We start from the raw sequence: 55,984 nt of genomic DNA on the forward strand, positions 1-55,984 counted from the left end.
GCTTCCTTGAATTTTTTATACTGGAGGAGTTGGTGGACGAGTTCCCAGCGGGGGTCGAGGGCGTCGTCTTCGTCCTCGGGGCCGGCGGCGGCCTGGCCGCGGGGGAGGAGCATGCGGCTCTTGATCTCCATAAGGGAGGCGGCCATGACGAAAAATTCGCCGGCAATGTCGAGGTCGAGTTCCTTCATGGAGTGGAGGACGTCGATGTACTGGCGGGTGACCGACTCGATGGGGATGTCGTAGATGTCGATCTCGTTTTTCCGGATGAGGAAGAGGAGGAGATCGAGCGGGCCCTCGAAGACGGGGAGTTTTATGCGGTAGTCTGTTGAGTCGGGAGCCACGGTCGGGTTGTCGTCGGGGGGGGGGGGGAGATGTCTGGGTGATGACGGAGAACGTTTAACACTTAACGTTTAACATTTAACATTTAATTTCGGGCGGGGTGTTCTCATTGAGTGTTAAATGTTAAGCGTTAAATGTTTGTGCGGTGTTTCTGATGTCTGGAATCGTGTGGATTAACCTCGGAGGCACGGGGGGGGGGGGCGTGCGCCGTGCCTCCGGGGTTGTTTTGTTGTTATGTGTTAGACGATGCCTTGGGCGATCATGGCGTCGGCGACTTTGACGAAGCCGCCGATGTTGGAGCCGTTGATGTAGTTGACGAAGCCGTCCTTCTCGCTGCCGTGCTCAACGCAGACGTGGTGGATGTTCTGCATGATGGCGTGGAGGCGGTCATCGACTTCGCCGCGGTTCCATGAGAGGCGCATGGCGTTCTGGCTCATTTCGAGTCCGCTGGTGGCGACACCGCCGGCGTTGGCGGCCTTGCCGGGTCCGTAGAGGACTTTGTTGGCGATGAACACGTCCGCGGCTTCCAGCGTGGAGGGCATGTTGGCGCCTTCGGCGACGCAGCGGCAGCCGTTTTGGACAAGGGACTTGGCGTCTTCGACATCGACTTCGTTCTGCGTGGCGCAGGGGAGGGCGATGTCGCACTTGATGGCCCAGGGGCGCTTGTCGGCGTGGTAGGGGAGCTTGTAGTGCTCGGCGAAGGATTGGATGCGGCCGCGGCGGTTGTTCTTGAGGTCCATGACTTCCTTGAGCTGCTCGTCGGTCATGCCGTCGGGGATCTCAACAGTGCCGTTGGAGTCGGAGAACGAGACGACGCGTCCGCCGAATTCGATGACTTTCTCGGCGGCGTACTGGGCAACGTTGCCGGAGCCGGAGATGGTGACGCGTTTGCCTTCGAAGCCGCCGATCTTGGCGAGCTGCATCATCTCCTGCGCGAAGTAAACGCAGCCGTAGCCGGTGGCTTCGGGGCGGATGAGGCTGCCGCCAAAGGCGAGGCCCTTGCCCGTGAGCACGGAGGTGAACTGGTTGGTGATGCGCTTGTACTGGCCAAACATGTAGCCGACTTCGCGTCCGCCCACGCCGATGTCGCCGGCGGGCACGTCGCAATCTGCGCCGATGTGGCGGTAGAGTTCGGTCATGAACGACTGGCAGAAGCGCATGACTTCTTGTTCGGTCTTGCCCTTGGGGTCGAAGTCCGAGCCGCCCTTGCCGCCGCCCATGGGCAGCGTGGTGAGCGAGTTTTTGAAAACCTGCTCGAAGGCGAGGAATTTGAGGATGCCGAGGTTGACCGAGGGATGGAAGCGGATGCCGCCTTTGTAGGGGCCGATGGCGCTGCTCATCTGGATGCGGTAGCCGCGGTTGACGCGGACGTTGCCGGCGTCGTCCACCCAGGGCACGCGGAACATGATGACGCGCTCGGGTTCCACGATGCGGTCTAGGATGCCGGCTTTGGCATATTTGGGGTTTTTGGCCAGGAAGGGCCAGAGGCTGCGGAAGAACTCTTCCACGGCCTGATGAAATTCAGGCTGGATAGGGTCGCGCTGGCGGATGCGAGCGAGAAAGGAATCAAGGGATTGGTCTGACATGGAAAAAACGATTTTGAACGAGTTGAAGGTGTGTTGACGAGAGACGATTTGTTGCCGGCCCGGGCCGGGCTCAATTTGCCGGGAAGGGTTTTGCGCGATCCCGCGATTTTAAGTCGCGTGGGAGGAGCGCGGGCATGAGCCTGCGGGCAGCCGTTGCGGCGGGCAGCGGCGGTGGTTTGGCTTTGGTCAACGGATTGGGTTGTTCGTGTGGTTTCACTTTGGTTTCGCAGGGCTTGCGCACGGTGCAGACCATCGGATGCGGGCCCAAGGAATCGGCACGATAACAAATTTCCCGCCCCTAGGATAGTAAGGAAAAACCTTAAATGTAACTGGCTGTTTGGAACGTGCTGGTTTTCTTTGACATGCAATGACCGAAAAGACAAAAAAGTTGCAGTTGCGATCCACTGGATTCGCGTTTTGATTAGCCCGTTTCACTTGATCACGCCACTTGACCATCTGCGTTTTTTTTGGTCGTCACGTAGCCCAACGCACAACTCACGGAAAATCATCACCACTCTATGCAACCCATCTCAGTCATCATCGTTGATGATCATCAATTGATGCTTGAAGGTATCGCCTCGTTGCTTCGTGCCACGCCGGACATCACCCTGGTTGCCAAGGCCCAGAGCGCCAAGGAGGCGTTCGAATTGGTTAAGCAGCACAACCCCGACATCGTCGTCGCTGATCTCAGTATGCCGGGCGTCACCGGGCTCGATCTGATCCAGCAGATCAAGGACGCGGGGCTTCTCACCCGGATCATCATGCTCACCATGCACCGTACGCGCCTCACGGTGCACGAGGCGTTTTCCGTCGGTGCCAATGCCTTCGTTCTGAAGAGCGACGCGTTCGAGGATCTCGTGGATATCATCCACCGCGTACACGAGGGCGAGAACACCTTGACGAGCAAGGGGCTGCCCCCATACGAGCCGGCGTGCGCGGCCACCTTGTCCCCGCGCGAGAAGGATGTGCTCGAAGGCATCTCGGCGGGCCTGAGTAACAAGGAGATCAGCCGCCGTCTGGCCATCAGCTCCAAAACCGTGGAGACGCACCGCAGCCGGATCATGCAAAAACTCAACGTCACCAAGGCGACGGAATTGGTGCGCGAGGCGATGCGCTCCGGCTTGGGCAACTTCGATACAACCCCGCCTTTCACCATCGATCCACCACCTGAACGGGGATCGGCGGGAAAAATTAAGAATTAATAATTAAAAATTAAGAATTTCAAACCAACCGATCCCCTGCCCACTGAAATGACGGCGAAGCCGCCCATTCTTAATTCTTAAGGGAGGTTCTAAAAATCAGAACTTACACAGAGATCACAGAGAAGGCACAGAGTTTAGGGAGGACAAAACGACTTTGCTCCTTTTTCCGTAAAAAAATGTTATTTTATTTATAATAAATGAATTACAGAGACATTCATTCGCGAGGAAAATGTCCTTCCACCGGACAGGCCTCCCCAAACTCTGTGTGTCCTCTGTGTAATTTTTAGAAGTTCCCTTAATTTTTAATTCTCCCTCTTCTCCCTCCCCCATGCCCACCCGCGGACTCCGCCCCTCGTTATTGCCCACGACGCGTTCCGGCAACTGGCTCGCCAATCTGACGGCAACGGCGGCCACGTTCGTCAGCACCTTTGCCGGGCTCTGGCTGGGGCGCATTCTTTACACGAGCAATCATGGGGCGGGTTGGGAGGATGTATTCTGGCCGGAAACAGGATGCTCGCTCGCGCTGGTGGCACTGCTCGGATACCGTCGTCTGCCTTGGATGGGACTGGGCAGCTTGCTGGCTCTCGCGTGCTTTCATCCGCCATCGTTAGCCTGGTTGCTGGCTCCGCTTTTCATGTGTCAGGCGGGGGTCGGATTGTGGGCCATCCGGCGCATCCATCCCAACCCTCAATTGCGGCCCAATGTCCGCTCTTACATTGTGGTGGGCGGGGTGGGGGGGATTTTGGTGGCATTGCCGTCTTCGTTGCTGGGAGTGATGATCCTGCACGGCTCGCCGTTCGTGCATCCTGAATTGTGGCAAAAAACGTTGATCTGGTGGCTGGGCGAGATGAGCAGCGTGATCGTGTTTGTGATGCTGGTGCTGATGCCGTTCTCGGTGGAGGCGCGCGCGGACCGGCGCAGGTTGCCGGAGTTTGTGGTTTATGCGGTGGGGCATCTGGTGGGCGCGTGGTTTGTCTTCACCGGGGATTTGCACGGCAGTCCGAGCGTGCCGGCGTTGTTCCTGATGTTTTCCGCCAGCATCATGATCGCGCTGCGCAATGGTGTGGCGTTGAGCATCGTGGCCAATGGGTTGTTTTACCTGGTGTCGATCACGGCGCAAATCACGTGGGCGCTCGGTTCGCCGGCGGATTCGACCAACGGGCCGATCATCTTTGCCCACTGCCTGATGATCGACGTGATCGTCACCAGCCTGATAACGGCGGCGGGCCTCTTCGACCACCGGCGCGCCGAGAATGAACTGCGCGGCGTCTCCACGCGTGTGCTCGATGCGCAGGAAGCGGAACGGCGCAGGCTCGCCCGTGACTTGCACGACAGCGTGTGCCAGACGGTGCAGGCGGTCATCATTCGCATTAAACTGCTCGCCTTTGAAGCGCAGGCGTCCGGAGCGCTCCGAGGGGGGGGGGGGGGGGGGGACGGCTCGGTGTCGGCGAAGGCGTTGCTGCCGTTAACGAAGGAACTGGACGAGGCGCTCGACGAGTTGCGGCAGAATATCACGGGGCTGCGCCCGGAGACGATTGATCGCAGCGATTTTGCCGGCATCGTGCGCGACCATTGCGAGGAGTTTGCCGGGCGGCATCATGTGAATGTCGAGTTGCTCGATGGCGACAGGCTGCCGGTGCTGCCGATCCGGGTGCGCGAACATTTGTTTCGCGTGTTGCAGGAGTCGCTCGCCAACGCGGTGACGCACGGCGGGGCGAAATCCATCGAGGTCGAGATGCACTGCGAGCGCGGCAAGTTTGTTTTCACGGTGCGGGACGATGGTCGTGGTTTCGACCCGGCGATCCAGCGTACAGGCCGTCCGCGTTACGGGTTGCGCACGATGCAGGAGCGGGCGTTTTTGATGGGCGGCGTGTTTTCCATCGAGTCGCGACCGGACCGGGGCGCACTGGTCACGGTGGAGATTCCGCTCGATCAGATGGCGGCGGTGGGCGGCGGTTGAGGTTTACGCCGCGACGAGAGCGCCGGCGGGGGCGAGGACCACGCGGTTGCGCCCGGCGTGCTTGGCGGCATAGAGTGCCTGGTCGGCGGCGGCAAAAAGCGCGGCCACCGTGTTTTCGGGTTGCGGGCGGCGCAGCCCGGCGACGCCCGCGCTGATGGTGACGGAAAGTCCTGGAAAGGGGGCGGGCGTGATGGGCGACGCGGCCACGGCGGCCACCATGCGGACGGCGATGTGCCGGGCGGCTTCCTGGTCGGCCCCGGCGAGTAACACGGCAAATTCCTCGCCCCCGAAGCGTCCGATGCGGTCGGAGGCGCGCAGGGCGGAGCGCAGGCGGGAGGCGACTTCCCGGAGCACGGCGTCGCCCGCGGCGTGACCGCGGGTGTCGTTGATCGTCTTGAAGTGGTCAATGTCGCACATGACGAGCGAGAGCGGGTGTCCGAGGAGGCGGGCGCGTTCGAGTTCGTCGGCGAGGAGTCGTTCAAATTCGTGCCGGTTGTTGAGCCCGGTGAGTGTGTCGTGCGTGGCACGGAGGCGCAGTTGCGCGAGCGTGTCGCCCAGACGCAGCGCGTAGCGGAGGGAGCGTTCGAGGGCGGCGGGGTTGATTTCGCCTTTCACGAGGTAGTCGAGTGCGCCGGAGTCGAGCGCCTCGGCATCGACGCGGGCGGAGGTTTCGGCGGTGAGAAACACGATGGGCGTGGGGCAGCCGCGCGCCATGGCTTCGCGCAGCAGGGCGAGGCCGTCGCGGGGGCCGAGTTGGTAGTCGAGGAGGCAGGCGGCAAATTCGCCGCTGAGCAGGCGGGTCAGGCCGCTTTCGTAGTCGGGTGCCCATTCGACGACAAATCGTTCGCGGCGGAAGGCGGTGAACATTTGCGCAATCACGCGTGATTGCAGGCGGTCATCGTCGATGAGGAGAACTTTTCGCATGGGCGGCGGCTTGGGCGCTGATCCCGGAGGGAAGTTCCCGCGCGGCGCGGTTTGCGCGGACGCGCGGGCGGGGCCGGGCGGGAGGCGTGTGTCGGCGGGTGTGGTAGGTGCTGGTTCGTGTGGTAGTGGAGCGGACTATGCGTAGTTGCGCCGGAAGGGCAAGTTCTCGCCTTTTCGGGGAGAGTGGTTTGCGTGTCGGGCATGAGATTTTCCTTAGCCGTCCTGTTGATGTTGAGTGCGCTGGTTGCCCGGCCTGTTGTGTCCGCTCAGGCGGGGGGGGAGGGGGGGGCTTTGCCGACGTTGCCGGCGTTGTTGCAGGAGCGCACGCGGGCGCTCGTGGCGGTGGAGTTTTTTACCGAGACGGAACTGGACCGGCGCCCCACGATCGCCAATGGCGTGGTCGTCGATGCGGCGGCGGGCACGATCGTGCTGCCTTCGCAAGTCATCAATATGCGCACCTCGCCCTCGCAACTCAAAGACTTCCGCGTCTATCTGCCGGGCCGTTCCACCAACAACTACGCCAAGGGCGAATACTTGGGACAGGACCCGTTGAGCGGGTGGCATTTCGTGCGGGTGGAGGAGAAGCTGCGCGCGCAACTAACGCCGGTCACGGCGTTCGTCGCCAAGGCGGCGGCGGGCGCGGAACCGGCGGCGGGTGAGGAGTTTTGGGGGATCGGGTTGCGGGGCAAGGACGAGGACTTTTTGCCGTATTTTCTGGCGGGGCACGTGTCGTTGATCCAGTCGCTGCCGGATCGCACGGCGATTGCGTTGTCCGAGGTCACGGCACCGGGGTTGCCGGTGTTTGACCGCGAGGGGCATTTTGCAGGACTGGGGATCGGGGGCTTCGGGGCCACGTATTTGCAATTTTCGCGCACCGAGCGCGGCAGTCCCGTCATGCTGATGAACGTGGAGGAAACGGCGGTGTTTCAACTCGCGGCCGACGTGCTGCCCAAACTGGGGCGCGTGCCGGCATCGGTGGACGGCAGGCCGATTCCGACGTTGGGCGTCTATGGATTGCAGCCGATGGACCCGGAGGTGGCGGCCTTTCTCAAGTTGGACAACCAGTCGGGTTGCGTGGTGAGCGAAGTGCTCGACGGCGGACCGGCGGAAGCGGCGGGAATGAAGGACCGCGACATCATCGTGGCGCTGGACGGCAAACCTCTGCCACGTTTCAAACCCGACAGCGTGGTGGTATCCTACATTGACCGCGAGGTGGCGCGTCGCACGCCCGGCGAGAAGGTTCCCGTGACGGTGTTGCGCGGCACGGAGCGCGTGGAGTTAATCGTGACGCTGGGCGAGGAGCCGAAGCTGCAACGCGAGGCGGAGCGGAAATATTTTGAGCGGCTGGGGCTGACGGTGCGCGAGTTTGTGTTTGGCGACGGCGTGGTGCGCCGGATCAAACGTGCGGAACAGCGTGGGGTGATCGCCTATTTTGTAAAAAACAACGGCCTCACGGCCACCGCCGGGCTGCGTCCCGATGACTGGATACAGGAAGTGGACGGGGTGGTCATCAAAACTTACGCCGAGGCGGTCGAGAAACTGGCGGCAATCGAGGCCGACACGAGCCGCGGCGAATTTGTGCTCCTCACCAGTCGCGGCGGCGAGACAGCGGTGCTGCGCGTGAAGTTGAAGTAACTGATATTACGCAGGAGTCGGCAGGGAGCGGCGGCATCCTCCCGCCGGTTCGAAGTGGCGCGGGCGTCCCGCCCGCAATCCAGCCTGCTGCGCGAAGCGCCGCACTCCATAAAAGTCACCGCGCTTCGCGCTATAGACAAGATGGCAGGCGGGACGCCTGCGCTACATCGGAATGCGGGCGTTTGGCAGAAAAAACCCGCGCCACGTGCCGGCAGGATGCCGGCGGTCCCAGGCGCTGCCGCGCCGGACTCAGCGGGTTTGCTCGATGGGCATTTCGTGGAGGATGAGTTCGGGGTTCTTCTCCACAAAATAATGCATGCTCCAGTCGTTGGGGAAGAGGACGATGGGATGGTCGAATTTATCGACGCCGAAACTCACTCCGCTCGCCACGATGATGGCGTTGGGGTTTTCAAGGGCGGGATGCGGTTCGATCCAGCGCATCATCGTCCATGGGGTGGTTTCGAGGCGGGAGTCGGCGTTGTATTCGCTTTTGAGGCGGTACTGCACGACTTCGAACTGCAGGGGACCAACCGCCGCAAGGAGCGTGGAGCCGGGGGGGGCGTTGCGGGGTTGGAAGGATTGAACAACGCCTTCTTGCAAGAGTTGTTCGAGTCCGGCGCGGTATTTTTTGGCGTCGGCTGAAACGGGGTTGCTGATGTAGGCGAAGACTTCGGAGGGGAAGCGGGGGATTTCGTCGTAAGCAATGCTGCGGTCTTCTGTAAGGGTGTCGCCAATACCAAATTCGCTGTGGCCAACGAGGCCAATGACGTCGCCGGGCCAGGCTTCATCAACGGTTTCGCGGTCCTGACCGAAGAGCTTGTGCGAGGAGGAGAGGCGGACGTTTTTGCCGGTGCGTTGGTGGGTGACAACCATGTCGCGCGTGAACTTGCCGGAGCATACGCGAATGAAGGCAATGCGGTCGCGGTGCTTGGGGTCCATGTTGGCTTGGATCTTGAAGACGAAGCCGGAAAATTTGTCGTGGGTGACGGGGATTTCGCGGGCGTCGGTCGGGGTGGGTAGTCCGGGAACGGATACAGTGACGGAGCGGCGCGTGGTCGGGGGGATGGAGTTTTTTAAGAAGCCTTCGAGGAGGAGGCCGACGCCGAAGTTGTTGATGGCGGAGCCGAAGAAGACGGGGGTTTGTTTGCCGGCGTGGATGGCGGCGAGGTCAAAGGGGGCGCTGGCGCCGTCGAGCATTTCGATTTGTTCGGCGGCTTCGGCGTAGGTGTGGTCGTCGAGTTTGGCGCGCACGGCGGGGTCGTCGAGGCCGGTGACTTGGACGGGGGCTTGATAGGCACCGTTGGGGACGCGTTCGAAGAGGTGGACTTGCTTGCTGCGGCGGTCGTAAACGCCGCGGAAGGAGGGGCCGTTGCCGAGGGGCCAGGTGAGGGGGCAGGGGGAGAGGCCGAGAACGCGTTCGAGTTCGTCGATGAGGTCGATGGGGTTGAGCGTGGGGCGGTCGCACTTGTTGATGAAGGTCATGATGGGCACGCCGCGGCGGCGGCAGACTTCGAAGAGTTTGCGGGTCTGGGGTTCGATGCCTTTGCCGGCGTCGATGACCATGAGGGCGGCATCGACGGCGGTGAGGACGCGGTAGGTGTCTTCCGAGAAGTCTTTGTGGCCGGGGGTGTCGAGGAGGTTGACGGCGTAGCCTTGGTAATCGAATTGGAGGACGGTGCTGGAGACGGAGATGCCGCGTTGTTTTTCGAGTTCCATCCAGTCGGAGGTGGTGGCGCGTTGGTTTTTGCGCGCGGTGACGGTGCCGGCGAGGTGAATGGCGTTGCCGTAGAGGAGGAATTTTTCGGTGAGGGTGGTCTTGCCGGCGTCGGGGTGCGAGATGATGGCAAAGGTGCGGCGGCGGGCGATTTCTTGGGAGGATGTCATGCGTGGGTGGATACCTTCACTTGTAGGAGGTGCGGGCTTCGAGGGCGCTTTTGAGGGTGACGGAGTCGGCGTAGAGAACGCCGGCGCCGCTGGGAAGGCCGAAGCCGATGCGAGTGATTTTGAGCGCGGGCTGGAGGGTGGTGAGTTGTTGCGTGAGGAAGTGGCAGGTGGCTTCGCCTTCGACGTCGTTGGAGAGGGCGAGGATGAGTTCGTGAATGTCTCCGCGTTGCACGCGGTCGGCGAGGGGGGCGTAGTTGAGGTCGTCGGGGCCGACGCCGTTGATGGGGGAGAGTTTGCCGTGGAGGACGTGGTAGTGGCCGCGGTAGGCGGCGGAGCGTTCCATGGCGACGAGGTCGGGGACGTGCTCGACGACGCACACGATGGCGGGGTCGCGCGTGGGGTCGGCGCAGAGGGGGCAGAGGTCGGTTTCAGCGAGGTTGCCGCAGCGGGTGCAGCGGCGCACGGTGCGGGCGGCGTCTTCCAGGGCTTGCACGAGCGCGGGGAGGCGGGCGGGTTTTTCCACGAGGAGGTGCAGGGCAATGCGTTCCGCCGACCGGTAGCCGAGGCCGGGGAGTTGCTTGAGTTGCTGCTGCAAGCGTTCGTAGGTGGTCATGGGTGCGACTGCAAAAAGGGGCGGAGGCGGGAGGGCGGGCCTCGCGCTTCCGGGAGTCGGATGGGCGCGGCTGCGCCGCGTCTGGCGGGTCGGGAGACCCGCCCTCCTTGTTTTTTAGAACAGCCCAGGCATGGCGAAGCCGGAGGTGACTTTGCCCATTTCGGCTTCGCTGTAGTCCTTGGCCTGACGGGCGGCGTCTTGGATGGCGGCAAGGAGGGTGTCGGAGACGACGGTGGCGTCTTCTTTCAAAAATTCGGGATCAATCTTGAGCGAGAGGAACTGGCCGGAGCCGTTGATCTTGACCTGCACGGCGCCGCCGCCGCTGGTGATGTCGAATTCCTTGGATCCGATCTCGGTTTGGAGCGTCTCGATTTGACGCTGCATTTTCTGTGCTTGTTTGAGGAGTTTGCCTACGCCGGCCATATGCTGGAGGTGGGTTGCGGGTTATTGTTTGGATGGATGCAATCAGTGTGAGGGACCATGGCGGCAATGCGCGGGACAATCTTCAAGCTCCATTTTCCTCCTCGCCTGACGCGGACGGGCGGGCTCTGCTGGCGGGCGTTTTTTCCTTTTTCCCAATCATGATACACCCGACTGCCATTGTTGAGGACGGCGTTGTCCTCGGTGAGAACTGTAATATCCGCGAAGGCGTGATCCTGCGCCGCGGCGTGGTTCTGGGGGCACGCGTCACGGTGCATCCTTACGCGGTGATCGGGGGGGAACCGCAGGATTTGAAGTTTGATCCGTCGGTGAAGTCGGGCGTGCGGATTGGTGACGACACGACGGTCCGCGAGCATGTGACGATTAACAGCGCCACGCGGGAGGGGGGGCATACGGTGATTGGCTCCCATTGCCTGATCATGGCGGATGCACACGTGGCGCACGATTGTGTGATCGGCAATCATGTGATTCTGGCCAATTCGGTGCTGCTGGCCGGGCATATCCACGTGGAGGATCATGTGTTCATCGGGGGGGGGGCGGGGTTGCATCAATTTGGCAGGGTGGGGGAGGGGGCGATGGTGGCAGGCGGGGCGCGGATCGCGCTCGACATCCCTCCGTGCGTCATGGTGGCCGAGCGCAATGAGGTGATCGGTCTCAACTTGGTGGGGCTGCGCCGTCGGGGGGTGGCAGCCGAGGTGGTGCGCGAGATGAAGGATGCGTTTCGCGCCGTGTATTACACGCAGGGCAACATCCGCGAGGTGGCGCTGGCGTTGCTGGGAGATGCGCGTTCGCGTGAGGCGCGGAGTTTTCTTGAGTTTTTCACGCAGGGCAAGCGGGGCATCGCCCGGCCTTCGCGCGAGATGATCGAGGCAACGGCTGAGTTGTAGGCGGGGCGGCGGCTTCGCCGAACGTCGAACATCCAACATCCAATGTCGGAATGGAACAGGGGGGGGGGGGAATTAGGAAGTAGAAATTAGGAATTAGAAAGTGGGGACGCAGGCCTTTGGCAGTCGATGCGCGGAGGTGGTTTGCTGGATCGTTTTCTTAATTTTTAATTCCTAACTTCTAGAGCGTGTAGTCACGAGATAAGATTGACTGAGTTTTTTTGTGATGGAGAATGTCAGCATGGCGAAAGATCAACACCGTCACGACATTTCGGACCGAGTTTGGAGCGTTCTGGAGCCGCTGCTACCTGGAAGGAAAGGAGCGTGGGGAGGGGTGGCGGAGGACAACCGCAAGTTCCTCAACGCGGTTCTGTGGATTTTACGCACTGGTGCGCCTTGGAGGGATCTTCCAGAGGATTACGGAGGGTGGAGCAACACGCACAGGCGTTTTTGTCGCTGGAGAGACAAGGGGCATTGGGAGCGCCTGTTGTCGGAACTGATGAACGAGCCCGATTTTGAGTGGCTGATGATTGATGCCAGTCATGTCAAAATCCATCCGCATGCGGCGGGAGCCAGAGGTGGAAACGAGGCGATCGGTCTGACAAAAGGGGGCGAAACACCAAACTACATTTGGCCGTGGATGCGCATGGTATGCCGGTGCGAGTCATTGTTACAGCGGGTTCCACGGCTGATTGCACACAGGCTGGCAGGTTGATTGAAGGCATTGCCGCAGACCATCTGATCGCCGACAAGGGATATGACACCAACGCCATCATCGAAATGGCGCAGGCCGCAGGCATCTGCCCGCAGATTCCTCCAAAGACCAATCGCATAGAACAACGCGAATATGACCCTTATCTTTATCGGATCAGGCATCTGGTAGAAAATGCATTCCTACGACTCAAGCAATGGCGCGGCATCGCAACCCGATACGCAAAACGAGCCTCCTCTTTCCTCGCTGCCGTCCAATTCAGGTGTGCCATTCTCTGGGCTTCAATCTCGTGACTACACGCTCTAATTTATCCCGCGTCTCCGCGTGAGATCTTTTAACTCGTCACGAGGTCTGCGGGCGTTTTGCCGGGGACGGGCGTGGAGGTCAGCGGGTAGCGGTAGGTGTGCCCCTCGTAGTTGCGGAAGATCACTTCGTCGTCGGTGATTTTTTCCACGTAGTCAGGGTTCATCGGCACTTTGCCGCCGCCGCCGGGGGCGTCGATGACGTATTGGGGAATCGCATACCCAGTGGTGTGGCCGCGCAGGTTTTTGATGATTTCGAGGCCGCGGCGGACATCGACTTTGAAGTGCGAGCCGCCGGTGATGAGGTCCATCTGGTAAAGGTAATAGGGGCGCACTCTCATGCGGAGGAGGCGGTGGACGAGGGCACGCATGGTGTCGGGGTCGTCGTTGACGCCGCGAAGGAGGACGCTCTGGTTGCCGAGGGGGACGCCGGCATAGGAGAGGCGTTCGCAGGCGGCGCGCAGTTCTTCGGTGCATTCGTGGGGGTGGTTGACGTGAATGCTCATCCAGATGGGGCCGTGCTTCTTAAAAACTTCGCAGAGTTCGGGCGTGATGCGCTGGGGCATGAAGACAGGGATGCGCGAGCCGATGCGAATGAACTCAACGTGAGGGATGGCGCGGAGGCGTCCGAGGAGGTGGTCGAGCTTGCGGTCGGAGAGGAGGAGGGGGTCGCCGCCGGAGAGGAGGACGTCGCGGACTTCGGAATGTGATTCGATGTAACGGAGTCCTTGTTCGTATTCGGGGTGGAAGTTGTAGTCCTGAGCGTTGGATACGAGGCGGCTGCGGGTGCAGTAGCGGCAGTAGCTGGCGCAGCGGTCGGTGACGAGGAAGAGGACGCGGTCGGGGTAGCGGTGAACGAGGCCGGGGACGGGGGAGTGTTCGTCTTCGCCGAGCGAGTCGAGCATTTCTTCGGCGTGGAGCTGGCTTTCGCCGGCGCGGGGGATGACTTGGAGGCGGAGGGGGTCGGCGGGGTTGTCGCGGTCGATGAGGTTGAAAAAATAGGGGGTGATCGCGAGCGAGAGTTTGTTGCCGGCGAAGAGGACGCCTGCGCGTTCGTCGGGGGTGAGCGTCATGTAGCGCTCAAGGTCTTCGAGCCGGGTGAGACGGTTGCGGAGTTGCCAGGTCCAGGTTTGCCATTCGGAGGCGGGAATGTGCTGCCAGAGGCCCTGGCCTTGGAACCAGGCGGTGCGGTCTTCGGTGTAGGGCATCGGTGGATTTGGATGAGATCGGCTCGGAATTTTAATGAAGCGCGAAAACTAGGGCGGCGGGAAGCGCTGTCAAATAGTGGGACAACTTGATTTGTGACGAGAGTCCGGGTGAGAGTGCCGTTTCGTAATCAAATCATGGGGAGGTTCTAAAAATTGCACAGAAGGTAACGAAGACAACGAAGACAACCAATCGAGATGGAACTTTTGTTTTTAACAATCTATTGAAGATAAATAAATTAAAGGGAGCTTCTGAAATTAAACAGAGGACGCAGAGGGAACACAGAGAGCAGTGAGGGAACAAAGACTGCTGACGTCTCAAAAAATTCCCCAGTCTATTGCCTAATAATGGAAAGTGGGGTTTCTAAAAAATGTGCATGCGTCGTTTTGACCTCCCCAAACTCTGTGCAATCTCAGCGTCCTCTGTGTAATTTCTCAATCTTTAGGACTTCCCTAAAACACATTATGCTTCCTGTCTTTATCTTCGTTTTCTTGGTTATCTTCTGTGCAAAAATGAATTTTCAGAACCTCCCCATGGTTATTCAACCCACTCTCCATTTATGAGCAAAATCCAATACTGGCTGGTGAAACAGGAACCGGAATCCTATGCGTGGGAGACGTTTGTCCGCGATGGGCGCACGACATGGGACGGGGTGCGCAATTTCCAGGCGCGCAACAATCTGAAGGCAATGCGCGAGGGGGACCGGGTGTTGTTCTACGCGAGCGTCTCGACCAAGGCGGTGCTGGGCACGGCGCGGGTGAGCCGGACGGCGTTTCCGGACCCGACGGTGGATGCGGACGAGGCGCGGTCGGGTGGCAGGGAGGGCTGGCTGGCGGTGGAGTTGGAGGCGGGGCAGGCGCTGGCGAAGCCGGTGACGTTGGAGGCGATCAAGGCCGAGGCGTCTCTGACGGACATCGCGTTGCTCAGGCAGAGCCGGTTGTCGGTGATGCCGCTGACACGCGAGGAGTTTGAAACCATCGTGGCACTGGGGAAGTGAAACCACTCACGCGTCTCCGTGCCCTCCGCGCCCTGCGTGAGTCCATTCTCCTATGGTTCGAGCTCGGTTTCGTCGTGATTCTCAATTTCGACGGCGGCTTTCTTGGCCGCCTTGATTGCCGCGATCGTGCCGGTGATGGCGGGAGCATCGATCACGATGCGAAATCCGATGTGACGGGAGCGTTCGTTTTTGGGGAGCCTGCCTTTGGGCGGCGCGGCGGGAGTGAGAGTCTCGGGTGCGTCGAGATAGCTGCCGCCGATGTGCGTGGCGTCTTTGTCGTCGGCGGAGGAGGCCAGCCATTCGGCGACGTTGCCGAGAAGGTCATGGATTCCGTAATCGTTGGAGGCGAGCGAGCCGGCCTCGCCGGTGCTTGGCGGGGAGGAATCTTTGGCGCGTATGCCGCCCGGACCTCCTTTGAGCGCGGCCAGGTATTCGGCTTCGGTGGGGAGGCGCACTTTCACGCCCATGATCCAACTGAGTCGTGAGCAGAATTCGATCGCTTCGTTCCAACTGACAGACTCGACCGGGAGGGTGCTTCCGGCGACGCGGTTGCGGCTGGGGTTGGTGTTCATGACCTGCTCATAGAGGTGCTGCGTTACTTCGGTGCTGCCAAATTGCAGGGTGGCGAGACCGGGAACCAAGGCGATCCGTGTATAGACGGCGTCCTGGAGGTCGCTGAGACTGACTTTCTTGACGTTGAGGTAGGCGAGTTTGAGCTTGCGCGCGGGGTTCTGGAGGCGGCTGCGGGGGTAGGCGGTTTCGAGTTTCTCGATGAGGGCGATGGCGGTGGCGAGTTGTTCCTGGGCAACGACGACGTGGCGGCGGGAGAGGGCTTCGGCGATGGTGGGTTCGAGGGCGGTGAGCTGGTGATCGATGTCGCGGGAGAGGGCGGTTTGTTGCTTGGTTTCAAATTCTTCGACGCGAGGCGAGGACACGAAACGGCTGCGGGGGTAGGCGGTGTTGATCTCGCGCTGGCGGGCGGCGGCCTGGGCATAGAGGTCGGCAGCCTTGGGGTAGTCGGCAATGAGTTCGGCTTCGGCGGCGGCTTTTTCGAGTTTTTCCACTTCGATGATGGCATCGGTGGCGTTGAGGGAGGCGATTTCGCCGTCGAGTTTTTCGAGTGCCTGAATGTCGGTGTAGCGGGTGCGGGGAGAGTCGTAGTTGATCTTGGCCTGGAGGTCGCGGGCGGCGGTGAGGCTGGTGAGGGCGTCCTGCCAGCGTTTTTCCTTTAGGGCGGCGCGGTAGTTTTCGAGAGCCGCTTCTTTTTGTTTGTTGATGGGGGCGACTTCAATGGCGGCTATGGCGGTGGCGAGGGAGGTTTCGCGGAGGTAGTTTTTATATTGGGTGGCGGCTTGGGTGCCGTTGATCTCGCGCTGGAGGCGGAGGGCTTCAGTGAGGTCGGCGAGGGCCTGGGTGCTGTCTCCGCGCTCGGCGGCGGCGGTGCCTTCGCGTTCGAGTTGCGCGATGCGGGTGAGGCTGTCTTTGGCGCGGGCGGAGTCGCGCTTGATTTCGAGTTGCCGGAGCCGGCTGGCTTGTTCGTAGCTGGAAAGGGGGAGGCGGCGGACGAGTTCGCGTTGTTTTTCGACGGCGTTTTCGAGCGCGGCGAGTGCTTCGGGGGTTTGGAGTCCGGCGGCGGCAACTTGCTGGTATTGTTTTTCCAAATCATCGACTTGCTGGCTCAACTCAGTGAGGGCGGGGTCGTTGACGTTGTCCGTTTTGGGAAGGTCATCCGTGATGCGGCGTGGGCCGGCGGTCGCAAGCAGGTAGTAGATGACCCCAAGAAGAATGAGTCCCAAGGCGATGAGGAGGAACTTGGAGATTTTGTGTAAATAGGATGCAAGCCTGCGTTTGAAGTGGGATGTCTTCATGAAAAGGGAGGGAAGGGGGTTGAGCGAAAAGATAATTGTTGTCGAATGCAATGTCGGGTGTGCCGGATGGAGGCGGGATTTGCAGGAAATTCGAGGTGCATCCTCGACAACGGGGGCGGCTTCTCGTTTTTCAGGCGTCGTGAGCATCGAACACCTCGTCATCCTCGCCCCCGGTTTGCTGGGGGGCTCCGTGGCCATGGCGGCACGCGCCCGCGGACTGGCCCGGCGCATCACCCTGTGGTCGCGCCGACCGGAGACACGCGCGGAGTTGAGGTGCCAGCCTTGGTGCGACGCCGTGGCGGCGACGCCGGAGGAGGCGGTGCGCGAGGCGGGAGGGAGCGGCGGAGGGGGCGGGAGGTCGCTGGTGGTGCTGGCTGCCCCGGTGGAGGCGATCATCGAACTGGCCGGACGGATCGCGCCTCATGTGCCCGCAGGGACGTGGGTGACGGACGTGGGCAGTGTGAAGGCACGGGTGTGCCGCGAGGCGGCGGCGGCGTTGCAAGAGGCGGCGCGCGGCGCGGGCTCCGGGCGCGAGGCGGTGTTTGTCGGGTCGCATCCGATGGCCGGTGGCGAGAAGACGGGCTGGATTCACGGGAGCGCGACCTTGTTTGAAAAACGGATGTGCTTTGTGACGCCGTTGCCGGGCACGCCTGATGAGGCGGTTCGCGGAGTGAGCCAGTTCTGGCGGGATGCGGGGAGCACGGTGACCACCTTGCCACCCGAGCAGCACGACGAGGTGGTGGCGCACATCAGTCACATGCCGCAGGCCGTGGCCACGGTGCTGGCGAATGCGCTGGCGGGACGCCCCGGCGAGTGGCGGCATCTGGCGGGCAACGGCCTGCGCGACACGACCCGGATCGCCGCCAGTGATGCGACGATGTGGGTGGAGATTTTTCAGCAAAATCGCGACCCGGTGCTGCGCGCGCTGGAGCGGTTTCAAACGCAGTTGCAGGACTTTCAGGCGGCGCTGGCCAGCCACGACTGGAACGCCGTCCGGCAGCAACTGGAGCAGGGCAAGGCGTGGCGCGACGGGTTCCGTCCGCAATGAGCGCTGCGCTGGCAACAACGGGCAAGCACCCTGCAACGACCATGATGACCGTTGGCGTTCATCCGCTCGCTGGCTTTGACAAACTCCTGCACTACCGCGCGCCGGAGTCTCTGCGCGAACAGGCGCAGGTCGGGATGCTGGTGCGCGTGCCGATCCTCAATGGTCTGCGACTCGGCATCGTCGGCGAGATGCTGGAGATCGGAGAGGGGGGGGGGGGGCTGGATTTTCCGGTCGAAAAACTCAAAACGCTCTCCGCCTTCGTGTATCCATTCCCCGCGTTGCCGCCCGACTTGTTGCAACTGGCGCGTTGGATGGCGGGCTATTACGCCGCGCCGCTCGACGGAATCATCGAAACAATGTTGCCTGCCGCCGTGCGCCACGCCGCGGGTTTGAAATACGAAAAATATCTCTCCCTCGCCGCGCCTCCCTCCCCCCCCCCCCCCCCCCCCGGCCACGTCCGCCGCGCCGCTCGATGCGGAGGAATTTGCGCGGCTCGAACACCGCGCCCCCGCGCAAGCGAAGTTGTATCGGTTTCTTCGTGACCAATTTCGCCCGCAAAAAAAGTCCCTCGTTCTCTCGCGCCTCGGCATCACGGCGGCGGCATGCAACGCGCTCGTGAAACGCGGCCTGATCCGCGAAGAAACGCGCCGCGTGGAACGCGTTGCCTATGCCGACGACTGGGCAACTGGCGAGTCCGTGGCCGCGCTCCCGCACAATCTCAACGACGAACAACAAACCGCTGCAGACGCCCTGCGCGCCTCGCTCGCCGCGCGTCAGTTTGGCGTCACACTGCTGCACGGCGTCACTGGCTCGGGCAAAACCGAGGTGTATTTACGCGCCGTGCACGACGCCTTGGCGGATGGCGGCGGCGTGGTGTTTCTCGTGCCCGAAGTCGCGCTCACCCCGCAGACCGTGGCGCGCTTGCGCGGACGCCTCGAAGCCATTGCGCCCGGCCACAACGTGGTCGTCTGGCATAGTCACCTCAGCGACGGCGAACGCATGGACGGCTGGCTCGCGCTCGCAACCGGCGAAGCGCGCGTGGTCGTGGGGGCGCGCTCCGCCATTTTTGCCCCCGTGCGCAATCTCCGCCTCATCGTCGTCGATGAAGAACACGAGCCCGCCTACAAGCAGGACGAAACACCGCGCTACCACGGACGCGACGTGGCCGTGATGCGCGCCAAACTCGCGGGCGCGCACTGTCTGCTCGGCTCCGCCACGCCCTCGCTCGAAACCCACGCCAACGCCAAGGCCGGAAAATATTCGCTGCTTCGCCTCACCAAACGCATCGACACACGCCAACTCCCGCACATCGAGATCGTGGACCTGCGCATCGAGGCCATGCAAAATCGCGGCTTCACGACGCTCTCCAAAAAACTCGTCAACGCCATGCAAGCGCGTTTCGAGCGGCGCGAGCAGACGATCCTCTTTCTCAACCGCCGCGGTTACTCCAGCGCCATGCAATGCCGCAAGTGCGGCCACGTCGAGGAGTGCCCGCATTGCAGCGTATCGCTGACCTATCATCGCAGCGACGAAACCCTGCGGTGTCATCTTTGTGGATACCAGAAAACCGCCCCGCTCGTGTGTCCCAACGCCACCTGTCGCGCGCCCGACATTCGCTGGCGCGGCATGGGCACGCAACGCGTCGAAGAAGCCGTGCGTCGCGTCCTTCCCCATGCGCGTATCGAAAGAATGGATGCAGACACGATGCAGAAAAAAAACCGCTTCCGTCAGCTCCTTTCCGAATTTCGCGCCGGCAAAATCGACCTCCTCGTTGGCACGCAGATGATCGGCAAGGGACTCGATTTTCCCAACGTCACGCTTGTTGGTCTCGTTGATGCGGACATCTCGATGCACATCCCCGATTTCCGCGCCAACGAACGCACCTTCCAACTTCTCGTGCAGGTGGCAGGCCGCGCCGGACGCGGCGACAGAGCCGGGGAAGTGATCGTGCAAACCTTCACGCCGCAGGCGGAGGCGATTCAGTTTTCGCGTCACGCCGATTACGATGGTTTTGCCGAGGCCGAACTCAAAATGCGCAACGCGTTCGGATATCCTCCCGCGCGGCATTTGATCCACCATTTGTTTCGCGGTCCTAATCCGGAAAAGCTGCAATTTTTTTCCGAACAATGGGCCAAGCTCGTCGAGAAGGAATTGGGTGCGCGGGTCGAATTGCGCGGCCCGTCGCCGTGTCCGATTGAAAAGATCAAGGACGAGTATCGTTACCAACTCTGGTATTTCACGAATGCGAATGTCAGCGCCATCGTCGCCGACCTCGCGCGTTTGCGCGCCACCTTCGCGTGGCCGGAGCAACTGGTGCAGGTGATCGACGTCGATCCGGTCAACTTGAGTTGATTTGGAGGGCGGGTCTCCCGACCTATACGCGCTAACATCTTTTCAATCGCCACGCATTTCTTGAGATTATTTCAGCAGAAAACAGCGATTTTTAGATTTAAAAGGCTGGTTTGAATCAAAAAATGAAGAAAAAAACGAAACATGTTAGCGCGTATAGGTCTCCTGACCCGCCAGACGCGGCTTTGCCGCGCCCATCCGAAATATCTCACGCGGAGCCGCGGAGAAGAAAACAGCAGGATTTCCCGCAACGGCGCGACGGATGCCACGCTGAGGGGGTACCCGCAGGCTGATGGCGTTGCGCCCGTTGCGCCGTAGCGGGAAATTTTGATTACTTCGGTTTTGGCGCAGCCCTTGGAGGGCGGGTCTCCCGACCTATACGCGCTAACATGTTGTCTTTACATGGGAGGAGGAAACGGGTAGATAGGTGGGATGAAAAAGACATGGATGACGGAAGAGTGGGGGCTGGTGAAGGGGCTGCTGCCGGAAGGGTGGGAGGTGGCGGCCAGGGAGCAAGGAGCGTTCAAGCAGGCCAAGGGGATAAGAACGGCGGAGGAGTTGCTCAGGCTGATATTGATGCACGCTGGGAGCGGGCTGTCGTTGAGGCATGCGGTGGCGAGGGGGGCGGCGGCAGGGTTGCCGGAGGTCTCGGATGTGGCGTTGCTCAAGAGGCTGAGGAACGCGGAGGGTTGGCTGAGGTGGATGAGCGTAAGGTTGCTTGAGCAGCAGGCCGGACAGCCGAGGTGGTCGAGATTGCCGGAAGGGTGGACGGCGGTGGCGGTGGACAGCACGACCATAGAGGAATCCGGAGCAAGCGGAACGGACTGGAGACTGCATTATGCGATCGGACTGCCCAGCCTGTTTTGCGAACAGGCCGAACTGACCGACAACAAGGGGGGCGAAAGTCTGTGCCGTTACAAGGTGCGCAAGGGGGATTTGTTTTTGGGCGACCGGAATTTTTGCCGAGCCCCGCAGATCAGGCATGTGATGGATCATCAGGGGGCGGTCCTGTTACGCTGGCACAGCACCAGTCTGCCCTTGTTTGACCAGCAGGGGCATGCGCTGGACGTTCCCGCATGGCTGGCCCAGTTGCGTTCCCGTCAGTGCTCCGAACTGCCCGTCTTCCTCAAGGACGGCACCGCCTTGCGCCTGTGCGCCCTTCGCGTCAGCCCACAGGCCGCCCAACGCGAACGAGCCAAAATCAGGCTCAGCGCCAAAAAAAACGGCCGCAAACCCTCCTGCCAGTGCCTGTGCATGGCTGATTACATTGTCGTTGTCACTTCCCTGCCCTCCTCTTGCCTGGACTCCCGCGGCATCCTCCAACTCTACCGCCTGCGCTGGCAGATCGAACTGGCTTTCAAACGCCTCAAATCACTCCTGAACACTGGCCACGTCCCAAAAAAAGACCCCCTCAGCTCCCGCTCATGGCTCCAAGCCAAATTACTCACCTGCTTGCTCATCGAAAAATCCCTCCTCCAATCAGAGGTTTTTTCCCCCTGGGGATTCATCCTCCCTGACTAACTCCAGATGGACTGAGTTTGTCTTCGCTCGCGATTGTCTCCTCTCTTGTCTGGCCATCCCTCTCTCCCTAAGCCTCTTCCTTCTCTGCGGCCATCGCCTACGCGGTTCCCTCGGCTACCCTCCTCGCAAGCGCATCCCCCACCGTATCCTCATCAAATCTTAACATGTTAGCGCTTATAGGTCTCCCGACCCGCCAGACGCGGCGCAGCCGCGCCCATCCGGGATCGGAAGGGCGGCGTTGCACGCCGTCGGCGGGTCGGGAGACCTATACGCGCTAACATGTTTCGTTTTTTTCTTCATTTTTTGATTCAAACCAGCCTTTTAAATCTAAAAATCGCTGTTTTCTGCTGAAATAATCTCAAGAAATGCGTGGCGATTGAAAAGATGTTAGCGCGTATAGGTCTCCCGACCCGCCAGACGCGGCGTAGCCGCGCCCATCCGGGATCGGAAGGGCGGCGTTGCACGCCGTCGGCGGGTCGGGAGACCCGCCCTCCAAAGGTCACCGCACTTCGACGCGGTGGTGGCCGCTCCATTCGCCGATGATGTGGAGTCGGCGTCCGTGGCGGGTTGCCTCAACGGAGCGTCCGTCGATTTGGACGGAGTTGTTACCGATGGCCGGGAGTTCAAGTCGGGCGCTGGTGCCGGGTGGAAGAGAGAAGGTGAGCGTGAAGGCGGCAGCGTCTTTCCGCCACTCAACCTCGACGGAACCCAGAGGTGTCGGGATCTTGCCGGAACAGGACGCGAGCGGGCCGGTGTGGGGGCGGATGCGGATGCGTTTCCAGCCGGGCGCGTCAGACTGCACACCGACGACGTAGCGCGGCAGCAGGTTGGCGGGCGCGGCACCCCAGGCGTGATTCCAGTCTTGGTTGGGTTTGTAGTGCTGGTCCCAGGCTTCCCATGTGAGCGTGGCACCGCTTTCGATCATGTGTTTCCAACTGCGGTCTCCGTCGGCAGTGATGAGGGCAAAGGCGGTTTCGTCGGCGTCGTTTTCGAAGAGGGTTTCGAGCAGGTATTGCGCGGCATAAACGGAGCAGGCCATGCCTTTGCCAGTGAGAAAGGCGACGAGGGCGTCGCGGTGTTGCGCAGGCGCGAGGCCGAAGGCGAGGGGGAAGAGGTTGGCATGGAGTGAGGCGTGGTCGGTGCCTTCGCCGTCGCGGTAGAGGCCGCGGGCGGGATCGAAGAGGTGGCGTTGGAAGGCTGCGCCGGTGGTGCGGGCGCGCGCATCGAAGGCGTCGGCGTCGGCGGTTTTGCCGAGGGCGCGGGCGAGTTCGGACATGAGGGCGAGGGCGCGCAGATGGAAGGCGTTGACCACGGTGTTGACGGGCGTGAACACGTAGCCGTCACGTTCGCCTGGGGGCCAGTCAACGATGTCGTTTTTGATTTGGTCGGGGTTGCTGGCAATGAGGCCATCGGGCCGGGCGCGTTCGAGGAGAAGTTTTGTTTTGAGGGATTCGTAGCGGGCGGCAACCCAAGTGGTGTCGCCGGTGTGGCGCCAGTCGGCGTGGGCAACGAACACCATGTGCGGAGCCCATTCCGTGGACCGGGTGGGGCGTTGCATCAGGTAGTCAAAGGTGTCGCGCGGCATGCTGAAATCGTGGTCGCAGGCGTAGTGGCTGAGCTGGTTGAGGTAAGTGTCGGCCTCGTAGGGGCGACGTTCGCGGTCGCCGTCAACATACACGCCAGCGAAGGTGGTGGCCTTGATGGTGTAGCGGCAGAGTTCCCAAATGCGGTCGAGCAGGGGATTGGAGGAGGCAAAGGCGGCGGCGCTGTCGTCCCAGGTTTTGGTGTAGATTGAGCGGCGGCGGACGACGGGCGGCGCGGCGTCTGCGGGCCATCCTTCGATCTCGACCCAGCGGAAGGGCAGCACAATGCCCCACTCGGGTGGGAGAAGGACGGCGAGTTCGTTGGTGTTTCTTTCGTCGGCGGAGGTTTCGATGACGAGGGGGAGGGGGGGGGAGGGGAGGGCGTCGCCGTCGAGGGTGACGGTGGTGCTTTGATAGCGCACGGAGCCGGGCGGCTGGCGGTCGATGCGTCCGTTGGCGAAGGCTTCGCCAAAGTGCACGACGATTTTGCCTGTCACGCCAGCGGGCGGGGCGAATTCCAAGTTGCCGAAGGCCACGCGGCCGAAGTCGATCAGCAGAACGCCGGGGGCGGGCGTCGAGAGGCTTGCGGGTTTTTCAAGGAAGATGCCGCAGGGATGCACAGCAGGCATGACGCGTTCGGGTAGGGAGGGCGGAGTGTGTTCGGGAGCGGGAGCAGTGGCGGGTCGGGTCATGGGAAGCGAGGATGGAAGGGGAAAAACAAAATTTTGGAGTGCGGTGATTTATAGCCAATTTTGATGGGGCACTTTAGCACGCCGTCCTGCGTCACGTCAGGCGGCTGGTTTGCTGCTGAGCGCAGTTTGTTTCGTGCGTGTCTTTTTCTGGTGTCGGCGTTCGGCGGCGAGTTTGCGGCGGGTGATCCAGAGGTTGTGCTTCTGGCGTTCACGATGTTTTTTCACCATGTAGATCACGCCGCAGGCTCCGCAGACGACGCCGGGGACGAGGAGCGCGTTGTAATTGATCAGGTTGAACAATAGCGCCCCGGCTATGCCGCCCAGCGTGAAGCCGACCAGCAACGATAGGTGCAGGCGCACGCGGATCCATTCGACGGGCTGGCGGCGCAGGAGGTGCCCGAGGGCAATGCCGAGGTCGGTGACAATGCCGGTCATGTGCGTGGTGCGCACGATGGCTCCGCTGTAGGTGGTCGCCATGCCGTTTTGCAATCCGCAGGCGGTCGAGGCAAGGTAGTCGCCCGTGATGCTGCCGCGGTTGAGATACCATACGGCGAGAAAGAGCAACGCGGCTTCGCCAGTCAGAATCGCCCCGTAGCGGCGTCCGAGTTTGAGCGTGGTTTCGCGGAGGGTGTAGCTGCTGACGACGCACCCGATGAAAAAGAAAAAGACCACGCATAGCGCGTTGAACGCGCCGGGCAGGTTGTTGCGCGCAAATTGGGTGCCGACAAGTGTGAGCGTGCCGGTGAGGTGGGTGATCGCCTGATGGCCGAGTCCGAGCCAGCCAACGGCGTTGATGCAACCGGCGCCAAGGGTGAGCAAAAATCCTCCCAAGGCGATCCACGGTGGAAGGTACTTCGGCTTCATGGCCGGTTTGATGACGGTGAGTTTAGGTGATGCCACGGCTGGTTGGGCGGACATTGCAATCAGACTGCGGCAGCGGGGGCGTTCGACGCAACAGGGGTCAATTCGCGGGCGGCCTCGCGGAGATGTGTGGCGGTTGGGGTTTCTCCGGAGAGCCAGGCGCGCACGCGGGCGGCGAGAAATTGGATATAGGCCGGGGAATCGTTGAGGCAGGGAACGTGTTGAAAGGTTTCGCCGCCGGCGTGGAGAAACAATTCGCGTCCTGCCACGGCGATTTCCTCCAGGGTTTCCAGGCAGTCGGCGACAAAGGCGGGGGTGAGGACGACGATGCGCTTTTTGCCTTCGGCGGCGAGGCGCTTGAGTTCGTGGTCGGTATAGGGCGTGAGCCAGGGTTCGCCCGCCAGTCGCGATTGAAACGAGATGGACCATTTGCCGTCGGGCAGTCCGGCGCGGCGGACGAGGGCTTGCGTGGTCTTGGTGATTTGGGCGCGGTAACAGGTTTCCTGGATGGGGCTGCACGTGTTGCAACAATCAGGCACCGTCAGGCAGTGGGCTTTGCTCGAATCGGCTTTGCGCAGGTGGCGTTGCGGGATGCCGTGATAGGAAAAGAGGACGTGGTCAAAGGGAGGGGTGTTATTATTAAGCAGGAAGGGCCGGGAAACTTCGTGGAGTGCCGTGATGTAATCGTGATCCTGATAAAAGGGCCGCACGCATTGGATGCGCAGGGGGGGGGGGGGGGGGGGAGGGGCAATTTCAGTGTCGAGCAACATTGCTTTGTCGAACGCGGCTCCGGCTTGCGCGGCCAGACGGGCGGCCTCCTCGTAAACTTTCACCACCACGGTTTCCCACGAGGACATGGCGTAGTGCGGATATTGGGGAAACAACAACAGTTCCTCGACGCCGGCCTTGATAATGGTCTCCAGCACCGAGGCGATGGACGGACGTCCGTAGCGCATGGCGAGGAAAACGAGCGGCGGCGCGGCGGGATCGGCATCGTTATTGGCCGGGGGGGGGGAGGGGGGGGATGCGCGGAGCGCCTCGACGAGTTTTTTTTGCACGCTCTCCGACGTGACGACGAGAGGTGAGCCGGATTTGGTCCATATCTGCTGGTAGGCGTGGGCGGACTTGGGGGCGCGGAAGGGGGTGATAATGCCATTGACGAGCAGCCAGCGGAAGGGCTGGGCGGGCTTGTCGATGACGCGTTCGTCGCCGAGAAATTCGCGCAGGTAACGACGCACATCAGAGACTCGCGTGGAGTCGGGAGAACCGAGGTTGACGAGGAGGACGGCGCGCTTGGACATAGGACAAAGGTCCACGAGGCAGCACAAAGCCGGGCCTGTCAACGCGGGGCCGGGCGGAAATCAGGACGGAAATCGAACGATGACGACCAACCTCTTTCATGCCAGCGGCCAATGTGCGCAAGAATCTCAGAAAGGGATTGCGGGGGCCGGGAGGGGTTCTAGGTTTTCCCCTTTTCGACGGATGCAATCCCACGGACCGAAGCGCATTTACACCCCACAATCCCTTGAATTTTGGTTCACCCAACTGGAGCGCAATTGGGAGGAGTTCTTCACTCCCGCCCAACTCGAAGCCGGGCACCGGATCTACCGCGATGGAGAAGTCCGTGAACTGGAACTGACTCCCGGCGACGCCATCATTCATCGCCGCGTGGACAAGCGCGACGAATACACCGTCGTGGAATGCGGCCCCAAGGGACTTGCCGTTCGCTCCTCGACCGAGGATGCGGATTCCTCGCGCGCCCTGGCCGTGGCCGGTCTCCACGAGATCGAAGAGCTTGTGGCCGACGAAATCTCGCCGCTCCCCGAGACCGCGCCTCCCTTTCCCATGTCGTCAACGGCTCCCGCCGCGTCACCCAACGACAAGCCTGCCCCGGCCTCCGGCACGCCCTCCGATCCCGCATCGGGCGGGCCAGTCACCCCGCCCGTTGTATCCGTGGTCGTTTCATCGGACGGCAACGGCCACTCCAACAACGGCAACTCCTCCAACTCCAAAAAACCCTCCGCCAGCGCCACCCTTGCCAAGCCTGCGGCGAAGTCTTCCTCCAAGTCCGCCTCTGCCACCGAACCGCCTCCCGTTGCGGCAACCTCGCGGTCGGTCCCTGTCTCTTCCGCCACCGCCGCAGGCGGCGAAGCGCGCACGCTGTTGCTCTCGTTTACCACGCGGGCCGAAGGGCTGGCGTTCGAAGCCCATTGGGTGAATACCGACGGCACGCGCACTCCGGCGCTCGGTGTGGCCGCGCAATCCCAACAAACTCCCGCGCAGCCGCCCAGTTCAGCCGAGCGCGCCAAGCTCATCGGGCTCTCCGCCTACGCTCGTAAGGCGCACTTCGTCTTCTCGCAGGACCTTGGCGCCTACGTCCTCGCCTCGGTCGCGGAAGTGAAAAACTTCCTCAAGACCACGCTCCCCGCCTGGAACAAACTCGTGGAGACCGAGCTTTGCCCCATCACCGCCAACCTCCTCAGTACCTCGCGCGAAATCACCATCGAAGCCGTGGCCGTCCCGCACCGCCGGGGTGCTTCCAACCTCAGCGGCGGACTCGACTTGCGCTGGATATTCCGCGCCGGCGAGCACCTTCTTTCGGACGACGAAGTGGCCCTCGTCACGCGCACCGGAGGCAGCGCCCCGGCCATGCTGCCCGGCGTGGGCATCGTCACCCTGCCCGTTGAAAAACTCGCCTCCGTCGCCGCCTGGCAGCGCAGTGTCAAGGAAACCCGTCGCAGCGGCGAAGGCGACATCCCCCCCTACCTCCTTTTTTCCCTCTTCAACGACGCCCGCCTCACGCTCACTCTTTCGTCCGAACTCGAAGCCTGGCGCCAGAGCGTGCTGGAGCGCCCGGCCAGTTCGCCCGATCTGCCCGCCGTACTTCGTCCCTATCAGCGCCGCGGCGTCGAGTGGCTGCATCATCTTTGCGACAAAGGTTGCCACGGCCTGCTCGCCGACGAAATGGGCCTGGGCAAAACCCTGCAAATCATCGCCCTCCTCATGACGCGCCCTGTTGCGGGCGACGACGGCAAACCTCTGCCCACGCTCGTCGTATGCCCTGCCAGCGTCGTTCCCGTGTGGTGCGAGGAGATCGAACGCTTCTGGCCTGGCACCCGCGTCGAACTCCTGAAAAACGGCAACGACTTCAACGCCCGCCACACCACGCCGCCGCAGGTGTGGATCGCCAGCTTTACCCAACTGCGCAAACATCGCGCCCTGCTCGACGACCACCCCTTCGGTTACGCCGTGCTCGACGAAGGCCAGTTCATCAAAAACCCCGACGCCAAGGTCACCCAGACCTGTTTCGCCATCCGCGCGCGTCATCGTATCGTGCTTACGGGTACACCGCTGGAAAACCGCCAGCTCGATCTCTGGTCCATCTTCCGCTACCTGCTGCCCGGCCTCCTCGGCACGCGCCTCACCTTTGAGGCGGCGCTCGCCACCGATCATGCCGCCACCATGCAACGCCTGCGCACCCAACTTGCCCCCTTCATCCTCCGCCGCACCAAGGACGAAGTCGCGCAGGAACTCCCGCCCAAGGTCGAGATGGAGCTTATCTCCCCGCTCACCGAAATGCAGCGCACCGAATACGCCCGCATTTGTGCCGAGGGCCTGCAACGCCTCGGCGACGACGTGAGCGCGGCCATTCGAGAAAAATCCTTCGGCCTGCTCGCCCTGCTTACGCGACTGCGCCAGGTCTGCTGCGACCCCGACATGCTGCCTTGGATCAAGGACGCGCGTCTGGCCGACTCGGGCAAAATCTCGCTCCTCATCGAACGCCTCGCCGAAGTCATCGCCAACGGGCACAAGGTCGTCATCTTCTCGCAGTTCGTGATGCTGCTCAACCGCGTGCGCGACGCCCTCGCGCACTCCTTCCCCGACCTCCCCCGCTACGAACTCACCGGCATGACGCTCGACCGCCTCAAGCCCGTGCAAGGCTTCCAGAATGCCGACGGAGCCGCCGCCATGCTCGTGTCGCTCAAAGCCGCGGGCACCGGCATCACGCTGCACTCGGCGGACTACGTTTTTCTGCTCGATCCCTGGTGGAACCCCGCGGTGGAGGCGCAGGCCGTGGACCGCGTTCATCGTATCGGACAAACGAGTACAGTGTTCGTCTATCGCATGGTGACCGCCGGCACGATCGAGGAACGCATCGAGGCGCTCAAGGCCTCCAAACGCGACCTGTTCGACAAGCTCATTGGCGGCCTCGGCGGAGACTTCGATCTGAGCCAGCATTTCTCGTCGCTGCATGAACTCGTGCAACTGACGACCGGGGAGGTCGAGACCGAGCAACGCGAGTAGCGGGGGGGGAATCCGACACGCATGAGAATCACCGGAGGTATCGCCCGCGGCATTACACTGCAAACGCCCAAAGGCGACCGCACCCGACCGGCGACGGACGGCATGAGGCAGGCCGTGTTTTCCAGTCTGGCGGCGCGCGTGCCGGGGGCGCGTTTTGTTGACCTCTTTGCCGGCAGCGGCGGCTACGGGCTGGAGGCGTTCAGCCGGGGCGCGGCGGGTGGTGTATTTGTGGAGAAGGACAACCGCGCCTGCGCTTGCATCGCCCGCAACATCGAGGCTGTCGCCCGCAGCGTGAAGCGCGACCCGTCGGCGATGCGCGTGCTCGCGTCGGATGTCCTCGCCTGGACTCCGCACGCCGGTGGTCTCCCCCCCCCCCCCCCCCCCGGCGACAGCGCGGGGCCCGATTTGATTTTCATAGACCCGCCCTACGAAATTATCCCGGAGATCGGCCTGCGGCTTTTCGCCCGCATGGACGAGGGCCGTTGGTTTGACGATGCAGCAGGGCAGGGGGGGGGGGGGGGGGCTGATCCGGTGGTGGTGTTTGAGATGCCCGGCGAGATCGAGTTGAAACCGCCGGGTTGGGTTTGCGTAAAACGGCTGGGAGGCAAAGGCGCGCACCAGCCGTCGGTGTGTTTTTTTCGGAGGGCGGTTTGGTTTGACGAAAAAACTACTCCGGCACCTCGGCGGGATTGATGCCGGAATCGACGAGCCTTTTCAGGTCGCTGGCCTTGATGTTTTGCACGTGACCGTCGGCGTAAAGGTAGTTGGACGAGCCGTTGAGCTTGTTGGCCGTCTGGGCTCCGAGCCGGTGACGGTTGGGATCGATGTCGTCGATCACGCCGCTCCAATCCCTCCACGCGCCTCCATGAATATGATCCCAGGTGGTGGTGGGATTTTTGGATTCCGAAAGAATGCACATCAGCAATGTGCGGGAGGGATTGGGGATGCCGGTGAGCCGGCGATAAGCCTTTCGCTCCACGACCCGGTCGTTGAGCACGTAGCTGGTCCCCATGTTGTCGATGATTTTTTTCTTCCGCTCCGATGACTCGGCCGGGCAGACACGGATTGCGTCCATGTTGCCCACGTAGGGTCTCAGCAGATAAATCCATGTCTGCGTGTAGTCATCGGCGTTGTGCGTGGTGACCGGCAGATTGTCTTTGTTGTCGCCGGCATAGAGGAGCATGGCGGCGCCGAGTTGCCGCATGTTGGACATGCAGGAGGCCCGTCTGGCCACCATGCGCGCGCCTGCGGCAACAGGGATGATGACCGCCGCCAAAACGCCGATGATGACAAGGACGACAAGGAGTTCGACCAGAGTGAAGCCAAGGAGCGGCGGTCTCCAGGCCGCCGGACGGTGCGAAGCACCGCCTCTCTGATGGACGTAATCCCTGAGGCGAGGCGCGTTGCGCCTCGCCCGGCGGCCTGGAGACCGCCGCTCCTTGCTTCGTCTGCGTAACATCAGTCAGTTAATGTTGGTTGAACGGGTTGCCCGCCTTGCGACGGAGGCGCACGCGGTTGAGCGCGAAGAGCAATCCGGCTACGCCAAGGAGGATGGCATAGGTCGCCGGTTCGGGAACCGCCGGAGTCGTGCCGACCCAAATGCCAAAAGTTCCATTCGTCGTGACAAGGCCGTCGGTGGCATGTGTGCCGCTGAAGGTCAGGTCCAGTTCGTAGTAACCGGCTTCGGTGAAGCCAAACGCGTAGTGAGTATGGCCGCCGATGGGCACGTTAAGCACGTTGTTCCCCGTCGTTGCACTGGCATTGTAGGTGGAAAAACGGGCGCTGGAAATCGAGGCGTCGTCCTCATCGAGACGAAACAGGGCGAACTGTCCCGGACCGGTGAAGCTGGCAATGTTAAGGGTGACGCTGATGTTGGCGCTCGTCCAATCCGCAGGGTCCAATTCTTCCGAGGCCCAACCGAGGTTGGGCTGGTCGTAATCGGAACCGAGGATGTAAATGCTATCGCCAAGTGAAACACCCAGCAGGTTGCCCAGCGCCGTGGCATTGGCTGAACTTACCGTGAGTGTATCGACGCCGAACGCGACAATTTCATTGGGCGCAAACTCACCGCCGTCGCCGCCCAAGGCGGCTCCGTTGACAACCGCGGCGCCGCCCAAGTGCCAGTGAGGCTCAAGAGCACCGTCTTCGTAGGCGACGCCGATGTCGCCATGACCGTAGGTATAGACGCCTTGCGCCGCGAGTTGCGGGGCGGCGAGTGAGAGAAGGCTGGCGGCAAGAACCGACAGCGTGGTGTGTTTTGTGAAAAGATGATTCATGTTTTGTGTGAAATGGATGTTTTTGGTGAACTGCCGCCCCCGTAGGGGCTTCGTTTGCGAAGCCCGCGAAGAGCTTGGGGTTTCGCAAGTCCATCCGGCTGGCGCGGGCGTCGCAAGCGACGTCCCTACCTCCGGAACTTAAATGGTATAACGCGCTTGTCAGGCCGCGGGCGGGGCGTGCGTGTGCAGGTGGGTGAGGCGCGGCGGAGCCGGCGCAATCCAATCCTGCGGCGTGATGGGAACGGTTTTGACCGTTCCCATCTCAACCAGGAGGGCAAAGGCCGCGCTCAGGTTGAGGATACCGTGGGAAAATAGTGTAATGACGCAGCCTGCGTCATCGTCAGGGACAGGGGTGGTGGAACGGGCGTCGTCCGCCGGGGCATGATGAGTGCCGGCGTGGGAATGATCGTGCCCGTGGGGAGTGGATGCGAGGTGAGTTCGTTCGCCGTATCCGTGAAACCATGCGTGTGCATCCGGGCTCACCGAACCGACGGCAAGCACGAGCGTGAGCACGACGCCAAGCCAGCCTGTGCCTCGCAGCCACGCGGCAACATGCGCACGGCATGTTTTCGGCTGGCGGGCTTGGCGGTGGCGGAGGCTCATGTTGCGTGGCAGAAAAATCGGATGCGAGTCAGGTCGGGTTGCCGCATTCTTGGCTGGAAAACGTGCATCCTAGCAAAGCTGTCAAGCGGGGCGCGTATGCTTGGAAAAACGATTCACCGTCAGGCGTCACCGAGGGCGGCGCGCAGAGCGGCGAGTTCGGAGCGCAGGCTGGCGACTTCGCTTTCGAGGGCGGCGATACGTTGTTCGATTTCCGGTGACGGCGACTGGACACTGCTGGCCGCTGGCACCTGCGAGGGGGAGGGGAGGGAGGCGTTTGCCAGTGACGGCGTTGCAGGCAGTGAGGGTTCGCCGGTGAGCAGTTCCGCCCAGCGTTGTTCTTTTTGTCCGGGCTGGCGGGGTAGGAGACGGACGAGGGCGCCTGCCGGTCGTGCGGCCAGATCGGAGAGGAGTCGCTCGGCCTCGGCAAGGTCGGCCAGCGGATGCATGCGCTCGGCACGTGCGCGGAGTTCGGCGGTGGTTTGGGGACCGCGCAGCAAAAGCTCGGCCAGCAGGGCGCGGGCGGCGGTCTCCATCGGATATTCGTTGTCGAGAGTCTGGCGGAATTTGGGCACGCGGGCATCGGCGCCAGAGAAAAGGGCGGCGAGGCGTTTTTGACGCAATCCATCGAGCGCCTGTTCCACTTCGCCATCGTTGAGCGTGAGAATGGGCGCGCGGTTGCTGCGCTGATTGCAGGCATTGGTCAGCGAATTGAGGCTGAGAGGGTAAATGTCGGGGGTGGTGAATTCTTTCTCAATCAGGCAGCCGAGTGCGCGGGCTTCCGTGGCGGTGAGGAGGGTGTCGGGCGTGGGATCGGCAAGAGTCATGGAGCGGGTATGTTCGAGAAGGGCGCGCGTGGGGACAAGCCTTGGAAGGAGTGAAATGGGGCGGGCAATCATTCTTCTTCACAGAAAGGCGTTCACGCTTCTGCATGGGAGGGCACATGAGATATCTGCTCCCTTTTCCCGTGTCCGGTCTGCTGTTGGTTGCGGTGGTGGCGCTGGCGGCGTCCCCTCCCCCCCCCCCCCCCCGTGTGATGGCGGCGGATGCGGCGGCGGCGCGTGTGGTCGTGGTGCTGGCCAATGGCGCGGACCCGGAATCGGTGTCATTGGCGAAGCACTACGCGGAGGCCCGGCAGGTGCCGGAAGAAAACATCATCGCGTTGCCCATGCCGCTGAAGGAAACGATTTCGTGGCGCGAATTCATCGATGCGATTTACAATCCCTTGCAGGCGGAGTTGGTGAAACGGGAATGGATCGACGCGATCACCGCGGGCGACACGGATTCCATCGGGCGTACGAAATACGCCATATCCGGGCACCGGATACGGGCGCTGGTCGTGTGCCGCGGAGTGCCGTTGCGTATGAACGGCGATGCCAAGCTCGTGCTGGAGACTCCGGGGCGCGGCGGCCAGGCGGCGGCGAGCGGGGCGTTCTCGACCAATGCCGGGGCGGTGGACAGCGAACTGGCGTTGCTGGCGGCGAGCGGATACCAGATCGCGGGGCTGCTGCCCAATCCGCTCTACAACGTAAAAGCACCTTCGGATCAGCAGCGCATCATGGTCGTCACGGTGGGCCGGCTCGACGGCATCACGCCGCAGGATGCGCGTGCGTTGGTGGACAACGCGCTCCGGGCCGAACGCGAGGGATTGATCGGACGGGCTTACGTGGACATCGGGGGGCCGCACAAACAGGGGGATGTGTGGATGGAGGCGGCGGTGAAGGAGATCGAGTCGCTGGGCTTCGACCTTGCCGTGGACAGGGAGCGGGGACGGTTTGGGGCGGCGTCGCGTTTTGATGCGCCTGCGCTTTATTTTGGCTGGTACACGGGGGCGATTGATGGTCCGTTTTTAACACCTGGATTTCGTTTCCCACCGGGCGCGGTGGCTTTGCATATTTACAGTTTTTCAGCGTCGAGCATGCGCAATGCAAAGGGGTGGACGCCGGGGTTTGTGGCGCGTGGTGTCACGGCGACCGTGGGCAATGTGCATGAGCCGTATCTGCAATTCACGCACCAGCCTCATTTGTTGATCGAGGCGCTGGCCCGGGGCGAAATGCTGGGCGATGCCGCGTTGTATGCGCTGAACGGGTTGAGCTGGCAGGCGATTCTGATCGGCGATCCGCTTTATCAGCCGTTCAAAGTGCCGGTTGAAAAGCAGTGGAAGCAACGCGAGTCGATTTCACCGGCTCTGGCGCCTTACGTGGCAATCCGCCAGATGCATCTGCTGGAGGCCGCCGGAAAAAGAGATGAGGCGCTGGCGATCGGCCAGAAAGAACTGCGGCGCGATCCCAGTGTGCCGCTGGTGCTGGCGATGGCCCGGACTCAGTTAAATCCGCCGAAGCCGAAGAGCGCGGAGACGCCGGATGCCGCCGCCGTCGCAGCCGGGAAAAAAGCCGCGGCGCGCACGCTGGCCGTGCTGACTTTGTTCAATTCCATCCGCACGGAGGACGTGCTATTGTTTGCCGAGGGAGCCGATTTGCTGCGGCAGGCGGACGATGCGAAAAATGGCTTGGTATTGATCCAGCGGATACTTGCGGATCAAGAGTTGTCGAAGCCGATGCGTATCGGGTTGCTCAAGCAGGGCCAGGTCATTGCGAGGGCCGCCATGGATTTCAGGCAGGTTGCAAGTTGGGATGCGGAGCATCGGGAACTGACAGCCCCTCCCCCCCCCCCGCCCGCGCCTCCCGCACCGCCACAACCGGCCTCGCCCGCGCCGGCAGCAACCGCTCCGAAGAAATAAGCCATTGGTCTCTGCGTGAGATATTTTGAATGGGAAAGGTATTACCCGGCAATGATACGCAGCAGGAGCGACGGGAACAGACCGAGAAAAATCAGGAGCGCCGTCGCAATGATTAGGGCGATGGCGGCGGGAAGAGGCGTGTGGATGGTCGTCGAAGCGGGGGGGGGGGGGGATTGGTCACGAGTGCCTGTTTGAGGATTTGCAGGTAATAGTAGAGGGCGACGGCACTCATGGCGATGGCGAGGATCGCAAGCCAGCCGGTGGGCGAGGCGAGTCCGGCAGGGCGAAGGGCGGCGGCGAAGAGGTAGAATTTGCCGAAAAATCCGGCGAGCGGAGGGATGCCGGCGAGCGAGAGCACGCAAACAAAGAGGATCGCGGCGAGGAAGGGGGAGCGTTTCCAGAGTCCGGCGAGATCGGTGAGGGCGTTGATGGGGCGGGCGGTGGTGGGAGAGTTGTTGGAATCGAGGACGGCGAGGACGCCGAAAATACCAATCGTGGCGAGGCCGTAGGTGAGAGCGTAGTAAACGGTCGCGCTGGTATCGCCGAGGGCGACGCCGAGGAGCAGGACGCCAGCGTGCGCAATGGCTGAATACGCGATGAGGCGACGGACGCTGGTCTGCGCAAGCGCTGCTATGTTGCCCAGGAGTATCGAGGCTGCGGATACGAGCAGGAGAACAGGCAGCCAGCCGGTGAGCGGAGCAAACTGGAGCGCTGCCGGGGCGAGCGCGGTGTGGAGTAAACGGAAAAAGAGGGCGAGTCCGGCGAGTTTGGATGCGGATGCGATGAGCGCGGCGGCGGGGGAGGGGGCGCCTTCGTAAACGTCGGGCGCCCAGAGGTGGAAGGGGGCGGCGGCGGCTTTGTAGCCGAAACCAACAAGGACCATCACGAGGGCGACGAGGAGGAGTGGCGAGATGCGGGCGGGGGGGGCGAGAGCGGCGGCGATGGCGTCGAACTGGATAGAGCCGGTGAACCCGTAGATGAGGCTGAATCCAAAGAGGAGGAACGCGGCAGCCATGCCTCCGAAGAGGAAGTATTTGAGTCCGGCCTCGGCGGAGGCGGGGCTGGTTTTGTCGAGCGCGGCGAGGATGTAGAGCGAGAGGCTGGCAAGTTCGAGGCCGAGGAAGGCGACGAGGAGGTTGTTCGCCACTGCCATGAGCGTGAAGCCCGCCGTGGCGAGGAGGACGATGGCGGCGTGCTCGGCGGGGTGCGCGTTGCGGTCACGCGAAGGGAGCAGGAAAGTCAGCGCAGCGAGGGCGAGGACGCCGAGGCGGATGACGGCGGCGAAGGAGTCGAGGATGAACGCGCCGGGGGGGAGGAGTGTCGGGGAAGGCGAGGCGAAGGTGAGGGTGCAGATGAAAGCAGGAGCGAGGGTTTGAAACGCAGCCGAGGCGAGCGCGCCAAGGGCAATGGCGGTGGCGGCGGCGAGGCGGGCGCGATCGGAGAGGCGGCGTCCGACGGAAAGGTCGAAGGCGAGCACGATCAACATGCCGAGTGTCAGCATGATTTCGGGCCGGAGCGCGTGGAGGAGTTCGATGTAGGGATTGGGCGAGGGCATCGCGTGTCGAGGGAAGGAATGTTTATTTCAGCGCGGCTTGGAACAGCGGGGACTGGAGCGCGGGATTAATCCAGTTGAGAAGGAGGTCGGGCATCAGGCCGATGATGAGAGTTGTGGCGATCAGGATGAGCGCGCCGAGTTTTTCGGGGAGCGTGATCGGTGCATAGGTAGGGGCTTCGCTTGCGAAGCCCGAGGGGGGGGGGGGGCAGGGGAGGGACATTGGTGTTCGTTGCATCGACGGCGGACGCGGGCTTCGCAAGCGAAGCCCCTACCGGAGAGGTTTTGCCGAAGAATGACACCTGGATTGCGCGCAGGGTGAAGGCGGCGGCGATGAGGATGCCGATGGCGGCGATCAAGGCCCAGAGGCGGGAGGTTTGCCAGGCGCCGACAAGGATGGAGAGTTCGGCCGGGAATCCGCTGAAGCCGGGCAGACCCATCGAGGCGAGTCCGGCAATCACGAAGGTCGTTGCGGCAAAGGGCAGCAGGCGGTGCAGGGGCAGGGCGCGGAGGTCGGCGAGGTTGCGGGTGTGCGTGCGTTCGTAAACCATGCGTCCGACGACGGCGAAGAGGAGTCCGGCGATGATGCCGTGCGAAAACATTTGGAGAACAGCTCCGCTGAGGGCGCGTTCGTTGGCAGCGGCAAGGCCGAGCAGGACAAATCCCATGTGGCTGACGGAGGAGTAGCCGATGACAAATTTGAAGTCGTCCTGGATGAGCGCGATGAACCCGGCGTAAACGATACCAATGACGGCGAGCCAGCCGATGAAGGGGGCGAAGGTGTGGTAGCCTTCAACAAAAAGCGGGATGGCAACGCGGAGGCATCCGTAAGCGCCGAGTTTCATGACGACTCCGGCGAGGAGCATGGAGGCGGCGGTGGGCGCGGCGACGTGTCCGGTGGGCGCCCAGGTGTGGAAGGGGAACATGCCGGCGAGGACGGCGAATCCAGTGAAGACGAGGGCGAACATGCCGAGTTGTTGCGCGTGACTGAAGTGGGTGGCGGCTTCGGCGAGTTGCGTGAGCGAGAAGGTTTGAACGGCGTGGGGGGGGGGGAGGGCGGCGGCCGTGGCGTGCGCCCAGAGGAGTCCGGCCATGACGAGGGCGCTGCCGGCGAAGGAGTAGAGCACAAGTTTCATCGCGCCGTATTCGCGGTTGGTGGAGCCCCATTTCGCCACGAGGAAGTATTTGGGGACGATGGCGATTTCGTAGAAGACGAAGAACACAAACGCATCGGCGCTGAGGAACACGCCGTAAACGCCGCCGATGAGCGCGAGGTAGAGCGCGAAAAATTCGCCGGTGCGGTCGGTGATGTTCCACGAGAAGAGAATGCCCGCGAGCGCGGCAATGGCGGTGAGAACAACAAGCGTGAGGCTGATGCCGTCAGCCGCGAGGTGGTATTGAATGCCGAGTTCGGCAATCCAGGGGAGGTTGACGAGGGTTTGCGGGTCGGGGGATGGCGTAAATTCGATGGCCGCGAGCGCAACGATGGCAGCGGCAGCAAGTGCTGTAGTGATGGCGACGATACGCGCGGCGGCGGGTGAGCGGCGTCCGGCGAGGAGCGTGAGGAGCGCGCCGGCAAGGGAGATGTAGATGGTCCAGGGAAGGAGGTTCATCGGGAGAGGTTTTGCAGCATGTCAGCCGAGGAGGGATCGGAAGAGGTTGATGAGGAGTTGCGGCGCGAGGCCGAGAACGAACATCAGGACGATCGCGGGGGCCAGTGTGAGGATTTCGGTCGCAGTGAGGTCGGTGACGCGTTGGGCATTGGGCGTGACGGGGCCGTGGAAAACGCGTTGCCAGAAGGTGAGCAGGAACAGCGCGGTGGCGAGGAGGCCGAGCGTGGCAATGGCGGCAACCACGGGTGCAGCACCGAAGACGCCGCGGAAAATCAGAAATTCGCCGACGAAGCCGTTGAGTCCGGGCAGGCCAAGCGAGGAGAACATCGAGATGCCGCAGAACGCGGCGAAAATCGGGGCGACTTTGCGCACGCCGCCGAAGTCACCCATGCCACGCAGTCCGCCGGTGCGGTTCTCCAAAATGCCGATGCAATAAAAGAGCGCGGCGGCAGAGAGGCCGTGGTTGAACATTTGCAGGATCATGCCGGTGAGGGCGGCGGTGAATGTTTGGCTTGTGGAGGGAAGATGGTCGGCGGCGATTACGAAGGCGAAGAAGGCGAGCAGGCAGTAGCCAAGGTGGTTGATCGAGGAGTAGGCGATCATGCGTTTGAGGTCGCGCTGGCGGAGCGCGGCAAAGGCTCCGAAAACGACACCCGCAAGCGCGAACCAGATGAGGATGGGAGCGGTGATGATGAGTTCTATCGGGAAAATGGACCAGAGAATGCGGATGAAACCGTAGAGTCCCATTTTGGACATGATGGCGGTGAGAAATATGGACGCACCGGTCGGGGCTGCGGCATAGGCGGAGGGAAGCCACGTGTGAAAGGGAAACAGCGGAACTTTTACGGCCAAACCGAGGAGCACTCCGAAAAACACCAGCATGGGCAGCGCGGGGGAAACCGCGGCGAGTTTGTCAGCGAGTTTGTCGCTGCTGAAAAGGTGGAATTGGAGTTCTTCAAAATTGAGCGTGCCGGTGACGGCGTAAATGGCGGCGAAGGAGAGCAACATGAAGGCGCTGCCGCCCATCGTGTAGATGACAAATTGATACGCGGCACGAGAAGCGTTGCCGGGACGGGTGTCGCCGTTGGAGTCGGTATCGTTGCCGTAAAGTTTTGTGAGGAAAAACGCGGGGAAGAGGCTGAGTTCCCAAAAGAGAAACCAGAGGAAGAAATCTTGCGCGAGGAAGACGCCGAGCGCCGCGCCTTGAATGGTGAGAAAGAGTATGCCGGGAAGCCGGGGGGGGGGGGGGGGAAGGGATGTCGCGGACGTTGCGGGGCTGCGCCATGTGGCGGCGAGAGACATGGGCGCAATGAGGCCGGTGAGTAAAACGAGAACGAGCGAGATGCCGTCAATGCCGAGTGTGTAGTTGATATTTAATGGCGCGATCCATGTGTGCCGTTCGGCGAGTTGAAGGGTGCCTGCGGCGGCGGTGTCGAATGCGGGCAGGACAGCAGCGAGGGTGAGCGCGAGCGTCGAGAGGCTGAACACGAACGCAATGAGGCGGGTGGTGCGATGTCCGGCGGGCGAACGCGAGAGTTGCGGCAACGCGGCGAGCAGGAGCGCGCCAATCCACGGAACGAAAATGATGAGAGAGAGAAGCGGGACGTTGGTCATGTTGTCGTTTTATTGGGTCACGCAGAGACGCGGAGACGCAGAGGAAGGCAGAATCATTGCAGAAAGATCGTTCAAAATTTCAACACTCTGCGTCTTTGCGTCTCTGCGTGAGCCTTGATTGTGTAGTGTATTGGAAATCATAGTACACCTCCCAAGATCAGGGTGACGACGATCAGGGCGACAAAGCCGAGGGCGAGGCCGGTCAGGGAAACGCGGGCGTCGCCGGTTTGCGTGCGGGAATAGGCGCGGGCCGTCGTGCGGAGGGCGTCGGTCGTGGCGTCGAAACTGCCGTTGATGTTCACTTCGTCGGTGTCGCGTGTGACGCCTCCGGTAAAGCAGGCGAGTCCGGCAAGGGCGCGAATCGCTCCGCCCCAGATCCAGCGGTCAGCAAAGTCGGACAGCGCGGCGGCGATGGTCGTGAAGCGTCCGACGGTGGCGGCGTAAAGTTCGTCGATGTAGAGGCGGTGGGCGAAGGCGTTGAAGAGGCCGGGCGCGACGCGTTCGACGGGGTCGGGCGCGGTGGCGTTGTCGTGTCCGCGTTGGATGCGGGAGCGGCGGGCGTAGATGGCAAGTCCGGAGCCGATGCCGATGGCGACGAGCGCGATGGAGGTCAGCATGAGGCCCGTGCCTTCGTCGAAAATGCCGTGGCCGTGGACTTCGGCGCGGCCTTCGAGCATCGCCTGCAACCAGGGCCAGGCAGGTGTGCCGAGGAAGCCGAGGGCGATGGCGCAGATCGCGAGGAGGACGAGGGGGAGCGTCATCGAGAGTGGGTTTTCGTGCGCGTGTTCGGCGGCGTGGGTGCGGGGTCTTCCCATAAACACCTCGGCGACGAGGCGCGTCATGTAGAAGGCGGTGAGGATGACGGCGGCGAGCGCGGCGAGGAAGGGGAGTTGCGAAACGGGCCATGCGTGCGCGCCGTGCAGGATGGCTTCTTTGGACCAGAAGCCGGAGAATACGAAGGGAACGCCAGCGAGCGCCATCATGCCGATGGCAAAGGTGGCGAAGGTGAGTTTCATGCGCGGGGCGAGTCCGCCGAGTTTGCGGATGTCTTGCTCGTGGTGGGCGGCGTGGATGACGGAACCGGCTCCGAGGAAGAGGAGGGCTTTGAAGAAGGCGTGCGTGAGGAGGTGAAAGATGGCGGCGGGCCAGGCTCCGACGCCAATGGCAAGCATCATGTATCCGAGTTGTGATACAGTGGAGTAGGCGAGGACGCGTTTGATGTCGTTTTGGGCGGTTGCGAGAATTGCGCCGAAGAGGGCGGTGATGGCTCCGATGGTGGCAATGACTGCAAGGGCGTCGGGCGTAAGGAGGGGTTGGATACGCGCCATGAGGAACACGCCTGCCGCCACCATGGTTGCGGCGTGGATGAGGGCGGAGACGGGCGTGGGGCCTTCCATGGCGTCGGGAAGCCAGACGTGGAGGGGGAACTGGCCGGATTTGCCGACGGCTCCGCAGAAGATGAGCAGGCCGATGGCGGTCGAGACGGCGAGTCCGCCGGGGAGGGCGAGGGCAGCGAGCGAACCGAGTTGCGTGGTTTCGAGGAAGCCCGCGCCGTTGTCGTAGAAGAGGAGGGTGTCGGTCGCGGAGTGAAGCCAGAGGATGCCGAGAAGGAAACCGAGGTCGCCGATGCGGGTGACGATGAAGGCTTTTTTCGCGGCGGCGGCGGCGGATGGTTTTTCAAACCAGAATCCGATGAGGAGGTAGGAGGCGAGTCCGACGAGTTCCCAGCACACGAAGAGGAGCAGCAGGCTGTTGGAAATGAGGAGGCCGAGCATCGCGGCGGCGAAGAGGCTGAGGTAACAGAAGAATTTCCCGTAGCGCGGGTCGTCCTTCATGTATCCGGTGCTGAAAAGGAAAATCAGGAAGCCGACGAAGGTAACCATCACGAGCATGAAGGCGGTGAGGGGATCAAGGAGGAGGCTGAGGGGCAGCTTGAGCGCGCCGGCGTTGATCCAGTCGAGGGTGGCGGTGGCGTGGGCGGCGGGACTGGCGAGGGCTTCACGTAGTGATAGACAGGATACGACGAAGGCGGCAGCCATTGCGGCGAGCGCAGCGGTGGAGGCCAGGCGGCTGCGCGCGGAGGTGAACACACCGATGACGCAGGCAGCGAGGGGAAGCGCAGGGATAAGCCAGAGATGCGGGACAAGGGTTGGCATGGATGGATTCTAATTTGTGTCACGCAGAGACGCAGAGGCGCAGAGCTGCGGAGATGCAGAGGATGAGAGATTATTGGCGATGCGTTTGATGCCGTCTTTGATGAGAGGGGCTCCGAAATTGATGAGCAGTCCGAGTCGGTAATCGAGAAGACGGAGATAGGTGAGGAGTTGTTTGGAGTGAACGGGGGCGAGGGTTTCGGCAGACTTGAGTTCGACGACGATGCAATCGTTGACGACAAGGTCAGCGCGAAAGCCTTCATCGAACCGGAGATCGTCCCATTCGATGGGGATGGGTTTCTGACGTTCAACCTTGAGGTTCAGTTGGGCAAGTTCACGGGAGAGGATGGTTTCATACACACTTTCCAGTAATCCTGGTCCCAGTCTGGAATGTATCCGATAGGCGGCATCGACGATCTGTCCGGAAATGTGATTTAATGCATTTTCACTCTGCGTCTCTGCGTCTCTGCGTGAGGTTTGCATTGTTTCAGTGGTTTAGCCTTTGAGCGCGGTTGCGTCTTGCAGGCGGATGGCGCGGCGGTGGCGGTAGAGGGCGATGATGAGGGCGAGGCCGACCGCGGCTTCGGCGGCGGCGATGGCGATGCTGAATATCACAAAGACAACGCCGGTGGCGGGCGAGGCTGCAGAGGCTCCGGCGGCTCCGGCATCAAAACCGTGCCGCCAGAAGGCGATGAAGTTGATGTTGGCAGCATTGAGCATGAGTTCGATGCCGAGCAGGACGAGAATTGCACTGCTGCGGGCAAGGGCGGTTGTCAGGCCGATGGTAAAGAGCGCCGCCGAAAACAGGAGGCTGAGGTGCAGCGGACTGGCGAGGAGATCGGAAAGGCTGGTGATCATGTCAGCGAGTGGTGCGCGCGTCGCGGGGTTTGTCGGTGGCGGCGAGGAGGATGGAACCGAGGAGCGCAACGGTCAGGAGCGCGCCTGTGATGAGGACCGCGGCGGCGTGCTCGCCGGTGAGCGCGTGGCCGAGGTCTTTTATTGTGAGGGAGGGGGGGGGGGGGGCGTCAGAGGCAAGGGCTGCGGAGTCGGGGGAGGGGAGGGCGGTGCAGAGAATCGCGGCGAAGATCATGGCGGCGACGGCTCCGCCAGCAGCGACAGCCCAGTTGAGGCGGCGACGGGTGGCGGGTTCTTCGGCGGGATCGTCGGGCGCGCGACGGGTGAGGACGACGGCAAAAAGAACCACCATCGAGATTGCACCGACATAAACGAGGACCTGGGCAAAGGCCACGAACTCGGCTCCGGCCCAGAGATAAAAGGCGGCAATGCCGATCCATGCGGGGACGAGGAAAATCGCGGATCGAATGATATTGCGCAACGAGAGCGCAGCCGCGGCGGTGACGAGCGTAAATGCGGCGATGAGAAGGAGTGTGAGCATGGAAAAAAGGAGGAAGGAGAAATTAGGAATTAGGAAGTGGGCGGCTTCGCTGTCGCTGCGGGTTGCGAAAGTTGTGAGAGGTTTGTGTGCATCGGTTCGTTTTTCTAATTCCTAATTTCCACTTCTTAATTTCCTCAGGCGTAGCGGTAGGTGCGGGGGCCGAGGCCGGCGCTGAGGCGGCGGGCGAGGAGGACATACGGGATGACGACGAGCGCAAGGGGGAGGAGCCAGCGGAGGGCGAGGAGCGGGCCGGTCCAGGCGGGAGTGAGGAGCCAGAGGGCGGCGGCGCCGAGGTTGAGGAGGGCGAGGGGAATCAGGAATTTCCACGCGAGTTTCAGGAGTTGGTCCATGCGCAGGCGCAGGAGCGTGGCGCGCGCCCAGATGAAGAGCATCATGCAGGCGATGAGTTTGATGCCGAACCAGGCGTAGCTGGGGATGAATTGCAGGAATTCGCAGGGGGCCTGCCAGCCGCCAAGGAAAAGGGTCACGCCGAGTCCGGCGAGGGCGGTCATGCCGAAGTATTCGCCCATGAAAAAGAGCGCGTATTTGAATCCTGAATACTCGGTGAGGTGTCCGGCGATGATTTCGCTTTCGGCTTCGGGGAGGTCGAATGGGCAGCGGTTGGTTTCGGCAAGGGCGGCGATGAGGAAAATGGGCGCGGCGGCGAGTCCCCAGGGGGTGAAGAGGTTCCAGTGAGGGAGGAGTCCGCCGAGGCTCCAGGCTCCTTGCGCGGTGACAATGCCGGGGAGCGAGAGGGTGCCGGCGGCCATGACGGCGGGGATGGCGACGAGGAGGAGGGGGAGTTCGAAGCTGATGAGTTGCGCGAGGGCGCGCATGGCGGAGATGAGCGAGTATTTGTTATGGCTGGACCAGCCGGCCATGAAGATGGCGAGTTCGGTGGCGGCTCCGGCTGCGAAGAAATAGAGGATGCCTGCGTCGAGGTTGAGCGCGGTGAGGTGGAGTCCGCAGGGGATGACGGCGAAGCCGAGGAGCGCGAAAAAGACAGCGCAGCAGGGGGCGAGGAAGTGGAGCAGCTTGTCGGCGGTGGCGGGGATGAGGTCTTCCTTGGTGAGGGCTTTGACGGCGTCGGCAAAGGGTTGCATGTAGCCGAAGGGGCCGGTGCGGTTGGGGCCATAGCGGTTTTGGAAGCGGCCAAGGACTTTGCGCTCGGTGACGGTGAAGAGCGCGAAGAAGAGTCCGAAGACGGCAAGTATTGCGATGATGGATACGAGCGAGGTGGCAAGCCAGCGGAGAAAAACGGCGTCGGACGGGAAGAGGGCGTCGAGAAACCAGTCGCGCAGGGTGATGGGAAGTGTTTCGAGCATGGTGTGGCGGCGAGTCTTTAATGTAGGGGCTTCGCTTGCGAAGCCCGCGAAGGGCTAATCAAATTTCCGCTGGGTGTACGAGTGCGCGCGTGAGTGTGAATTTCGTCGAAGCGTGATTCATAATTACGATGCCACTCGACCGGCGGGACTCCATTGGGTGAGAGGTGTTGTGTGAACTGAAACCGGGATGGTGAGGGAATCCAAGAGTGAGGCCACGTATCGGAAGCAGACCGTAGGTGGGCACGCCAAGGATTGAGAAAAGTATAGAGAGCGTATGTCTCATGGTCTTCATCGGGGCGCAGTCGATGTTCCCAAAAGTCTCGCTGCCATTGGTTGGCGGGGTTAGTGGCTTGGCGGATTTGGAATTTCCAGTGGGCTACGCATTGCCCAACAGTGAGTCGGGGGCCGGAAAGTGAAAAAAGGATGTGCAAGTGATCAGGCATGCAGGTTGCGATCTCGATCATCCAATCACCAGCATCGTGACCGGTTTGTAGGATACGGATAGCCGCTTGTGCGTTGTCAGGAGTCGCAAGCCAGGGTGTGCGGTCGTGCGTAATAAACGTGACAAAATAACGGGTTTCCGGACGCGAAACTCGACCGAGACGAAGGTTGTCCGTTTGACGAACGGGACGCAGCGGTTTGCAGGTGATCGTCATGCGGGAGGGGAAGATGGCGATGTGCCACTAGCAACGGAAGACAATGGAGGTGTTGGAGTGGAGGGGTGAGCGGGTGCCGAAGCGGCTGGCGCGGGCTTCGCAAGCGAAGCCCCTACACGGGCTTTGGCGGCGGCGGCGCGTTCCTCGGCTTTGCGTTTGGCTTCGGCTAACGCGGCATCGACGGCGGCGGCTTCGGTGGGGTGGATCTGATTGTAGTAGGCGTTGGACTTGGCGAGTTGGTCGCGGTGGACGAGGAGGTCTTCGTAGCGGTTGTTCGCCGTGATCTCGTAGTGGTGGTCCATTTTTATCGAGTCGAAGGGACACGACTCGGCGCAGAGGCCGCAGCCCATGCAGACGGAAAAATCGATGTCGAATATCGCGGGTTTTTTGAGGGCTTTGCCTTTCTCGTCACGCTCGGGGACGATGTAGATGCACTGCGGAGGGCATTCTTTTTCGCAGATTTTGCAGGCGACGCAGCGAAGGCCTTCAATGGGGCTTTTCCCCTCAATCTCGTCGAACACGAGGAAGGGGAAGCTGCGAAAGTTTTCGGGGAGCGTGGTGCGCTGTTCGGGGTATTGAACAGTGGTGAGGCGGCGCGGGTCGTGATAACTGCCAGCGAAATTTTTGGCGGTGACGACGAGACCTTTCAATATGCCGGTGCCGAACATGGTGGTGAGGAGGTGATAGGGTTAGCGGTCCACCTCGCCGAGGACGATGTCCACGCTGCCGAGGGTGATGACGGCGTCGGCGAGGGTGCCGCCGATGCACATGTCTTCGAGGATGGTGAGGTTGATGAGCGAGGGGGGGCGGATGCGGTAGCGGTAGGGCTGCGGGCTGCCGTCGCTGATGAGATGGAAGCCGAGTTCGCCTTTGGGGGCTTCAATGCGGGCGTAGGCTTCGCCGGGTTTGGGACGGAGGCCGCGGGACTTGGCTTTCGGGTCGGTGACGGGGCCGGCGGGGATGTCGCGCAGGGCTTGTTGCAGGATTTTGAGCGACTCGCGCATTTCGAGCATGCGCATCATGTAGCGGTCGTAGGTATCGCCGTGCGCGCCGAGGGGGACGCGAAAATCGAAGCGGTCGTAAATGGAATACGTATCCACTTTCCGGATATCATAGGGGACGCCGCTGGCGCGGAGCATGGGGCCGGTGATGCCGGCGTTGATGGCGAGCGCGGCGGGGAGTACGCCGGCGCCTTGCGTGCGGGCGAGGAGGATTTCGTTGGTGGTGAGGAGGGCGTCCTGTTCGTCGAGGTAACGGGCGAAGTCGTTTTCGAGGTAGGTTTTTAACTTGGCGAGCCACTCGGGGCTGAGGTCAGCGCGGACGCCGCCAAAGCGCATGTAGTTGCACATCATGCGGGAGCCGGTGAGCTCTTCGATGAGGTCGAGCATGTGTTCGCGTTCGCGGAGGGAGTAGAGGAGGGGGGTGAAGGAGGTGCCGAGGTCGTTGAGGAGGAAACCGACGAGGCAGGCGTGGTTGATGAGGCGGGCGAGTTCGCCGACGATGACGCGGACGTATTCGCCTCGTTCGGGGACGGTGAGGCCGGCGAGTTTTTCGACGGCGTGGACGTAGGCCCAGTTGTTGGTGAGCGAGGAGAGGTAATCGAGGCGGTCGGTGTAGGGGATGCTGGCGAGGTAGGTGGTGTTCTCGGCGAGTTTTTCGTGGTTGCGGTGGAGGTAGCCGAACACGGGTTTGAGTTTGACGATGATTTCGCCATCGAGCGTGGCGACCATCCGGAAGACGCCGTGCGTGGAGGGGTGGTGCGGCCCCATGGAGACTTCGAGGAGGTCGCCGTGGTAGGGGTCGTTGACAGGGCGGACGACGGGAATGTGAGACGGGGCGGTGGTGGTCATGCGGTGGCCTCCGTGGTGGTTTGCGGATAGTGGGTTTTGGCCCGGGTGAGCACTTCGTCGTGCGGGGTGGGTTCCCATTCGTAGTCGTCGGGGGAGATGTAGTCTTTGCGCATGGGGTGGTCTTTGAATTCGTCCCACATGAGGAGTCGGCGGAGGTCGGGGTGGCCTTCGAAATGGATGCCGTAGAGGTCAAAGATTTCGCGTTCCTGGAGTTCGCAGGAGCGCCAGACCGGGGTCAGCGAGGGGACGGTTGTGGCGTCGGTGCGGTTGGCAGTGCGGAGGCGGAGAATGACGGGGGCAGTGGTTTTACGGGCGATGGAGTAGAGGTGATAAACGGCTTCGAGGCAACCGGCGTCGGGGGGGGGGAGGGGGGCGGCTTCGCCGCAACGTCGAACGTCCAACGTCGAACGTCCAACATCCAATGCGGAAGAGGAGGGAGGAGCGGGAGGCGCGGTTTTTGGGGCGGGTTTCGCGGGCCAGTCGATGCCGGTGACGTTGGAGCAGTAGTCGTAGCGCGTAGAGGGATCGTCGCGGAGGAAGGTTGCTATCTCGCGGGCGCGGGGGTGCGCGGCGGCAGTGATGAGGAGGCTGTGTTGCGCGGAGGGGCCGGGGTTGTTGACGAGTTCGAGGGCGTCGGCGCCGAAGCGTTCGGCGAGGCGGGCGTGGAGTTGGTCGAGTGATTCGGTTTCCATTGTCAGGCGCGGGGGAGGGGGGGGGAGGGTTTCCAGACGGCGGGATTGTGCGTGGGAACGAGGTCGTGTTCGCCGTATTCGGGGACGGGATACACACCGTCGTTGTCATTGCGGAGGTGGCGGGGGCGGCCGGGACCGGTGAGTTTTTCGGCGCGCATTTTTTTCTGGAGTTCGATGAGGCCGTTGAGGAGGGCTTCGGGACGGGGGGGGCAGCCGGGGATGTAAACGTCAACGGGGATGAAGCGGTCCACGCCTTTGAGGACGTTGTAGCCTTGCTTGAAGGGGCCGCCGGAGATGGAGCACGCGCCCATGGCAATGCAGTATTTGGGCTCGGCCATCTGGTTCCAAATGCGGACGACTTGCGGCGCCATTTTTTTGGTGACGGTGCCGGAGACGATCATGAGGTCGGCCTGACGCGGGGAGGCGCGGAAGATTTCGGCGCCGAAGCGGGCGATGTCAAAGCGGGCGGCGGCAACGGCAATCATCTCGATGGCGCAGCAGGCGAGGCCGAATTGCAGGGGCCAGATGGAGTTGGTGCGGCCCCAGTTGTAGATGTCGTTGAAGGTGGTGAGCAGGATGCCTTGCTGACGGAGGGACTGCGCTTCGCGAACGTCCAACGTCGAACATCCAACGTCCAACGTCGAAGTGGTTGGTGAGGCATCCGAGGCGTCCTGTTTTTGATCCTGCTGCCGGTTTTGATTCATTGGATGTTCGATGTTGGGCGTTCGATGTTGGGCGTTCACGGCGTGGTTATTTCCATTCGAGGTGTCCGCGTTGCCAGGCCCAGACGAGGCCCTCGGCGAGGAGCAGGATGAAGGCGAGAATCACAAACAACGCCCCCATCGGCAGGCCGGTGAAAGTGACGGCGACGGGGAGCAAAAAAAGAACCTCTACGTCGAAGATCAAAAAGAGGATCGCGTAGAGGTAATAGTGGGCGCGGAACTGAATCCACGAATCGCCTTTGGACGGGAGGCCACATTCATAGATGGCGTTTTTCTCCCGGCCGGGTTTGGGGGGCTGGAATGTTTTGAACCAGATTTGCGCGACGAGAATCAGGGCCAGCGGGAAGATCGCAGCGATGGCAACGAACAACGCGAGGAACGCGTAAGGGTGGTCTGTGGCGGTCATGATTTTGGTCGGGACACGGGAAAAAATCCGCGCACGTTACTGAAAATCAGACCGGCAAAACCACGGCAACGAACAAGCCGGAGTGTTTTTTGGCGAAGGCTGCGCATGTTTTAACGGATACTCAGCGGGATTAACGGAAGAGAGGCGTTCCCAGGTGGTTCAGCCGGACGGCCATCTTCGTTGCGGGAACGTGGGGTGCTCCCACAGGGGCATCGTGTATGTGTGTGTTGGGGGGGGGGGGAGGGTAGGCATGAGGGCTCGCGTTTGTGCGTTGGTTGCTGTTTGGTTCGATCCATCATGCGCACTTCTTCTTCCTCCGCGTCGTCGTCTCCCTTCTCGCTCGATCTCCTGCACCGTCCGCGACGGCTCCGCCGCACCGCCAGCCTGCGCGCCCTCACGCGTGAAACCGTGCTGACGCCGGCCAATCTCATCGCGCCGCTTTTTGTGATCGATGGCGATGTGCCGCCGGAGGAAATTGCGTCGATGCCGGGCGTGTTTCGTTATGGGATCGTGGATCTGGTGGAGGAGTGCCGGGTGTTGCACAATCTTGGCGTTCCTGGCGTGGCGTTGTTTCCGAAGCTTGACGCATCGCTCAAGGATGACGAGGGCAGCGCCGCGCTGGACGAGGAGGCGCTGGTGTTGCGCGCGGTGCGTGCGGTCAAGGAATCCGTGCCGGGCCTTACGGTTATCACGGACGTGGCGCTTGATCCCTATACGAGCCACGGGCATGACGGCGTGCTTAACGCGGCTCGCGACGACGTGGAAAACGACCGCACGGTCGGCATCCTCATGCGCATGGCGGTGATGCAGGCGCAGGCTGGCGTGGATCTTGTGGCACCAAGCGACATGATGGACGGGCGCGTGGAGGCGATCCGACTGGCGTTGGATGCGGCGGGTTTTCAGCAAACGGGCGTGATGGCTTACTCGGCCAAATTTAACTCGGCGTATTACGGTCCGTTTCGCGAGGCCGTGGGCAGCGCGCAGGCGGCGGGCACGCGGTTGCTGGGCAAGGCGACTTACCAGCTCGATCCGGCGAATCGCCGCGAGGCCATCGCCGAGGCGGAACTCGATGAGGCCGAGGGCGCGGACATCATCATGGTAAAGCCGGCGGGGGCGTATCTCGACATCATCCGCGATGTGCGCGAACGGACAAACAAGCCCGTGGCCGCCTACCAGGTGTCGGGCGAGTATGCGCAAATCCAGGCGGCGGCGCGTCTGGGCTGGCTGGACTTGGCGCGCACACGCGACGAATCGTTGCTGGCGATCCGGCGCGCCGGGGCGGACATGATTCTCACCTACTTCGCAAAAGAGGTGGCCAAGTCACTCGCGTGAAAAAACAAAAAATGCCCGCGCAAATTCACGCGCAGATGGAACGGGCGATTTCCTGGGCGGCGTAGGGGTTGAACAAAACCTCGACGAGCTTGAGGCCGAAATCGAGCGCCGTGCCCGCGCCGCGCGAGGTGATGATGTTGCCATCGACCACCACGCGTTGATCGGGCAGGAGGCAGGTCAGTTCGCTGGCGACCGAGGGATGCGCGGTGTAACGGCGTCCCGTGAGCAGGCCGGCATCGGCGAGCACCGTGGGCGCGGCGCAAATCGCGGCGATCCATTTGTGGTGCTGGTGGTGTCGCAACACGCACTCGCGCACGCGGGTGTTGGCGCGGAGGTTTTTGACTCCGGGGCCTCCGGGAATGAGCAGAAGGTCGTAGAGTGTTTCGCTGACGAAGGAGAGCGGGAAGTCGGCCTGCAACGTGAGCTGGTTGCGACCGGTGACACGCAGGTTGTCGGTGTCCGAGGCGAGGGTGACCTGGGCTCCGGCGCGGCGGAGAACGTCGATGGGGGCGACGGCCTCAAGTTCCTCAAAACCCTCTGGCAATATGGCTAGGACCGTGGGCATGCTGGACATGCAAAACATCTGATGAAGACAACGCGAGAACAGTTTGCGGCGGGAAGGGTGGGGGCGGTGGAGAAGCTGGCCGGTAAATCGGTCATGATTTTTGGCGCCGGTTACATCGGTTCCCGGCTGGCGGCGCAGGCGTGCGCGGCGGGAGCGCGGGTGGTGGCGTTGACGCGCAATGCCGAACGTGCCGCCGAACTCGCGGGGTTGCGCGTGGGCGAAGGGGTGAGGGTGATCCGGGCCGATCTGGCTTCGTCCGAATGGCATGACGAAGTCGCGTCTGCGTTGGCGGCGGCGGGGGGGGGGGGGGGGGAGGATGTTGTCGTTAATTGCGTGAGCGGCGGCGGCATGGCGGGCGGTGTCCACGGTTATCGGAGGAGCTACCTTGAGGGTATGCGTTCTATCGTCGCATGGGCGCACGCCACGGGACAGCGGGGCCGGCTGGTTTATACGAGCAGCACCTCGGTTTATCCGCAGGGCGATGGTGTGCGAGTGACGGAATCGATGCCCACGGCGACCGGCGCAGATGCCGCCGACGGTGCGGGCGCGGGCACGGATGTGGCGGGCGAGGTGTTGCTGGAGACGGAGCGGGAGGCTCTGCAAGGCTGGCCGGGTGGCGGTGTCTGCGTGCTGCGGCTGGCGGGGATTTACGGACCGGCGCGGCATCATTTGCTGGGTCAGCTTCGTGCGGCGGTGGCGACGGGTGCGGAGTTGCCGGGCGGGGCGGATGATCACTTGAATCTGATTTACCGCGACGATGTCTGCGATGCGGTGTGGGCGGCGGCTCTGGCAACGGCGGGGGGGGGGGGGGGGGGAGGATGCGCAGGCGAACAGCCGGTTTTCAACATCGCGGATGACGCCCCGCCGACGCGCGCCGAGCTTTGCGGCTGGCTGGCGGAGCGGCTGGGGTTGCCTGTGCCGCGTTTCAGCGGACAGCCGGCGGCGGGACGCAGGCGGCGGACGCCGGACCGTCTCATTGTCAACGAACGGGCGAAGCGAGTGCTCGGCTGGGCGCCGCGGCATCCGACATTCCGCGAGGGGTACGAGGCGATCTTTGAACGTCCAGCATCCAACGTCGAACATCCAACATCCAATGGCGGGCAATGAATGGCGAATGGGGAACGACGGGAGGCGGGAGGTGCGTGGTGGGAGACGGAAATAAAGAAAATTGGCAGTTTGAGACATTGGATGTTGGATGTTCGGCGTTGGATGTTCGATGTTCGCCGCCATGTCTTTACGTGTGCTCATAGTCGGTGGCGGTGCGGCGGGTTTTTTTGCGGCAATCCGGTGTGCGGAGGCGCATCCGGGGGCGCGCGTGGTGCTCTACGAGACATCTCCGCAGCCGCTCGCCAAGGTGCGCATTTCCGGCGGGGGACGTTGCAACGTCACGCACGCCTGCCCCGAACCGCGCGAACTCGTGAAACGTTACCCGCGCGGCGCACGCGAATTGCTGGGACCGTTTCACCATTGGGGACCGCGCGAAACCATTGCGTGGTTTGCGGCGCGCGGTGTGGTCATGAAGACGGAGTCCGACGGGCGCATGTTCCCCGTCACGGACGACTCGGCCACGATCGTCGATTGTCTCACGCGCGCGGCGACCGATGCGGGCGTGCGTGTTTACACGCGCATGGGAGTGCGCGGGATCGAGCGGCGTAATGGAGCAGCGGATACGACGATGCCGGGCGCGGGGGCGAAGGCGGCGTTTGAGGTGACGTTTTCCGATGGTTCGGCGGGCGAATTTGACCGCGTGATCCTGGCAACCGGCGGCGGGCGCGGATCGGCGGGGCCGGACATCGCCCAAAAACTCGGCCATACGATTGTGCCGCCGGTGCCGTCGTTGTTCACGTTTCACATCGACGATGCGCGCATCCGTGGTCTGGAGGGATTGTCCGTGCCGGAGGCGGTCACGGCGATCAAGGGGACGAAGTTGCGCGAGTCCGGCCCGCTGCTCGTCACACACTGGGGCATGAGCGGCCCGGCCGTCTTGAAGATCTCGGCGTGGGGTGCGCGCGAACTCGCGGACTGCGATTATCGATGCACGCTGGTCGTGGCCTGGACGGGCGCGCGCACGATGGCGGAGGTGTATTCCAGCTTGGGGTCCGCACGCGCCGCCAACCCTCGCAAGCAGGTGGTGACGTGGAACCCGTTTACCCTGCCCGCGAGGTTGTGGGAGCGCCTGGTGGAGGCGGCGGGAATTCCGTCTGGCGCGGTCTGGACGGCTGTATCCAACGGTTTGTTACAAACGCTCGCCTCGCAGCTCACCACCGGGGAGTTCACCGTGGAGGGCAAGAGTCTGAACAAGGAGGAGTTCGTGACGTGCGGGGGCGTGAGTTTGCGGGAGGTTGATTTCCGCACGATGGAGAGTCGCGTGTGTCCCGGTCTGTTTTTTGCGGGTGAGCTTCTCGATATCGACGGCGTGACGGGAGGTTTTAATTTTCAGGCCGCCTGGACGACTAGTTGGATCGCCGGATCGGCGGCGGGCGTTGAGAAAGATTGAGCCAAAAACCTGGGATGAGACGAATGGATGCATGAGTAAAAACAGGAGAGCGGGATGCCGGACAGGATACGGTGTTGACATGCATCGACGGATAGGCGGGCTATTGCCGCCGTTAACGGGGTGTAGCTTAGCCTGGTAGAGCGCCTGCTTTGGGAGCAGGAGGTCGAGAGTTCGAATCTCTCCGCCCCGACCACTCTTCCTGAGAGGTAACTCTGCGGAAAAACATTTCAGAAATTACGCAACTCGCTAAAAAACAGCCAGTAACGGAATTATAAAAATTTAGATGTTTTTGGCGAGAGTTCGGAAGGCAGTAGGAAAATTACTCCCGGAAGCCTGAATTTGGGGCTTCGGAGGCCCTGCCATTTAAAATGTCGGATTGATTTTTTGGGAAGAATCTCCACGCTGTTTTTCGTCAAACAAAGCACCGGGGCCGAGGCCAATAGGATCGCCCTCCCACCATCCAACCGGAGGTTTTCCATGTCAGCGATCCATGACCGTATCCTTGCGTCTGCGCTCGGCGCAGCCCCTGTTCCCGTGGCGATCTACGCGCGCGTTTCCACCTTCAATCAAATTGGCGGCCGCTTCGATTCCTGCGGAAGTCAGGTGGCGATCTGCCGCGACTATCTCCAGAAGCACGTCGGAGAGGGCTGGTTCGAGGCGGCCTGTTTCACCGATCCGGCCTACTCGGGCGGCACGCTGAACCGCCCAGGCATTCAGGCGCTGATGCGCCGGATCATGCTGGAGGAGATCAAGGTCGTCCTCATTTTCAAACTTGAGCGCCTGCTGCGCAGCACGGACGAATGGGTGCCGTTGCGCTCTTTTCTGGAAAAGCACAATTGTCAGCTGGTCAGCGCGACGGAAGACCTTTCGGAGGAAACGCCTTCGGGACGTTTGAAGAACAACCTGCTGGTCAGCGTGGGCGAGTATGAACGGCTCAACACCAGCGCCAAGGTCCGCGCCAAACTCATGGAACAGGCCAAGCGCGGCTTCTGGTCCTGCGGCCTCGTTCCCTTCGGCTACGACTACGACACCGATTCGAAGATGCTTTTTCCCCACCCGGAGGAGGCACCGATTGTCCGCCGGATTTTCACCGAGGCGGCCCGGCTTGTCTCGCTGACGGACATTGCCAATGCGCTTTCCGCCGAAGGCATTCGCACGCGCCGCCGGCTCTACAAGCAACGCGACGGCAACCGGCGGGAGGTCGGTGGCGTGCGCTTCAACAGCTTTGTCCTGCGGCGCATGATTGGCAATTCGATCTACGCCGGGCAGGTGCGGATGCGCGGGGAGCGTTTTCCGGGCCGGCACGAGGCGCTGGTGTCCGCCGAACTATGGGAGGAAGCCAACGCAGCGGCCAACAAGCCGGTTGTTGCCCGCCGTCGGCAACTGCGATCCTCGGACAAGCATTTTCATCTGCTCAAGGGGGTGGTCCATTGCGGCTGCTGCCAGCGCGCGATGATTCCCGACGCCAGCGGCAAGCGTGGTCCGGATGGCAAGCCCTACCGCTATTACACCTGCTGCCACCTGCATAAAGAGCGCACCGACTCGGTCTGCCCGGTGCGGCGTGTCTCCGCCGCCGGCTTGGAAGCCGCCTATATCGGTTTCCTCGGCGAATGCTGCCGGCATCCTACCATCCTCGCCTCCGCGATGGAGTTTTCCCGGAAACACAGCGGGACGCAGCAGGCATCCGTGCGCGCGGCCCTGGCCGAAACCGACCGGGCGCTGGCCGAACTCGACCGGCACCTGCGCAATTTTGCCGAAGTCGTCACGGCGGGCGGCCTTGACGTGCTCACCGAGGAACTGCGCGACCGGGCAGTTGCCCTGCGCGAGGAAAAACAACAAAAACTCGTCAAACGGGAGCGCCTGCGGCAGGATCTTGCCGCCTGCGAAGAGAAAGCCCCGGACACCGAGGCCATTCGCCATGCTTTGGAGCGGTTCAACCACGTATTTCCGACCTTGGAACAGGAACAGCAACGCGACTTCGTCACCCTGATTACGGATCGGATTGAAATCCGTCCGGCGGCCTGGTCGTCGCTGCGCACGGAAGGCACCGGACACAAGTTGCCCGGCCGGGCCTTTTCGCTGCGGGTCAAACTCCACGTTCCTAACCTCGTTGAAGGCATGGGAGATGGTATGATGGTCGAAGCGCCGTGTCGCGGCCAGTCGAACAAGTTTCTGACGCTGGAGACGTCGATTGTGGTCAACAACATGAACGCTGCCACGCCGGTGGTTCTTCTGACCCCTGATCTGCGGCTCCTGCGCATCGCCCGGAAATCGGCGGGAGTGTAGTCACGAGATAAGATTGACTGAGTTTTTTTGTGATGGAGAATGTCAGCATGGCGAAAGATCAACACCGTCACGACATTTCGGACCGAGTTTGGAGCGTTCTGGAGCCGCTGCTACCTGGAAGGAAAGGAGCGTGGGGAGGGGTGGCGGAGGACAACCGCAAGTTCCTCAACGCGGTTCTGTGGATTTTACGCACTGGTGCGCCTTGGAGGGATCTTCCAGAGGATTACGGAGGGTGGGGCAACACGCACAGGCGTTTTTGTCGCTGGAGAGACAAGGGGCATTGGGAGCGCCTGTTGTCGGAACTGATGAACGAGCCCGATTTTGAGTGGCTCATGATTGATGCCAGTCATGTCAAAATCCATCCGCATGCAGCGGGAGCCAGAGGTGGAAACGAGGCGATCGGTCTGACAAAAGGGGGCGAAACACCAAACTACATTTGGCCGTGGATGCGCATGGTATGCCGGTGCGAGTCATTGTTACAGCGGGTTCCACGGCTGATTGCACACAGGCTGGCAGGTTGATTGAAGGCATTGCCGCAGACCATCTGATCGCCGACAAGGGATATGACACCAACGCCATCATCGAAATGGCGCAGGCCGCAGGCATCTGCCCGCAGATTCCTCCAAAGACCAATCGCATAGAACAACGCGAATATGACCCTTATCTTTATCGGATCAGGCATCTGGTAGAAAATGCATTCCTACGACTCAAGCAATGGCGCGGCATCGCAACCCGATACGCAAAACGAGCCTCCTCTTTCCTCGCTGCCGTCCAATTCAGGTGTGCCATCCTCTGGG

At 62.1% G+C, this 55,984-nt stretch carries 46 protein-coding genes, 1 tRNA gene and 2 pseudogenes (1 of these 49 cut by a window edge); 19 read left to right on the forward strand and 30 right to left on the reverse strand.

Annotation, left to right across the window (positions count from 1 at the left end; genetic code table 11):
* Together OBACDRAFT_RS19965 and gdhA are read right to left on the reverse strand one after the other, a co-directional pair.
* A partial coding sequence (locus OBACDRAFT_RS19965; protein ID WP_043588769.1) for a segregation and condensation protein A occupies positions 1-341 on the reverse strand: 341 nt, incomplete at its 3' end.
* 237 nt (positions 342-578) lie between these two features.
* Positions 579-1,925 carry an NADP-specific glutamate dehydrogenase gene (gene gdhA, locus OBACDRAFT_RS19970; protein WP_043588689.1) on the reverse strand — a complete coding sequence of 449 codons (1,347 nt, stop codon included), beginning with the start codon at positions 1,923-1,925 and terminating at the stop codon, positions 579-581.
* Positions 1,926-2,443: 518 nt separating this feature from the next.
* Between gdhA and OBACDRAFT_RS19980 the strand changes: the two genes are divergently transcribed.
* Together OBACDRAFT_RS19980 and OBACDRAFT_RS19985 are read left to right on the forward strand one after the other, a co-directional pair.
* Positions 2,444-3,127, forward strand: a complete 684-nt coding sequence (locus OBACDRAFT_RS19980) for a response regulator (RefSeq protein ID WP_043588692.1) — start codon at positions 2,444-2,446, stop codon at positions 3,125-3,127.
* Between the two features lie 328 nt (positions 3,128-3,455).
* Entirely contained in the window at positions 3,456-5,087 is a 1,632-nt protein-coding gene (locus OBACDRAFT_RS19985) for a sensor histidine kinase (protein ID WP_043588694.1), read from the forward strand.
* Positions 5,088-5,090: 3 nt separating this feature from the next.
* On the opposite strand, the gene OBACDRAFT_RS19990 is transcribed toward OBACDRAFT_RS19985, so the two are convergent.
* A complete protein-coding gene (locus OBACDRAFT_RS19990) occupies positions 5,091-6,011 on the reverse strand; it encodes a GGDEF domain-containing protein (RefSeq protein WP_052362294.1) in 921 nt (306 codons plus the stop codon).
* Positions 6,012-6,212: 201 nt separating this feature from the next.
* Between OBACDRAFT_RS19990 and OBACDRAFT_RS19995 the strand changes: the two genes are divergently transcribed.
* Positions 6,213-7,646: a PDZ domain-containing protein gene (locus OBACDRAFT_RS19995; RefSeq protein ID WP_232767436.1), complete on the forward strand. Its 1,434-nt coding sequence runs from the start codon at positions 6,213-6,215 to the stop codon at positions 7,644-7,646.
* Positions 7,647-7,895: 249 nt separating this feature from the next.
* On the opposite strand, the gene OBACDRAFT_RS20000 is transcribed toward OBACDRAFT_RS19995, so the two are convergent.
* The 3 genes from OBACDRAFT_RS20000 to OBACDRAFT_RS20010 form a co-directional block, all read right to left on the reverse strand.
* On the reverse strand, positions 7,896-9,530 hold the full coding sequence (locus OBACDRAFT_RS20000) for a peptide chain release factor 3 (protein WP_043588695.1): 1,635 nt from the start codon (positions 9,528-9,530) through the stop codon (positions 7,896-7,898).
* A 16-nt stretch (positions 9,531-9,546) separates the two neighbouring features.
* Positions 9,547-10,143 (reverse strand): recombination mediator RecR, encoded by a 597-nt coding sequence (gene recR, locus OBACDRAFT_RS20005; protein ID WP_043588697.1) that lies wholly within the window; start codon positions 10,141-10,143, stop codon positions 9,547-9,549.
* A gap of 114 nt (positions 10,144-10,257) precedes the next feature.
* Complete coding sequence (locus OBACDRAFT_RS20010) at positions 10,258-10,566, reverse strand: YbaB/EbfC family nucleoid-associated protein (protein WP_043588699.1); 309 nt, start codon at positions 10,564-10,566, stop codon at positions 10,258-10,260.
* Positions 10,567-10,724: 158 nt separating this feature from the next.
* Between OBACDRAFT_RS20010 and lpxA the strand changes: the two genes are divergently transcribed.
* Complete coding sequence (gene lpxA, locus OBACDRAFT_RS20015; protein WP_043588772.1) at positions 10,725-11,471, forward strand: acyl-ACP--UDP-N-acetylglucosamine O-acyltransferase; 747 nt, start codon at positions 10,725-10,727, stop codon at positions 11,469-11,471.
* Positions 11,472-11,709: 238 nt separating this feature from the next.
* Positions 11,710-12,473: pseudogene (locus OBACDRAFT_RS27005) on the forward strand (IS5 family transposase).
* A 41-nt stretch (positions 12,474-12,514) separates the two neighbouring features.
* Here OBACDRAFT_RS27005 and OBACDRAFT_RS20030 read toward each other — a convergent pair.
* Positions 12,515-13,690 carry a KamA family radical SAM protein gene (locus tag OBACDRAFT_RS20030; protein WP_043588701.1) on the reverse strand — a complete coding sequence of 392 codons (1,176 nt, stop codon included), beginning with the start codon at positions 13,688-13,690 and terminating at the stop codon, positions 12,515-12,517.
* A gap of 557 nt (positions 13,691-14,247) precedes the next feature.
* Here OBACDRAFT_RS20030 and OBACDRAFT_RS20035 point away from each other — a divergent pair.
* Positions 14,248-14,685: an EVE domain-containing protein gene (locus OBACDRAFT_RS20035; protein ID WP_081722220.1), complete on the forward strand. Its 438-nt coding sequence runs from the start codon at positions 14,248-14,250 to the stop codon at positions 14,683-14,685.
* 50 nt (positions 14,686-14,735) lie between these two features.
* Here OBACDRAFT_RS20035 and OBACDRAFT_RS20040 read toward each other — a convergent pair whose 3' ends face one another.
* The gene (locus tag OBACDRAFT_RS20040; RefSeq protein WP_081722221.1) at positions 14,736-16,553 is read right to left on the reverse strand and encodes an SUMF1/EgtB/PvdO family nonheme iron enzyme; all 1,818 of its coding nucleotides are present in this window, start codon (positions 16,551-16,553) and stop codon (positions 14,736-14,738) included.
* A gap of 139 nt (positions 16,554-16,692) precedes the next feature.
* Here OBACDRAFT_RS20040 and OBACDRAFT_RS20045 point away from each other — a divergent pair, with 139 nt between their 5' ends.
* The 4 genes from OBACDRAFT_RS20045 (at position 16,693) to OBACDRAFT_RS27010 (ending at position 21,471) form a co-directional block, all read left to right on the forward strand.
* On the forward strand, positions 16,693-17,601 hold the full coding sequence (locus OBACDRAFT_RS20045) for a prephenate dehydrogenase (RefSeq protein WP_043588775.1): 909 nt from the start codon (positions 16,693-16,695) through the stop codon (positions 17,599-17,601).
* Complete coding sequence (locus OBACDRAFT_RS30190) at positions 17,598-18,143, forward strand: primosomal protein N' family DNA-binding protein (protein WP_232767441.1); 546 nt, start codon at positions 17,598-17,600, stop codon at positions 18,141-18,143. The genes OBACDRAFT_RS20045 and OBACDRAFT_RS30190 overlap by 4 nt, the downstream gene beginning before the upstream one ends.
* On the forward strand, positions 18,124-19,953 hold the full coding sequence (gene priA, locus OBACDRAFT_RS20050) for a replication restart helicase PriA (RefSeq protein WP_232767450.1): 1,830 nt from the start codon (positions 18,124-18,126) through the stop codon (positions 19,951-19,953). Before OBACDRAFT_RS30190 ends, priA begins: the two co-directional genes overlap by 20 nt.
* Positions 19,954-20,382: 429 nt before the next feature.
* Complete coding sequence (locus OBACDRAFT_RS27010; RefSeq protein ID WP_081721811.1) at positions 20,383-21,471, forward strand: IS4 family transposase; 1,089 nt, start codon at positions 20,383-20,385, stop codon at positions 21,469-21,471.
* A gap of 499 nt (positions 21,472-21,970) precedes the next feature.
* Here the strand turns inward: OBACDRAFT_RS27010 and OBACDRAFT_RS20065 are convergent, their stop codons facing one another.
* The 3 genes from OBACDRAFT_RS20065 to OBACDRAFT_RS20075 form a co-directional block, all read right to left on the reverse strand.
* On the reverse strand, positions 21,971-23,746 hold the full coding sequence (locus OBACDRAFT_RS20065) for an alpha-L-rhamnosidase-related protein (RefSeq protein ID WP_052362295.1): 1,776 nt from the start codon (positions 23,744-23,746) through the stop codon (positions 21,971-21,973).
* Between the two features lie 96 nt (positions 23,747-23,842).
* The gene (locus OBACDRAFT_RS20070) at positions 23,843-24,664 is read right to left on the reverse strand and encodes a YoaK family protein (RefSeq protein ID WP_052362296.1); all 822 of its coding nucleotides are present in this window, start codon (positions 24,662-24,664) and stop codon (positions 23,843-23,845) included.
* Positions 24,665-24,669: 5 nt separating this feature from the next.
* Complete coding sequence (locus OBACDRAFT_RS20075; RefSeq protein WP_052362297.1) at positions 24,670-25,908, reverse strand: ferrochelatase; 1,239 nt, start codon at positions 25,906-25,908, stop codon at positions 24,670-24,672.
* A 181-nt stretch (positions 25,909-26,089) separates the two neighbouring features.
* Between OBACDRAFT_RS20075 and OBACDRAFT_RS20080 the strand changes: the two genes are divergently transcribed.
* Together OBACDRAFT_RS20080 and OBACDRAFT_RS20085 are read left to right on the forward strand one after the other, a co-directional pair.
* A complete protein-coding gene (locus tag OBACDRAFT_RS20080; RefSeq protein ID WP_043588703.1) occupies positions 26,090-28,912 on the forward strand; it encodes a DEAD/DEAH box helicase in 2,823 nt (940 codons plus the stop codon).
* A 21-nt stretch (positions 28,913-28,933) separates the two neighbouring features.
* On the forward strand, positions 28,934-29,605 hold the full coding sequence (locus tag OBACDRAFT_RS20085; protein ID WP_052362298.1) for an RsmD family RNA methyltransferase: 672 nt from the start codon (positions 28,934-28,936) through the stop codon (positions 29,603-29,605).
* Here OBACDRAFT_RS20085 and OBACDRAFT_RS20090 read toward each other — a convergent pair.
* The 4 genes from OBACDRAFT_RS20090 to OBACDRAFT_RS20105 all read right to left on the reverse strand — a co-directional run bounded on the left by OBACDRAFT_RS20090 (position 29,580) and on the right by OBACDRAFT_RS20105 (position 32,615).
* Positions 29,580-30,371, reverse strand: a complete 792-nt coding sequence (locus tag OBACDRAFT_RS20090) for a type II secretion system protein (protein WP_081722223.1) — start codon at positions 30,369-30,371, stop codon at positions 29,580-29,582. The genes OBACDRAFT_RS20085 and OBACDRAFT_RS20090 overlap by 26 nt on opposite strands.
* Positions 30,372-30,378: 7 nt before the next feature.
* The gene (locus tag OBACDRAFT_RS20095) at positions 30,379-31,188 is read right to left on the reverse strand and encodes a choice-of-anchor M domain-containing protein (protein ID WP_043588705.1); all 810 of its coding nucleotides are present in this window, start codon (positions 31,186-31,188) and stop codon (positions 30,379-30,381) included.
* Positions 31,189-31,347: 159 nt separating this feature from the next.
* Positions 31,348-31,791: a hypothetical protein gene (locus tag OBACDRAFT_RS20100; RefSeq protein ID WP_052362299.1), complete on the reverse strand. Its 444-nt coding sequence runs from the start codon at positions 31,789-31,791 to the stop codon at positions 31,348-31,350.
* A 119-nt stretch (positions 31,792-31,910) separates the two neighbouring features.
* Complete coding sequence (locus tag OBACDRAFT_RS20105; protein WP_043588782.1) at positions 31,911-32,615, reverse strand: YceH family protein; 705 nt, start codon at positions 32,613-32,615, stop codon at positions 31,911-31,913.
* A gap of 140 nt (positions 32,616-32,755) precedes the next feature.
* Here OBACDRAFT_RS20105 and OBACDRAFT_RS20110 point away from each other — a divergent pair, with 140 nt between their 5' ends.
* Positions 32,756-34,528: a TIGR03790 family protein gene (locus OBACDRAFT_RS20110; RefSeq protein ID WP_232767452.1), complete on the forward strand. Its 1,773-nt coding sequence runs from the start codon at positions 32,756-32,758 to the stop codon at positions 34,526-34,528.
* Positions 34,529-34,640: 112 nt separating this feature from the next.
* Here OBACDRAFT_RS20110 and OBACDRAFT_RS20115 read toward each other — a convergent pair whose 3' ends face one another.
* The 14 genes from OBACDRAFT_RS20115 to OBACDRAFT_RS20175 all read right to left on the reverse strand — a co-directional run bounded on the left by OBACDRAFT_RS20115 (position 34,641) and on the right by OBACDRAFT_RS20175 (position 48,507).
* Positions 34,641-36,083 (reverse strand): NADH-quinone oxidoreductase subunit N, encoded by a 1,443-nt coding sequence (locus OBACDRAFT_RS20115; RefSeq protein ID WP_052362300.1) that lies wholly within the window; start codon positions 36,081-36,083, stop codon positions 34,641-34,643.
* A 65-nt stretch (positions 36,084-36,148) separates the two neighbouring features.
* Positions 36,149-37,693 (reverse strand): complex I subunit 4 family protein, encoded by a 1,545-nt coding sequence (locus OBACDRAFT_RS20120; protein ID WP_232767454.1) that lies wholly within the window; start codon positions 37,691-37,693, stop codon positions 36,149-36,151.
* Positions 37,694-37,714: 21 nt separating this feature from the next.
* Entirely contained in the window at positions 37,715-39,307 is a 1,593-nt protein-coding gene (locus OBACDRAFT_RS20125; protein ID WP_043588707.1) for a complex I subunit 4 family protein, read from the reverse strand.
* A gap of 137 nt (positions 39,308-39,444) precedes the next feature.
* Positions 39,445-41,463, reverse strand: a complete 2,019-nt coding sequence (gene nuoL / locus OBACDRAFT_RS20130) for an NADH-quinone oxidoreductase subunit L (protein WP_043588709.1) — start codon at positions 41,461-41,463, stop codon at positions 39,445-39,447.
* 9 nt (positions 41,464-41,472) lie between these two features.
* Positions 41,473-41,943 carry a GxxExxY protein gene (locus OBACDRAFT_RS20135; protein WP_052362301.1) on the reverse strand — a complete coding sequence of 157 codons (471 nt, stop codon included), beginning with the start codon at positions 41,941-41,943 and terminating at the stop codon, positions 41,473-41,475.
* A 12-nt stretch (positions 41,944-41,955) separates the two neighbouring features.
* A complete protein-coding gene (nuoK, locus tag OBACDRAFT_RS20140; RefSeq protein WP_043588711.1) occupies positions 41,956-42,318 on the reverse strand; it encodes an NADH-quinone oxidoreductase subunit NuoK in 363 nt (120 codons plus the stop codon).
* Position 42,319: 1 nt separating this feature from the next.
* Entirely contained in the window at positions 42,320-42,856 is a 537-nt protein-coding gene (locus OBACDRAFT_RS20145; protein WP_043588712.1) for an NADH-quinone oxidoreductase subunit J family protein, read from the reverse strand.
* A 134-nt stretch (positions 42,857-42,990) separates the two neighbouring features.
* Positions 42,991-44,181, reverse strand: coding sequence for an NADH-quinone oxidoreductase subunit NuoH (gene nuoH, locus OBACDRAFT_RS20150; protein ID WP_043588714.1), 1,191 nt, complete (start codon positions 44,179-44,181; stop codon positions 42,991-42,993).
* A 17-nt stretch (positions 44,182-44,198) separates the two neighbouring features.
* On the reverse strand, positions 44,199-44,837 hold the full coding sequence (locus OBACDRAFT_RS31300; RefSeq protein WP_081722225.1) for an REP-associated tyrosine transposase: 639 nt from the start codon (positions 44,835-44,837) through the stop codon (positions 44,199-44,201).
* Positions 44,834-45,505, reverse strand: coding sequence for a NuoI/complex I 23 kDa subunit family protein (locus tag OBACDRAFT_RS20155; protein WP_081722226.1), 672 nt, complete (start codon positions 45,503-45,505; stop codon positions 44,834-44,836). The genes OBACDRAFT_RS31300 and OBACDRAFT_RS20155 overlap by 4 nt, the downstream gene beginning before the upstream one ends.
* Before the next feature lie 21 nt (positions 45,506-45,526).
* On the reverse strand, positions 45,527-46,606 hold the full coding sequence (locus tag OBACDRAFT_RS20160) for an NADH-quinone oxidoreductase subunit D-related protein (RefSeq protein ID WP_043588787.1): 1,080 nt from the start codon (positions 46,604-46,606) through the stop codon (positions 45,527-45,529).
* A 77-nt stretch (positions 46,607-46,683) separates the two neighbouring features.
* The gene (locus OBACDRAFT_RS20165; protein WP_043588716.1) at positions 46,684-47,379 is read right to left on the reverse strand and encodes an NADH-quinone oxidoreductase subunit C; all 696 of its coding nucleotides are present in this window, start codon (positions 47,377-47,379) and stop codon (positions 46,684-46,686) included.
* Positions 47,380-47,381: 2 nt separating this feature from the next.
* Positions 47,382-48,083, reverse strand: a complete 702-nt coding sequence (locus OBACDRAFT_RS20170) for an NADH-quinone oxidoreductase subunit B (RefSeq protein ID WP_081722228.1) — start codon at positions 48,081-48,083, stop codon at positions 47,382-47,384.
* 46 nt (positions 48,084-48,129) lie between these two features.
* The gene (locus OBACDRAFT_RS20175) at positions 48,130-48,507 is read right to left on the reverse strand and encodes an NADH-quinone oxidoreductase subunit A (protein ID WP_043588718.1); all 378 of its coding nucleotides are present in this window, start codon (positions 48,505-48,507) and stop codon (positions 48,130-48,132) included.
* A 297-nt stretch (positions 48,508-48,804) separates the two neighbouring features.
* On the opposite strand from OBACDRAFT_RS20175, the gene hemB reads away from it, so the two are divergent.
* A complete protein-coding gene (hemB, locus tag OBACDRAFT_RS20180; RefSeq protein WP_043588719.1) occupies positions 48,805-49,839 on the forward strand; it encodes a porphobilinogen synthase in 1,035 nt (344 codons plus the stop codon).
* 25 nt (positions 49,840-49,864) lie between these two features.
* On the opposite strand, the gene OBACDRAFT_RS20185 is transcribed toward hemB, so the two are convergent.
* The gene (locus tag OBACDRAFT_RS20185; RefSeq protein ID WP_088179331.1) at positions 49,865-50,404 is read right to left on the reverse strand and encodes a DJ-1 family glyoxalase III; all 540 of its coding nucleotides are present in this window, start codon (positions 50,402-50,404) and stop codon (positions 49,865-49,867) included.
* Positions 50,405-50,425: 21 nt separating this feature from the next.
* Here OBACDRAFT_RS20185 and OBACDRAFT_RS20190 point away from each other — a divergent pair, with 21 nt between their 5' ends.
* The 5 genes and pseudogenes from OBACDRAFT_RS20190 to OBACDRAFT_RS27020 all read left to right on the forward strand — a co-directional run.
* The gene (locus OBACDRAFT_RS20190; RefSeq protein ID WP_052362302.1) at positions 50,426-51,511 is read left to right on the forward strand and encodes an NAD-dependent epimerase/dehydratase family protein; all 1,086 of its coding nucleotides are present in this window, start codon (positions 50,426-50,428) and stop codon (positions 51,509-51,511) included.
* Positions 51,512-51,632: 121 nt separating this feature from the next.
* Positions 51,633-52,901, forward strand: coding sequence for a BaiN/RdsA family NAD(P)/FAD-dependent oxidoreductase (locus OBACDRAFT_RS20195; RefSeq protein WP_043588791.1), 1,269 nt, complete (start codon positions 51,633-51,635; stop codon positions 52,899-52,901).
* A 116-nt stretch (positions 52,902-53,017) separates the two neighbouring features.
* Positions 53,018-53,094, forward strand: a tRNA-Pro gene (locus OBACDRAFT_RS20200).
* 284 nt (positions 53,095-53,378) lie between these two features.
* Positions 53,379-55,187, forward strand: coding sequence for a recombinase family protein (locus OBACDRAFT_RS20205; protein WP_081722229.1), 1,809 nt, complete (start codon positions 53,379-53,381; stop codon positions 55,185-55,187).
* 47 nt (positions 55,188-55,234) lie between these two features.
* Positions 55,235-55,984, forward strand: a pseudogene (locus tag OBACDRAFT_RS27020) (IS5 family transposase) (it continues 14 nt past the right edge of the window).

Origin of the sequence: Geminisphaera colitermitum TAV2 (assembly GCF_000171235.2) — a bacterium.
In the GTDB taxonomy this organism is placed as follows: domain Bacteria; phylum Verrucomicrobiota; class Verrucomicrobiia; order Opitutales; family Opitutaceae; genus Geminisphaera; species Geminisphaera colitermitum.

Excerpts from the sequence above, each read along its gene's own strand:
- gdhA (WP_043588689.1), bottom strand. The coding sequence starts at position 1,925 with ATGTCAGACCAATCCCTTGATTCCTTTCTCGCTCGCATCCGCCAGCGC.
- OBACDRAFT_RS19980 (WP_043588692.1), top strand. The coding sequence starts at position 2,444 with ATGCAACCCATCTCAGTCATCATCGTTGATGATCATCAATTGATGCTT.
- OBACDRAFT_RS19985 (WP_043588694.1), top strand. The coding sequence starts at position 3,456 with ATGCCCACCCGCGGACTCCGCCCCTCGTTATTGCCCACGACGCGTTCC.
- OBACDRAFT_RS19990 (WP_052362294.1), bottom strand. The coding sequence starts at position 6,011 with ATGCGAAAAGTTCTCCTCATCGACGATGACCGCCTGCAATCACGCGTG.
- OBACDRAFT_RS19995 (WP_232767436.1), top strand. The coding sequence starts at position 6,213 with ATGAGATTTTCCTTAGCCGTCCTGTTGATGTTGAGTGCGCTGGTTGCC.
- OBACDRAFT_RS20000 (WP_043588695.1), bottom strand. The coding sequence starts at position 9,530 with ATGACATCCTCCCAAGAAATCGCCCGCCGCCGCACCTTTGCCATCATC.
- recR (WP_043588697.1), bottom strand. The coding sequence starts at position 10,143 with ATGACCACCTACGAACGCTTGCAGCAGCAACTCAAGCAACTCCCCGGC.
- OBACDRAFT_RS20010 (WP_043588699.1), bottom strand. The coding sequence starts at position 10,566 with ATGGCCGGCGTAGGCAAACTCCTCAAACAAGCACAGAAAATGCAGCGT.
- lpxA (WP_043588772.1), top strand. The coding sequence starts at position 10,725 with ATGATACACCCGACTGCCATTGTTGAGGACGGCGTTGTCCTCGGTGAG.
- OBACDRAFT_RS20030 (WP_043588701.1), bottom strand. The coding sequence starts at position 13,690 with ATGCCCTACACCGAAGACCGCACCGCCTGGTTCCAAGGCCAGGGCCTC.
- OBACDRAFT_RS20035 (WP_081722220.1), top strand. The coding sequence starts at position 14,248 with ATGAGCAAAATCCAATACTGGCTGGTGAAACAGGAACCGGAATCCTAT.
- OBACDRAFT_RS20040 (WP_081722221.1), bottom strand. The coding sequence starts at position 16,553 with ATGAAGACATCCCACTTCAAACGCAGGCTTGCATCCTATTTACACAAA.
- OBACDRAFT_RS30190 (WP_232767441.1), top strand. The coding sequence starts at position 17,598 with ATGAGCGCTGCGCTGGCAACAACGGGCAAGCACCCTGCAACGACCATG.
- OBACDRAFT_RS27010 (WP_081721811.1), top strand. The coding sequence starts at position 20,383 with ATGAAAAAGACATGGATGACGGAAGAGTGGGGGCTGGTGAAGGGGCTG.
- OBACDRAFT_RS20065 (WP_052362295.1), bottom strand. The coding sequence starts at position 23,746 with ATGACCCGACCCGCCACTGCTCCCGCTCCCGAACACACTCCGCCCTCC.
- OBACDRAFT_RS20070 (WP_052362296.1), bottom strand. The coding sequence starts at position 24,664 with ATGTCCGCCCAACCAGCCGTGGCATCACCTAAACTCACCGTCATCAAA.
- OBACDRAFT_RS20075 (WP_052362297.1), bottom strand. The coding sequence starts at position 25,908 with ATGTCCAAGCGCGCCGTCCTCCTCGTCAACCTCGGTTCTCCCGACTCC.
- OBACDRAFT_RS20080 (WP_043588703.1), top strand. The coding sequence starts at position 26,090 with ATGCAATCCCACGGACCGAAGCGCATTTACACCCCACAATCCCTTGAA.
- OBACDRAFT_RS20085 (WP_052362298.1), top strand. The coding sequence starts at position 28,934 with ATGAGAATCACCGGAGGTATCGCCCGCGGCATTACACTGCAAACGCCC.
- OBACDRAFT_RS20090 (WP_081722223.1), bottom strand. The coding sequence starts at position 30,371 with ATGTTACGCAGACGAAGCAAGGAGCGGCGGTCTCCAGGCCGCCGGGCG.
- OBACDRAFT_RS20095 (WP_043588705.1), bottom strand. The coding sequence starts at position 31,188 with ATGAATCATCTTTTCACAAAACACACCACGCTGTCGGTTCTTGCCGCC.
- OBACDRAFT_RS20100 (WP_052362299.1), bottom strand. The coding sequence starts at position 31,791 with ATGAGCCTCCGCCACCGCCAAGCCCGCCAGCCGAAAACATGCCGTGCG.
- OBACDRAFT_RS20105 (WP_043588782.1), bottom strand. The coding sequence starts at position 32,615 with ATGACTCTTGCCGATCCCACGCCCGACACCCTCCTCACCGCCACGGAA.
- OBACDRAFT_RS20115 (WP_052362300.1), bottom strand. The coding sequence starts at position 36,083 with ATGCCCTCGCCCAATCCCTACATCGAACTCCTCCACGCGCTCCGGCCC.
- OBACDRAFT_RS20120 (WP_232767454.1), bottom strand. The coding sequence starts at position 37,693 with ATGAACCTCCTTCCCTGGACCATCTACATCTCCCTTGCCGGCGCGCTC.
- OBACDRAFT_RS20125 (WP_043588707.1), bottom strand. The coding sequence starts at position 39,307 with ATGACCAACGTCCCGCTTCTCTCTCTCATCATTTTCGTTCCGTGGATT.
- nuoL (WP_043588709.1), bottom strand. The coding sequence starts at position 41,463 with ATGCCAACCCTTGTCCCGCATCTCTGGCTTATCCCTGCGCTTCCCCTC.
- OBACDRAFT_RS20135 (WP_052362301.1), bottom strand. The coding sequence starts at position 41,943 with ATGCAAACCTCACGCAGAGACGCAGAGACGCAGAGTGAAAATGCATTA.
- nuoK (WP_043588711.1), bottom strand. The coding sequence starts at position 42,318 with ATGATCACCAGCCTTTCCGATCTCCTCGCCAGTCCGCTGCACCTCAGC.
- OBACDRAFT_RS20145 (WP_043588712.1), bottom strand. The coding sequence starts at position 42,856 with ATGCTCACACTCCTTCTCATCGCCGCATTTACGCTCGTCACCGCCGCG.
- nuoH (WP_043588714.1), bottom strand. The coding sequence starts at position 44,181 with ATGCTCGAAACACTTCCCATCACCCTGCGCGACTGGTTTCTCGACGCC.
- OBACDRAFT_RS31300 (WP_081722225.1), bottom strand. The coding sequence starts at position 44,837 with ATGACGATCACCTGCAAACCGCTGCGTCCCGTTCGTCAAACGGACAAC.
- OBACDRAFT_RS20155 (WP_081722226.1), bottom strand. The coding sequence starts at position 45,505 with ATGTTCGGCACCGGCATATTGAAAGGTCTCGTCGTCACCGCCAAAAAT.
- OBACDRAFT_RS20160 (WP_043588787.1), bottom strand. The coding sequence starts at position 46,606 with ATGGGGCCGCACCACCCCTCCACGCACGGCGTCTTCCGGATGGTCGCC.
- OBACDRAFT_RS20165 (WP_043588716.1), bottom strand. The coding sequence starts at position 47,379 with ATGGAAACCGAATCACTCGACCAACTCCACGCCCGCCTCGCCGAACGC.
- OBACDRAFT_RS20170 (WP_081722228.1), bottom strand. The coding sequence starts at position 48,083 with ATGAATCAAAACCGGCAGCAGGATCAAAAACAGGACGCCTCGGATGCC.
- OBACDRAFT_RS20175 (WP_043588718.1), bottom strand. The coding sequence starts at position 48,507 with ATGACCGCCACAGACCACCCTTACGCGTTCCTCGCGTTGTTCGTTGCC.
- hemB (WP_043588719.1), top strand. The coding sequence starts at position 48,805 with ATGCGCACTTCTTCTTCCTCCGCGTCGTCGTCTCCCTTCTCGCTCGAT.
- OBACDRAFT_RS20185 (WP_088179331.1), bottom strand. The coding sequence starts at position 50,404 with ATGCCCACGGTCCTAGCCATATTGCCAGAGGGTTTTGAGGAACTTGAG.
- OBACDRAFT_RS20190 (WP_052362302.1), top strand. The coding sequence starts at position 50,426 with ATGAAGACAACGCGAGAACAGTTTGCGGCGGGAAGGGTGGGGGCGGTG.
- OBACDRAFT_RS20195 (WP_043588791.1), top strand. The coding sequence starts at position 51,633 with ATGTCTTTACGTGTGCTCATAGTCGGTGGCGGTGCGGCGGGTTTTTTT.
- OBACDRAFT_RS20205 (WP_081722229.1), top strand. The coding sequence starts at position 53,379 with ATGTCAGCGATCCATGACCGTATCCTTGCGTCTGCGCTCGGCGCAGCC.